Here is a 54,372-nt window from a genome sequence, read left to right on the forward strand (position 1 = left end):
TCGGCCGTGACGTTGAGTCCGGTCTGACCGCCCAGTCCGGCGATGACGCCGTCGGGGCGCTCGCGTTCGATAATCTCGGAGATGGCCTCGGTCGTGATGGGTTCGATGTAGACCTTGTCGGCCATCTCGGGGTCGGTCATGATGGTCGCGGGGTTCGAGTTGACGAGGACAACTCGCGCGCCTTCCTCTCGGAGCGCGCGGCAGGCCTGCGCGCCGGAGTAGTCGAATTCCGCCGCCTGTCCAATCTGGATTGGGCCGCTTCCGATGAGCAAAATCGTCCGGTCCTCTGTACCTTGCTGAGGTCCGGTCGAGGTGTCCTCGTCAGTCATCGTCGGAATCCAATCCGCACATCGTAATAAGTCCGGCGAAAAATTACGAGGTCCGAAACTCGATTGCGAATTTCGAAAATGTTGCCGAACGCCGCTGTCGCGGCCGGGGAAGGCTTTTGACGGGTATCCGAGTACCGGCTACGCATGCCCGCGGTATTCACGACGCCGCCGCCGCTCGACTCCGGGAGCCGGGTCGCGGTCGTCGCGCCGTCGCGCCCCATCGACGAATCGCACTTGGACCGCGCGTGCGCGCGTCTCCGCGACGTGTTCTCGCTCGACCCCGTCGTCTTCGAGTCCGCCCGCCGCGACTGGGAGTGGCTCCGGGACAACCCGGCGGCGCGCGCGGAGGACGTGATGGAGGCCTTCGAGGACCCGTCGATACGCGGCGTCATCGCCGTCACCGGCGGCGACGACCAGCTTCGAATCCTCCCGCACCTCGACCCGGCGCGGCTGACCGCGTCGCCGACGCGCTTCTTCGGCTTCAGCGACAACGACAACCTCCGGCTGTTCCTCTGGACCCACGGCGTCGTGAGCTACGGCGCGACGCTCCACCCGACGCTCACCGTGGACCCCGAAATCCACCCGTACGTCGAGCGGTACCTCCGCCGGGCGTTCTTCGAGCGCTCCATCGGCGTCGTCGAACCCGCCCCGGAGTGGACCGACGACTGGTTCGACTTCGACACCGAAGAACCGAGAGAGTGGCACGACAATCCGGGTCGGACGTGGCGTGGCGACGAGCGCGTGACCGGGCGACTCTGGGGCGGCAGCTTCAGCATCTTGAAGTGGCACCTCCAGACCGACCGCTACCTCCCAGACCCCGAGGAACTCGACGGGGCGGTGCTCGCGCTCGAAACCTCGGAGGACGTGCCGCTCCCCCGGGAGGTCCGGTACACCCTGCGGTCGATGGGCGAACGCGGGCTGTTAGCGCGGTTCGACGGGCTCGTGGTGGGTCGCCCGCGGACGTACTCGCCCGGACTGGAGTGGGAGCCGCCGGCAGACTACGGCGCGCAGCTCCGCGCGGAGGTGCTGTCGGTCCTCGACGCGTACAACCCCGACGCGACGGCGGTGTTCGACGTGGAGTTCGGCCACGCCGACCCGACGGTTCCGCTTCCGCTCGGCGCGAAGGCGACCCTCGACCCGACGGTGGAGCGGCTTCGAATCGATTGAAAAGCGGGCGCTCGGCCCGCGCGCTACATGTACGGTTCGGGGTCGAGGTCGCGCTGGGCGCGGTACTGGTCGACGAACTCGCTCACGTCGAACTGGAGCATCTTCGACTCGAACTCCGAGACGACCTCGTCGTCGTCGGCGTGGCTGACGGCGTGTTCCATCAGTTCCACGACGAGTTCGACGATTATCTCGTGGAGTCTTCGAGAATCGAAGTCGGTCACCCAGACGATGCCCGCGCCGAGTTCGCCGTCCTCGGAGACGTCCTCGGAGACGACGGCCTCGGGGAACTCCTCGAGGACGATGCCCATGAGGTGGGCCGTCCCGAACTCGGGCATGTCGTCGCTCGTGGTCTCGATGGTCTCCTGGAGGATTTCGACGAGGAACTCCGGGAGAAATCGGTCGGGCGGGTGGACGTCCATGACGACGGCGTGGCTGTCCCCGCACGGACAGTCGAACTCCCGTTTGCCCAAGTCGAGTTCCCGGACGCGCTTCGTCTCGCCGCAGGGGAGGTCCAAGACGGCCCCGCGGCCGCCGGGAACGCTCGGTTCAGACATACCCGTGGGTTGCGGTTCTCTCCGTTTAAACGTCGCGTTCTTCGGAATCGTCGCGAGAGAAAAACGAGACGCCGACCGTCGGTTGCGGTCGGTCAGTCCGTCGTACTGTCGCAAAAAGCGGCGGTGACCCGGGCCGAAACGCCCGGCGGCGTCCCCTCAGCGGCGGCCCGAGACGTAGACGATGGGGCCGACAATGAGGAGCGCAATCCCGAGGAACAGGTAGTGAGCCTTGCCCAGCGACACCGGGGTCAGAAGGAAGATGAGCCCGAACACCGTGGTGTTGATACCGAGGACGTGCCGGGACTTCAGCGGCAGCGTTCCAACCGTCGACAGGATGAACACGAGCAACAGCGCCTGCCCGATGTTGTAGTCGAGCAGGAAGGTGTCTACGAGCTGAAGGGGAAGCATTCTTGTTTTCTCGGTCGGTTCGAATCGACTATCAAAGTTCCGTTATTCTCGTTGGAAACCGGCGGTCGGTCCCCCCGATATTGGGGCGACCGGGCTGTCGGGGCGGTTCCCCCTGGGTCTGCACCGCTGTCGGCGCGGAGCGGCGTCCGGTGGTCGGCGCGCGCTACTGGGACGGGCCGGTGATGTCGAGCGGCCGGATCCACCCGTACCAGACGACGAAGACCATGCCCGCGTAGCCGAGGACGAACACGACCATTCCGAGGTCGGTGTAGCCAGCCTCGCCGAGGAAGCGGCGTGCCACGCCCGGGATGACGATGCCGAGCGTCACGACGGCCGCGAGGAGGAGGTTCCCCCGCGATACCAACGACTGCTTCGTCTCGCTCATGTGCAGGGCTCGGGACCGAGACGACGTGAATCGCACGGTTCGAAGAGCGGCCCGCGAAGGGCGTTCTCGTCGCGCCGTCGGCCTCCGCCGTCGGTCTCGTCGCGTCGTAATCGCCCGCCTGCGAGCCCGCGGCACCGAAAACATATACCGTCCCCCGACGCACCGCGGGTATGCACCTGCGTTCCCTCCCCGAGGAGCACCGCGAGACCTACCGCGAGTTCCTCAACTACGCCTTCCGCCCCGAGAACGGCCCCGATTGGTCGGACGAGCGACTGCCGGACCCGGAGAGCTACCGTCCGCGAGGGTTCTACGACGCCCCGCCCGACGCGCCCGTCGAGGACCTCGACGCGGCCGACCTGCGGACGGTGTGTGCCTTCTACGACTTCACGGCTCGCGTCCGCGGCGAGTGGCACCCGCTGCCCGGTATCTCGGCGGTCGCGTCGCCGCCGGAGGCGCGCCGACGGGGCCACGTCGGCGCGATGCTCGACGACCTCCTCGCGGAGTTCCGCGACACCGGCCGGTATCTCTCGGCGCTCTGGCCGTTCGAGTACGACTTCTACCGCCGGTTCGGCTGGGCGACGGCGAACAACTACGCGAAGACGACGGTGCCGCCCGACGAACTCGGGGCGGTCGCCGCCGACCCGGCCGGGGAGTTCGTCCGCCTCGACGCCGACGACTGGGCCCGGGTCAAGGACGTGTACGCGACCGCGGCGACGGAAGACCTCGCGGTGGACCGAAGCGAGGGCTGGATTCGCCACCGGCTGTTCCGCGGCTGGGACGGCGACCCGTTCGTCTACGGCTGGGAACGGGACGGCGACCTCCGCGGCTACGTCGTCTACGACGTGAGCGGCGACTGGGAGTCGCGGACGCTGTCCGTGAACGAACTCGTCGCCGTCGACGCCGAGGCTCGCGCACAGCTGTTTCGGTTCCTGCGGGACCACGACTCGCAGGTCGACGAGGTCGTTCTCTCGTCGGAACGCGAATCGACCCGGCTCATCGACGGCCTGACCGACCCGCGGGCGGCGACGGTCGAAATCAAGCCCGGGCCGATGGTCCGCATCGTGGACGTGTCGGCCGCCCTCGAAGCCGTCTCGTTCCCCGTCGACGCCGCCTGCGACCTCGTCCTCGCGGTCGCCGACGACCGCTGTGACTGGAACGATGGGTCGTTCAGGGTCGTCGTCGGTGACGGCGAGGCGCGCGTCGAACCGGACGGTGACGACGCCGACCCGGACGCGACCGTCGAAATCGGGGCGCTCTCGCAACTCCTCGTCGGCGCGCGCTCCGTCGAGTCGCTCGCCCGCACCGACCGCCTCTCGGTCGCCCGGGAGGAGGCGGCCGACGCCCTCGCGTCGGTGTTCTCCGCGCGGGACCCGTACCTGCGCGAGGGGTTCTGAGCGGACGGGTCGGGCCGAAATCGGCCGACGCGGCCAGTCGGGTCGGTTTTTTCCCACCGGCCGCCGAAGTGCGGGCGTGGCATCAGTTCCGGTTCTCGTCGCGTTCACGGCCGCCGGCGCGATTCTCGCGTGGAAGGGCGGCGACATGCTCGTGCAGGCCTCCGACCGCTTGGGCGCGTACTACGGGCTCCCCGCCATCGTGCAGGGAGCCATCATCGCCGCCGTGGGGTCGAGTTTTCCCGAGCTATCGAGCATCGTCATCGCCACGGTCCGGTACCAGTCGTTCGACATTGGCGTCGGCGCGGTCGTCGGGTCGGCCGTCTACAACATTCTCATCATCCCGTCCGTGTCGGCGATGGTCGGCGAGGGCGGACGGCTCGCCTCGAACCGCGACCTCGTCTACAAGGAGGCGCAGTTCTACCTGCTTTCTATCGCCGTCCTCGTGCTCACCTTCTCGCTCGCGGTCATCTACCGACCCGCCACCGACACCGCGAGCCTCGACGGGTTCGTGAGCCCCGCGCTCGCGCTCATCCCGCTGGCGCTGTACGGCCTGTACCTGTTCATGCAGTACCACGACACGCTGGAGCACCGCGCCGGACTCACCGCCGTCGTCAACGACGTGGACCCGAGACGCGAATGGGTGGCGCTGGTGGCGTCGCTCGCGGTCATCCTCGTCGGAGCCGAACTGCTCGTCCGCGCGGCGGTCGGCCTCGGCGACGCCTTCGGCACGTCGCCGTTCCTCTGGGGGCTGACGGTCGTCGCCGCCGGCACGAGCCTCCCCGACACGTTCGTCAGCGTCGCGGCCGCCCGGCAGGGCAACGCGCCGATGAGCCTCGCCAACGTCTTCGGGAGCAACGTGTTCGCGCTCCTCGTCGCCCTCCCGGTCGGCATCCTCGTCGCCGGGGGCGCGGTCATCGCCTTCGAGGAAGTCGTCCCGATGATGAGCTTCCTCACGGGCGCGTCGGTCGTCTTCTTCGCCGTCCTCCGGACCGAGATGGCGCTGACGCGTGCCGAGTCGTACCTCCTCCTCGGGACCTACGCGCTGTTCATCGCGTGGCTGGTCGCAGAAAGCCTCGGCGTGACGAGGTTCCTCGCCTGAGAGGTCGCCCGGCCGCGAGCGGGGTCGCCGCGGCCGCCTCGCTCAGTCCGGCGGTTCGACCCAGACCGGGCCCACCCACGCGGTCCCGGGGAACTCGCAGTCCCGCGGGACCTGGGTGACCCGGAGGTAGTACGCGTCGGCCGCCGAGCGCCGGTCGTCGTCCCAGACCGTCCCCTCGACCGGGTCGCCGTCGGTCCACGAGACAGACGTCGTGTACGCCGAAAGCGGCGCGTCGGGGTCCGAGGTAATCGCCTGCGACCGCCACGTCTCGCCGTTTTTGACGATTTCGACGCGTTCGAGCGGGGCGGTCCCCGCGACCTCGACGTCGACCTCGCGGGGTTCGTCGCGGGCGTCGAGGCGGAGCGAACTGTCGTTCTCGCCGGGTTCGACGCCGCCGACTGAGAGGGACGCGAGGATGCGGTGCGGCTGGGTCGTCCCGTAGACGCGGCGGCTCCGGAGGCTCTCGAACACCGCCTCGCGGGTGAGTTCGGGCGCTCGGAACGCCGAGAGACCGCCGGGATAGCTCCGCTCGTTCCAGACGCGCCAGATGCTCGACCAGCCGACGCCGTCTTCGACCCACTCGCGAACGGAGGGGAGGTGCGGGTCGGCGTGGATGAGCGAGTGGCCGGGGTGCGGGCCGTGGTAGTCCGCGCCCGCGACGAGGCCGACCCGGTGGCCCATCGACAGCGCGTCGCGGACGAAGTGACCCGGTTCGTCGGTCTCGCCGCGACCCATCGCCAGTGGAAACGGGTTCCCCTCGTCGCCCGGCAGTTCGCCGGACCCCCACTGCGAGTACACCTCGACGAGCGGCGCGAGCTCGTCGTCGTACTCGACAGCCGAGAAGTCGAAGGGGTACATGCGCTCTGTCGGGTGATGCGGAATCGTCACGACCCGCGAGTCGCGGGTCGACTCGAACTCGCGGAGGCGGCTCCAGAGCTTCTCGTAGGTGTCCGTCGTCCCGCCGCGGGAGTCGAGAAGGACGGCGTCGTCGGCGTCCTCGAAGTAGACGTTGACGTGGCCGCCGCAGTTGGGTTGTTTCGTCCACTCGTAGCCGACGAGCGTCACGAACTCGTCGGGGTCGTAGAACCGGTCGGCGACGCGGCGCGACCGCTCGAAGTACCACCCGTGCACGAGGGCGCGCTGGAGCGACGGCGGGATGAAAAACCCCATCGTGTCGTGGTCGGTGTAGGCGACGACGTCGAGGGCCATCGCGTCGCGGCCGAACCGATACCCCTTCTGCAGGCTCCCCGTCCCGTCCGAGAGCCGCGAGTGCAGGTGGATATCGCCCCAGTAGACGCGCTCGTCGGGGGCGTCGGCGGAGACGGAAACGGGGTTCGAGACGTACCGCTCGTCGAATCCGGGGCGCGAGAAGGTCAGGTAGTGGACGCCGGGCGTCTCGAAGGAGACGGCGTCGGCGAGCCTGACGTACCCCTCGTCGTCGCCGGCGAGGGAGACGCGGTCCGGATACGTCGCAGCATCGTCGGTCGCAGACACCCGCAGGTCGCCGTCGTACGCGCCGTGAAGCCGTTCGTACTCGTCCCACACCTGTACCGTGAGGTCGAGGGACTCGCCGACCGCGACGGTCGACGGCAGGACCGCGTGGACGCGGTCGAGCGACCCGGTTCGACTGCGCAACAGGTCGCGGACTGACGGCCGCCGCTCGGCGAAGACGTGCATCGTCTCCGCGAACTTCCCGAGGGTTCCGGTGGGTTCGGCGTCGAACACGCGAGGGGCTACGGACGCGTCGCTAAAGAAGGACGAGGCCGACCGGGCGCGACGGCGAACCCGCTCGCGGGTACTGTCGCTCAGAAAACGGAAAACGGACTCGCCGCAAACAGGGCAAGTTGCGGCGAGCGGGGTTGATGATGACCGCACGCGCGGTCAGGGGTCGAGGGTGGTCCGAATCCTGTCAGTCGCCGGGCGTGTTACCGCGCTGGTAGCGTCCGACCATCTTCCACATCGCCGCGTCGAGGTCCTCGCCGTCGGCGGCGGACTCAATCTGGCGGTACAGGTGTTCGGAGACGTCGATGGTTGGCATCACCAACACGTATGGCGTGTACGGATTTAATACTACTGGGATACAGAACTGAGTAAATTTGTTCGGATGGTCGGTCGTCGAACCGCGAAATCGAGAGACTGCGAAGCCCCACGAACGAACGAGACGGTGATAGTCGAGAGAAACTCGGATTCGAAGACCTGACGGAAGTTCGAGTAGTTTGCTACTGCCGCGCCTGGCGGAGCGACGCGCCGTCGAAGCGCTTCAACGCGAGTTCGCCCGCCTCCAGCGGGTCGACGGGCGTGTCGTGTTCGTCGTCCATGTGTTCCATCACGAGAACGCCGACGCCCTCGCGGGAGTCGGCCGTGGAGGTGTGGCCGCACCCGTACAGACAGGTGAGTTCGTATTCCATGTTATTCGGTACCACAATCTATTGCGTGATATAGCTTTCTCCGAATTCGTCCGTTCGTCCGGCTATGTGGTGATAGATGCGGACAAATCTGTGTGAATTGGTGCAATTTTGTGAGATATAATCGAGTATTCAGGTCAGACATTAGTAGTTCTCTGTGTCGGGACAGTCGTGTTCGGTCGGGGCGGTCGAGTGTTCGCCGCTGATTCGTCCCGACGACACGAACGATAGACCGAGCGTTCTCTCGGTCGGTAGTATCCGCAGAAGTTGGGTGGCCGGGGAGTTTGAGCCCCTAACTCGCATCGGCAACGAATCGTTGCCAACGGGAGTGGGCCAACGCGGATTTGAACCGCGGGCCTCCCGGTTATCAGCCGAGCGCTCAACCTGACTGAGCTATTGGCCCAGGTAAGCGCATTCACTCGTTGTGCGCTGTTGATTTTAAGACTTTCTTTTCGGAGGCGCGTTGGTGCGTGTTAGTGAATGTCGGCGTCGTCGGCCGATTACGCCGCTTCAGACGCCGGGCGTGAAGTCAATATCGGACGGATTCGCGCGGCTACGCGCCGGAAAACCGAACAAGAGAGACGACGCGGGACCGGAGAGACGCGCTACTTGGAGTCGTTGCCGTCGCCGTCGAACCGGTAGGAGTCGGGGTCGGCGTCGTAGACGCCGTCACCGCCGCTACTGTTGCCGCTTCCGCCGGAGTTGCTCCCGCCGCTCGGGCCGGGCGACCCGCCGGGACCGCCGGGTCCGAAGTCGCCCTGCGGGAAGCCGGTGGTCCAGACGTTGCCGGTGACGAAGCCGTCGGCGCGCTTGTCGAGGTAGGGCTTGACGACGAAGCGCTTGAGCACCTCGCGGATGGGGTACCGGGTCACCGGGATGGCGAGCAGGAAGCCGATGGTGTCGGTGACGAGCCCCGGCGTGAGGAGGAACGCGCCTGCGGCGATGAGGAGGCCGCCGTCCATGACTTCGTTCGTCGGGAGGTCGCCCCCGGCGAACTTCGACTGGAGGCTTCTGAGGGTGTGTCTCCCCTCGGCGCGGACGATGAGCATCCCGACGAGTCCGGTCAGGACGACGAGCGCGACGGTCGGCACGAGGTCGATATACTGCGCGACGACCACGAGTAGCAACGCGTCGGAGAGGGGGATGAGGAGCAAGAGCGCCATCAGCGTGCGCGTTCGCATGGGCGACACTACCGGGTCGCGGCCCATAGCCCTTTTGTCCCGCCCGCGGCGCGCCGGTCTCCCGAACCCGTCCGCGGCGACCGTCGAGGATGCGCGCGACCCGCCGACTGCGACCGGCCGTGCCACGAGGGCTCGAAGCGCTTACCCGCGTCCACCGCGGATGGGTGGACATGACCGACGAGACGCGCGTCGAATGGCGAGAGTGGGGCCCCGACGCGTTCGCCGAGGCGCGAGCGGCGGACAAGCCCGTCCTGCTTTCGCTGTCGGCGACGTGGTGCGAGGACTGTCACGAGATGGACGCCGAGACGTACGCGGAGCCGCGCATCGCCGCGAACCTCAACGACGGCTTCGTCCCGATTCGGGTGAACGTGGACCGCCAGCCGCGCATCCGCGAGCGGTACAACATGGGCGGCTTCCCCTCGACCGTCTTCCTCGCGCCCGACGGCCACCCCATCACGGGCGCGACGTTCATCGGCCCAGACGGCATGCGGCAGGTCGTCGACCGCGTGCGCGAGGTGTGGGAGAAGAAGGGCGCGGACGCCGGACGCCTCCCACGGGCGCTCAGGGGCGACCTCCCGCCCGCGGGCGAGGTCTCGCCCCGAATCGAGTCGCACCTCGCCGGCCAGTTGGAAGTCGCCTTCGACGAGGCCCACGGCGGGTGGGGCGACGCCGCGAAGTTCCCGCTCCCGCGGACCGTCGAGTTCGCGCTGAAGCGCGACCGAAGCCGGGCGCTCCGGTCGCTCGACGCGATTCGCGACGGCCTGTTCGACCCCGTCGAAGGCGGCTTCTTCCGCTACGCCGACGACGCCGCGTGGTCGAAGCCGAACCGCGAGAAGACGCTCGAATCGAACGCCGCGCTCCTGCGGGCGTTCGCCAACGGCTACCGCTACACCGGCGAGGACGCCTACCTCGACCCGGCCGCGGGGACCGCCGAGTTCCTCGTCGACTCGCTGTGGACGGGAACCGGCTTCGCGGGGAGCATGGGTCCCGCCGCGGGGACGGACTACTACCTCCTCGGAAAGGAGGGCCGCGACAACGCGCCCGGCCCGCGGACCGACCTCACCGTCTACGCCGGCGGTAACGCCCTCGCCGCGGACGCGCTGTTGGTGCTTGCGGGCCTCACCGACGACGAGCGGGCCCGCGAGTACGGCTCCCGCGCGCTCGACCGAATCGCCGAAGACCTCGTCGACGACGGCGTCGTGACCCACTTCCGGTCCGGCGGCGACGCGGGCGAGAAGCTCCTGCTCGAAGACCAGGCGCGCGTGGTCGCCGCGGCCTGCCGCGCCCGACAGGTGCTCGGCGACGAGTCGGTCGCGGGCGACCCGCTCCTCGCGTTCGCCGCCGATGCCGCCGACGCCGCCATCGACGAACTGTTCGACGAGGGCTCGTTCCTCGACGGTCCCGCGAGCGGCGAGGCGCTCCTGTCGTCGCCGCTGCGCCCGCTCGACGGGAACGTGGAGATGGCGAACGCGCTGCTCGACCTCGCGGCGCTCACGGGCGACGAGCGCTACCGCGAGGTGGCACAGGAGACCATCGGCTCGTTCGCGGGCGCGTGGGACCGCATTGGCGTGCAAATCGCCGCCTACGGGACCGCGGCGGCGCGTCTGCTCCGCGACCCGCTCGTCGTGGAACTCAACGACGGCGTCGGCTCCGACCTCCACCGGGCGGCGCTCCGCGTCGCGGACCACGAGGCGCTCGTCGTTCCCGAGGCCGACGCCGACGACCTCGCGGACGGAACCGCGCGCGTCAGCGCCGGCGAGACGACGGTGGAGGCAACCACTCCCGAGGAGTTGATGCAGGCGGTGTCCTCAGTCACGCCCGACGCCTGACCGCGACCGGCGGCAACCGAACGCGGGTGTAAACATCCGGTTTGTTTATCAGGGAGAAACGAGACGGACGGTGCATGACCAGTCTGCGAGACCTCGGGTTGTCCGAGTACGAGGCCCGAGCCTACCGCGCGCTCCTGCGGACGGGCGCGACGACGGCCAAGGAGTTATCGCGCGCCAGCGACGTCCCCATGGGCCGCGTCTACGACGTGCTGAACAGCCTCGAACAGTACCACCTCATCCGGAGTCAGGCGGCCAGCCGGCCGAAGAAGTACGTCGCCGTCGAGCCCGACACGGCGCTCGACCGCCTGCTCGAATCGAAGCGCCAGGAGCTGGCCGAGAAGGCCGAGCAGTACGAGAACGTCGTCGCCGAGCTGACCGACGAACTCGACGCCGCGGAGCCCGTCCACGACCAGTTCTGGACGGCCGCGGTCGGCGCGGACGAGACCATCGACCTGCTCGTCGAGCGACTCGCGGCGGCCGACGACTCGCTCGTGATGGTCGCCGGGACGCCCTCGCCGCAGTTCGACCTCGACGCCGTCGGCGACCTCGTCGTCGACGAACTGGAGGCCGCGCTCGACCGCGGCGTGGAGGTCTCGATGCTCATGTCGCCGGACCTCGTCGACAGCCTGCCCGAGAGCGTCGGCCAGAGCTACATGAACCGGCTGTCGAGCGCGCAGAACTTCCACGTGCGAACTGCCGAGAACGTCACGGGCGTGTTCAATCTCATCGACGACGTGGAGGTCTGCATCGAGGTCCCGAACCCCCTCGACCCCGGACAGGCGTTCGCCATGATTGACCTGAAAGACCCCGAGTTCGCCGCCGACCTCCGGGAGACGTTCGACCCGCGCTGGGAGGAAGCGGCACCGCTCCCGCTGTAGGGATTCGGAGAGAGAAAACGGTAAACGGTCGTCTCCGGGTGTGGAGACCGTTCAGGCGTCGAGTTCGTCGCGGAGCTGTCCCAGCGTCACCTCGCGCTCGGCGTGCGCGTTGTGCTGGTGAATCGACTCGTCGTTCGACTGTTTCATGTGGACCACCGCGTCGTCGCCGAGGTGGTCGAGTGCGTCGATGGACATCTCGGCCATCGAGCGGACGCAGTCCTCGACGAACTTCGCGTTCGCGTGGGCGTGGTAGGTCATGTGGTCCTCGTCGGGGCGCTTGGCGAGGTTGTAGATGCGCGCCGACATCGAGTCGCGGGCGATGTCGATGAGGTCCATGAGGTCGACCTCGGGCGAGCCCTGCGTCTCGACGGTGAGCGTGGCGTGGCCGCGCTGGGAGTGGCCCGGCTGGGGGACCTTGTCGAGGAACTCCTCGATGGTGTCGTCGTCGACCGAGAGGTCCTGCAACACGTCGCGGGCGCGGGAGGCGGACATGCCCTGCGAGCAGGGACAGACGGTCATGCCGACCACTTCCGCGCCGATTTCCTCGCGGGTTCCCTCGTCGGTCGCGGTGGCGCTGGCGATGATCTGTGCGGTGCTCTGGGTGGAGAGTCCGCTGGCGGGGGTGTCCTCGCGGACGACGAGTTCGGCGGTCATGCTGACCTCGGCGGTCGTCGTGTACTCGTGCTTCGCGAGGAGGCGCTCGGCGGCGTCGCCGCACATGTCCTCGACGCGGTAGGCCGGCTCGGAGACGGCGGCTTCGAGGACCTCGTCGATGACCTGCATATTTCGGCTCATGTCGATGCCCTTGCGGCCGCCGGGGAGGTCGACGAAGACCTCGAACTCAGCCATCAAGACGAGGGGTCGCTTCCCGTCGCGGGCGATCTTGACGAGCTTCTCGACGCCTGTGACGCCGACCTGGCTCAGCCCGACGGTCACGTCCGGCTGGGAGGCCTGTACGTCAGGCAACTGGTGACTCATCGAAGGATAAAAAGTGCCGTTGCTGATTAGTGCTTTCGATAGGGGAACAGAATCGCGGGCGAACGCCCCGCTGTGCTCCGACTACGGCCAGTCGTCGCGCCCCTCGTCCTCGAAGGGGTCCGCGGGGGCGTCGTCGTCGCCGGCGAGCACCCACTCGGCGGCCTCGGCGGCGTCCTCGACGGGGAGGTACTCCCAGCCGGTCTCCTCGGCCACCGCGCGGTCCTCGTCGGACGTGCCGACGAAGACGTGCCGGTCGGTGTCGAACTGGCGCATCACGTTTTCGAGGCTCTCTTTGACGCCGCGCGGTCCGGAGAAGAAGTCCTGCCGGATGCGCTCTTTCCGGGTGAAGTTCGTCACGACGTACGTCGGCTTCTCGCTCACCACGCCGATGTACTTCGTCCACGTCCGGGCGTCCGAAAACGCCGCGTTCGGGTCGCCGAGCTGCTTGAGCGCGGAGAGTTCGAACGCGAGCGTCATCGTTCCTTGGCCGCCACCTGTTGCCATACCCGGCGATAGGCGGCGACGCGTGGAAAACGACTTCGGTCCCGGTCGTCCGCGAGCGGGAGGCCGTCGGCTCGGGGGCGACCGGGTCGGGTGGAGAACGCGAGCGACGGGACGGGCGCAGCGAGATTACTGAACGCGGACGTAGTCGGTGAACACCACGATGTCGCCCCGCGAGAGCCGCGAGGTGGTCGTGTCGATGTCGAGCCGGCCGGCGGGACTGGCGGTCGCGAGCGCGTGCTGGGTCCGCTCGCTCAACTCGTCGAAGTGGTGGACCCGAGCGCCCGGCGGCACGTCGGTAACGGGTGCGACGGTCGGCGGCGCGGTGACTGCTGGGGAAGACGGCGACTGTCCGTCTTTTGATGACATGTGGTAACACACACCATGAATGGGGATAAATGTTTGGCCGGCGGGACGACTGGCGGGCGCGTAACGACGGGCGAAAGAGAGCCAAGAACGAGGGGTCGAACCGCGAACGCGGGCGAGCGCTCGGCGAGCCGAGGCCGGGCCGGGCGGCCGCGCGCAGACGCGGCTGGCCGGGTGAAAACAGCGGGAGCGGGTCCCGAGTTACTGTTCGGCCGCCGCGCCTTCGAGGTCGTCGAGCTGGAAGTCCTGCTTCACGAGGATTTCCTTCTGCCCGCTGACGTCGACCTGCTCGCGCATGAGCTTCTTGTACTTCGTCTGCGGCGAGAGGTCGCCGATGAGGACGCCGCCGACGATTTTGCCGTCCTTGATGGCGAGACGCCGCCACTCGGTGTCGGAGTACTTGGCCTCGACGTGGTCGTCGCCGAGCGTCGGGTGGCCGAACGAGAGGAACGGGAAGTCGAAGTGGGTGATGGAGTACGACGAGACCCAGCGGAACTCCTCGGAGCCGTAGTCGACCATGTTCTTGGCCGCGATGGTGCCCTGCTCTTTGGCGGAGCCCCACGCGCCGTTCTGGGCGCGGTCGCCGAGGATGAGGTCGTGGAACTCGGTGATGTCACCGGCCGCGAAGATGTCGTCGTGGTTCGTCCGCATGAACTCGTCCGTGTAGATGCCGTTGTCGTACTCGATGTCGGTGCCACCGAGAATCTCCGTGTTGAAGTTCAGGCCGATGGCGATGCCGACGAAGTCGGCGTCGTAGCGGTCGCCGTTGGGGTCGACGGCGGTCGTGACGCGGTCGTCGTCGTCGACCTCGAAGTGGTCGACGCCGGAGTCGAAGACGGGTTCGACGTTGCGCTCGCGGAGCGCCTCGTGGATGATCTCCGCGCCTTCCTCGGAGAGCGCGTAGCGCCACCACGCCTTGCCGCGCATGAGGTACTTGCCCTCGACCTCCTGGGCGGCCGTGATGGCCGCGAGGTCGATGCCGAGCAGGCCCGCGCCGATGACGACGGAGTTGTCCGCGCCCTCGATGTGCTCTTTGATGTCGCGGGCGTCCTGGAACGTCCAGAAGTGGTGGATACCCTCCGCGTCGGAGTTCTCGACGGGGAGCTGGGTCGGCGTGCCGCCGATGGCCAGAAGCAGTTTGTCGTAGTCGTACTCGGTGCCGTCGTGGGCGGTGATGGTGTGACCCTCGGGGTCGATGTCCGTGACGAGCGTGTTGAGTTCGAGGTCCACGTCGCGGTCGTCGTACCACGACTCGTCGTGGATTGAGATGGGTGCCTCGGGCAGTTTGCCCTTGGCGAATTCCTTGATGAGAATGCGGTTGTACAGCGGTTCGCCCTCGTCCGTGATGATGGTGATGTCGGCGTCGGGTTCCTCTTCGCGGAGTGTCTCAGCCGCTGAGGCCCCGGCGATACCGTCGCCGACGATCACGTACGATTGGCTCATGACCCGACGTTTGTATTCGGGGTTAATGTGGATTGCTATCTCCCTCATGATTGTTTTGCAGCCGGAAATCGGGGCGAGATAAGGAGACGGGAGCCGAATCGCGGCTGTTACTGCGTCTCACCGAACCGCTCGGCGAAGCCGCCGTCGGCGGCGGCCGGGCACTCCGAGGGTGCCGACTCCGCGTCGTCGTCGCCGCGGGCGAACGCGGCGCGGGCAAAGCCGCGGACGCGACCGGGAACGCTACTGGTGGCGGCGATGCGGACGGCTCCGCGAACGCCGGCCACGCCGGCGGCGAAACCGAGCGGCCAGCCCAAGAACAGCGCCACGAGACCGAGACCGGGCGCGAGCGGGGCGACGAGCGTCGCGACCGCGGTGGCCGCGACGACGCCGAGGACCGCCGCGACCGCGACGAGCGCCGTCTCTGAGAGCGTTCTGAACCGGCTCGGGACCGTCTCTCGTACGTCGCCGCGGCCGAAGTGGATATCGTCGAACATGGTCGTTCTCCTCGTTTGGAGAGACGACCGCCGACACCAAAAGGGTAATCTGAATTACATTTCTGTAAGCGGGCTTACCGTAGCGCGCTTATGCAATCTTCTCGACAGCTTCGACCGCGGAGTCGACGACCGAGAGTTCGTCGTCGAGGTCGACGACGAGCGCCTCGTCTCCGTGTTCGATGCGGACGCGGACACGCCACGGGTCCTCCGAGACGACGGTGAGCGCGTCGTCGCCGACGACCCACGGGAAGCGCCAGAAGGGAGTTCCGCACACGTCCTCTCCCCGCGAGGAGAGGAAGCCGAGGACGGTCGACTCGTCGAGCAGGACCAGCCCCACGGGCGAGACGGCCTCGTAGCCGCACTGGGCGCAGCGGTGGGTCACGACCACGTCGAGGTCGAACGGGTCGGCGTCGCGGGACAGCGAGGTGCTCGTCGTCCCGCCGCACTCGGGGCAGACGCCGTCGGCGGCGAGGCAGTGGAGGTGTCGCACGCGCTGGTCGAACGCGGACAGGAGCGCCTCCGTGGTGCGCCCTTCGAGGCCGCCGGGCGGGAACTCCTCGTGGGCGTGGGTCCGCGCGCAGTCGGCGCAGGAGATTGTGAGTTTCTCGTCGCCGTAATCGGCTTCGAGGGAGCCGCCGCAGGCGACACAGGAGCCGGGTGCCGAAAAGGCGGGGAGGACGGGGTCCTCGTTGAACGTCCCCGCGAGCACGGCGCGGACGACCTTCTCGCCGGCGTGGCGGAAGTCGTAGCCGTCGTCGGTCTTGCGGACGAACTGGCCGCGAAGCTTTCCGAGGTGGTAGTTGAATCGCGCGCTGTCGTCGACGCCGACCCGTCGGCGGAGTTCGGAGAAGGGAACGGGTCGGTCGGGTGACTCCCAGAGCGCTTCGAGGATGGTGAGTCGGGTCTCGTCGGCGACGATGCCGAACGCTTCGGCCGGCGAGATGCAGTCGTCGCACTCGAGGACCGAGTCCTCGCGGACGGATGCGGAGTCGCTCATACCCCTCACATGCGGGCGAACCGCATTAAATCACCTCGTAAAATTTCGTTCGGGAACTCGCGGGTCGCGTCGCCCGCGTGAGTCAGGCGGGGTTGCGTCCGTCTCGCGCGGGACGCCCGCGAAGCGCCCCCGGAGACGTGGTCTTTACGTGTATCCGACCCGAAGCGGACGACGGAATGAAGATTCGCCAGAACATCCGCCACTTCGCGACGAAGAAGGCCCTCACCATGCCGGTCATCGGCGACATCGCCACCGAGAAGATGGTCGACCTCCACGTCCGTATCTTCGGCGAGCGCGCGGACTCCGACCGCAGAGCGGAGCGAGAGGCCCACATGGCGGCGTTCTTCGAGTGCACCTTCGACACCTATCTCGCGGCGCTCGACGCCGGCTTCCCCGAGGCCGAGGCCCGCGAGATAACCCACGTCCAGGCCAACTTCGACTTCTACAACCACGGCTGGACGGAGATGATGGAGATTCCGGTCGACGAAATCGAGGCCCACTACGAGCGGTACGAGGGGTTCTTCGAGCGCCACGGCATCGACATCGCGAACCCCCTCGGCGACTTCCGCACCATCGACATCCCGGACGCGCCCGCGACGCTCGACAAGCTCGACGACCCGGACCACCCCCACGCGGAGGGCGGCTTCGCCGACGACGTGTACGTCGAGGACGACTCGGGCGAGGTCGAAGCCGGCGGAGCCGACGAGCCCGAGGACGTGGACGTGTCGGCCGCGCCGGGGATGCAGGACGTCGACGGCACCGACGAGAAGACCGCGTAAGAGAAGTCGCGCGAAGTCGGGCCGGTTCTAATCGTCGGACGGCACGCGGGGGCCGACGTCGACGACGCTGTTTTTCCACGTCCCGCGGGTGAACCACGCGAACGCGAGCAGCGCCACCCCGACGTTCGAGAAGGCGATGCCGTACCAGATGCCGGTCGGACCCATGGAGAAGAACTCCACGAGCACGAACGACGCCGGGATGCGCAGCACCCACAGCGAGATGAGCGAGAACACCATCGCCGTCCGGGTGGACCCGCTCCCGCGGAACCCGCCGTTGACGACGTTGAACGCCCCGAGGAACAGGAACGTCGGACCGATGATGCGCAGGTAGTCCACGCCGATGGCGATGACTTCCTCCTCGCCGGGGATGAACACCGCGACGATGGGTTCGGCGAACAGGTAGGCGATGGCGGAGACGAACACCAGCGCGGTGACGATGATGCCGACGCCCCAGAAAACCGCGCGCTCGGCGCGCTCGGCCTGGTCAGCGCCGAGGTTCTGGCCGACGACCGTCGAGGTCCCCTGCGCGAGGCCGATGGCCGGCAGGAAGACGAGCGAGTTGAGGCGGTTGCCGATACCGAACGCGGCGACCGCGGTCTCGGTGCTGGCCCCGCCGGCGTTGACGGCGGCGTAGGCGACGAGCGCCGTGAGGGCGGTCACGCCGAGCGCGCGGGTCGACTGCTCGATGCTCGACGGCGCGCCGATGCGGACGATGCGCTCGACCATCTCGCGCTCCGGAATCAGGTCGCGCGGCGAGAGGCTGATGCCGACCCGGCCCGAAAGCAGGAGCCAGAAGCCGACGAGCGCGCCGACGCCGCGGGAGAACACCGTGGCGATGGCCGCGCCCTGCACGCCGAAGCCGGTGAAGCCGGTCGCGGCGAACAGCGACTGTCCGAGGCCTTCGAGACCGACGAGGCCGAATATCGGGTTCGCGTTGAACCCGAGGATGAGAAACGGGTCGAGGAAGACGTTGATGACGACGCCGAGACCCATCAGGTACATCGGCGTCTTGGTGTCGCCCCACCCGCGGAGCAGCGCCTGGAAGATGAAGAAGCCGAACATGAACGCGACGCCGAGGAAGATGGTGCGCGTGTAGTCGACCGCCAACTGGTGGACTTCGGTGCCGGGTGTCGTCCCGATGAGCGGGAGCAGTATCGGCGTCAACAGATAGCCGATGAGCGCGAACCCGGCCGAAAGCAGGATGACGAACCCGAGGGTCTGCCCGGCGGCGTGGTCGACCTCGTCGTGGTTACCCGCGCCCTTGTTCTGGGCGACGAGGACCGTCCCGGCGACGGTGAACCCGCCGCCGAACGAAATCATGAGGAAGACGAGCGGCCACGAAAAGGACAGCGCCGAGACGGCCTCGGAGCCGACGCGACCGACCCAGAAGGTGTCGGCGAGGTTGTACGCCACCTGCATGATCTGCGAGAAGACGAGCGGCAGCGACAGCACCAACATCGGCTTGACGAGGTCGCCGTCGACGAGGTTGACGTCTTTCGCCTTCGCGCTCATTCGTCGCCCTCCTCGCGCACGAGGTTCTCGACGACGAACTCGTCGAGCGCGGCGCGGACCTCGGTGGGCGCGTCGAAGGCGGACTGGCTCGCCGTCTCGGTTCCCGAGGGGTCGGTCACGGCGACGCGTTGGAGGCGCGCGCCGTCGAGCGCCGCGAAGAGGAGCGACGCGGTTCGGTCCGCGTCGACCTCGCGGAAGTGGCCTTCCTCGACGCCCTCGCGGATGATGTCGGCGAGGCGGCGGCGGATAATCGCCTCGTTCCGGGCGACCTGCTCGCGGTAGGCCTCGACGTACGGGGCCTGCGTCCGCAGTTCGTTGAGGGCGAGCCCGAAGCGGTCGTAGTCGCCGTCGTCGTCGCCGTCGGGGACCATCTTGTCGAGGAGGACCCGGAGGCGCGTCTCGGGGGCGTCGCCCTCGGTCGCGGCGACCCGCTCCTCGAACCGGTCGAACAGGTAGCCGAGGAACGCGACGAGCAGCTCCTGTTTCGTCCCGTAGTGGTAGTGGAGGAGGGACTTGCTCTTTCCGGCCTCGTCGGCGATTCGTTGCATCGTCAGGTCCGCGTAGCCGTGGGCGCACAGCGCCCGGTAGGTCGCGGCCATCAGTTCTTCGTGGACCTCGTCGGGGACCGACTGGTCCGGCGTTTCGTCTGCACCCACTAACTGACTAGTCAGTCAGCTACTTAAAAAGAAGTTGCGAACGAGAAACAAGTTGCCGGTAAGTGTGCGACGGTGCGCCACGAGAGAAATCGGCACGCTGTGGGACGGCCTCCCGCGAGAAGGTCGGAACAGTCCGAGAGCGTCGGCGTTACGGTCGCGCTACAGGCTGCGGTCGATGCGGTCGGCGACCTCGTAGCCGGCGACGATGCCGCCGTTGAGCGACCGTTCGGGGTACTGCGCTTCCGACGCCATCCCCGCGTAGTAGACCCCCTCGGCCACGTCGTCACCGAGGTCGTACGGCACCACGAGGTCGAGGTAGCCCCGCTCGTACACCGGCCCCGCCCGCGGGTTGCGAGCGATGCGGAACTCCTCGACCGCCGACCGGTCGAACTCGGGGAACATGTCCGCTATCTCGTCGAACCACGCGTCTTCGACCTCCTCGTCGCTCATCTGCCAGAGGTCCTCGTGCGGCCCCTGCACGTAGCTCGCGACGTACAAGAGGTGGTCGCCGCCGTAGCGTTCCTTCGGCACGAAGTTCGTGTGCTCGATGAGCGACCCGAACGGCGCGTCGTGGGCGATGTTGAGCCAGTAGGTGTCCATCAGCGACTCCGACATGGTCGCCAGCCCGCAGACCGCCCCCTGGAAGTCGATGTCGCAGGGGAACCCCGTGAGGTCTTCGAGCACGTTCGGCATCGTCGCCACGACGACCGACTCCACCTCGTGGGTCTCGGTCCCGTCGTCGGTGTCGACGGTCAGCGTCGAGACCGCCTCGCCGTCGGTGTCGAGTTCCGTCACGCGCGCGCCGGTCTCGATGTGCTCGCGGCCGACCGCCTCGACGAGCGCGTCGATGAAGGGCGCGAAGCCGCCGTCGAAGTAGCCGAGTTTCTCCCCGCGCAGCAGGTCGCGCTCGCCGCGGAAGCGGACGCGCCCGAGGAACCACGACGCCGACACGTCGTGCTTGCGCTCGCCGAACTTCCCGTCGAGGAGCGGGTCGACGAAGTTGTCGTAGACGCCGCGGGTGGTGTGCTCGACGACGAACTCCTCGATGGGCGTGTGTTCGTACTCGGCGAGTTCCTCGTAGGCGTCGAAGTCGGGGACGCCACCGCGGACGTCGACGCCGAGGGTGAGCATGCCGAGGCGGAACTTGTCGTAGAGGCTCATGTGGGGGTAGGCGGCGATTTGCCAGGCGGTGTCCAGCGGGTGGACGACGCCATCGACGTAGTAGGCGTTCTTGCCGATGCGCCACTCAAGGTCGTCTTCGAGGCCGAGTTCCCCGGCGAGTTCGACGATGGTCTCTTCGGACTTCGAGAGGTGGTGGTAGAACTTCTCGATGTCGTCGCCGTCCGTCTCGTAGGTTGCGGCGAGGCCGCCGAGAGAGTCGGCCGCCTCGAAGACTCGAACGTCGTGACCCCGGTTCTGGAGTCGGTACGCCGCGGCGAGGCCCGCGATGCCGCCGCCGACGATGCCTATCATGCCCCGACGTTCGGCGTCGGGTGGAAAGTCCTTTCTGATTGGCCGGGTCCGCCGCCGACGGTGGGAGTTTTAACCCCTGTCGACAGAAAGCCGGGCATGCACGGCGCTCCGTACTGGCAAGCGACGCCGTACACGATTCCCATCGGAATCGGTGCGGCCCTCTTCGTCGCGCTCGGCGCGTACCTCTTTCGCCGCCGGACGGAGCGTCGCCTCGTCCCCGGCGCGACCCTCGGTGCCCTCCTGCTGTTCGCGTCCGGGCTCTGGATGGGGACGTACGCGCTCGAACTCTCCCTGACCGACTTCTCGACGAAGGTCCTCTTGAACCAACTCGGCTACTTCGGCATCGCGCCGCTCCCGCTCCTGTGGTTCGCGTACGTGATGCGCCACGCGGGCGTGAAACTGGAGTCCCGAGTCGCGTGGGCGGCGCTCGGGTCCGTGCCAGTCGCCGTCGTCGCGCTCGTGCTGACGAACTCGTGGCACGGCCTCATCTGGACCGACCTTTGGCTCGACGCCGACCACGGCTACGTCGTTCTCGTCAACGAACACGGCGTCGCCTTCGCCGGCTTCATCGTCTACGCCTACGCCCTCATCCTGTTCGGGTGCGCCACCCTCGGCCGGACGCTCCTGCGGTCCGACGGCATCTACCGGAAGCAGACGCTCGCCCTCCTCGGCGGCGGACTGGTCCCGACCGTGGGCGGCGTCGTCTACGTCGCCGGCCTGAGCCCCGTTCCAGGTCTCAACATCCCCGTGCTGGCCTTCTCGGTCGCCTCGGGGGCGGTCGCCTGGAGCGTCTTCCGACACCGACTGTTCACGCTCGTCCCCGTCGCGTGGGAGTCGGCCGTCGAGTCGATGCACGACGCCGCGCTCGTCCTCGACGGCGACGGGCGCGTCATCGACGTCAACCCCGCTGGCGAGCAGTTCCTCTCGCTTCCCCTCTCGGACGCCTACGGACGGTCGGTCGTGCGCGTCCTCCCCGCGGAAATCGTCGACGCGCTCGACGGCGTTCCGCAGTCCGACGCGGAGACGGAGACGACGGTCCCGACGGACGACGGCGAGCGCGCCCTCCTCGTAGAGACGACGCCGCTGGGCGACGAGGCGAACATGACGGGGACGCTCGTCCTCCTCCGCGACGTGACAGAACGGGTCGAACGCGAGCGACGGCTCGAACGCCAAAACGAGCGGCTCGACGAGTTCGCGTCGGTCGTCTCTCACGACCTGCGGAATCCGCTCACCGTCGCCCGCGGCTACCTCGAACTCGCAGCCGAGACCGGCGACGAGGAGTACTTCGAGCGAATCGAGGACGCCCACGACCGGATGGAGAACATCATCGAGGACCTGCTCACGCTGGCCCGCGAGGGCGAGACGCTCACCGACGTGACGCCGGTCGCGCTGCGAACGGTCGCACAGGAGGCGTGGGACGGCACGGTCGTCGGCGACGCGGCCCTCGACGTTCGGGCCGACCGGACTATCGCCGCCGACCGAGGACGACTCCGCCAGCTGTTCGAGAACCTGTTTCGGAACGCTGTCGAGCACGGCTCGACAGGCCGCCGGGATGCTCCCGGCGACGCCGTGGAACATGGTTCCACGGGCAACCAGACTACGTCTGGTGACGCTGTGGAACACGGTTCCACAGGCAGTCGGATTCCATCCGACGACGCTGTAGAACACGGTTCTACAGGCAACCGGACTGTGTCCGGTGACGCCGTCGAGCACGGGAGCGAAGACGACGACGCGCTCACCGTCGCCGTCGGCGCGCTCGACGGCGGCTTCTACGTCGAAGACGACGGGCCGGGCATTCCGGAGTCCGAGCGAGCGGACGTGTTCGAGCGGGGGTACACGACCCACGAGAACGGGACCGGATTCGGCCTGCCCATCGTCAAGACGATTGCGGACGCCCACGGTTGGTCCGTCAGCCTCGGCGAGTCGGACGCTGGCGGGGCGCGGTTCGAGTTCACCGGCGTCGAGACCGACCCCGAGCCCGCGAACGCGGAGCAGTCGACGAGCGACTGAGCGCGCGACGAGGGGTCGGTTGCGACGTTCGCCACATTTTTATCTGCGATAAGGCAACAGCGGGGCATGGTTACGGTCCGCGCACCCGCCACGAGCGCCAACCTCGGAAGTGGGTTCGATGTCTTCGGCGTGGCTCTCGACCGCCCCGCCGACATCGTTCACGTCGAACGGGCGGACCGGACGACAATCGAAGTGACCGGCGTCGGCAGCCAGTACATCCCGACCGACCCCGACCGGAACGTCGTCGGGGCGGTCGCGGAGGCGCTCGACGCCCCCGCGCACATCCGCATCGACAAGGGCGTCCGCCCGTCGTCCGGACTCGGCTCGTCGGCGGCGAGCTCGGCCGCCGCCGCGGTCGCGCTGAACGAGCTGTACGATCGCGGGCTCTCCCGCGAGGAACTCGTCCCCGTCGCCGCCGAGGGCGAGGCGGTCGTCTCCGGCGAGGCCCACGCCGACAACGTCGCGCCCGCGCTCCTCGGCGGCTTCACCGTCGCGACCGACGAGGGCGTCACGACCGTCGACGCCGACATCCCGCTCGTCGCCTGCCTCCCCGAAATCGCCGTCTCGACCCGCGACGCCCGACGAGTCGTCCCGAGCGACGCCAGCATCGAGGACATGGTCCACACGGTCGGCCGGGCGGCGACCCTCGCGGTCGGGATGTGCCGCCGCGACCCCGACCTCGTCGGCGCGGGGATGCACGACCGCGTCGTCACGCCCGCGCGGGCTGAACTCATCAACGGCTACCACGCGGTCCGCGAGGCCGCCCTCGACGCGGGCGCGTCCGGCGTCACCGTCTCCGGTGCCGGTCCCTCGGTCCTCGGCGTCTGCCAAGCGGCCGACCGCACCCGCGTCGCCGGCGCGATGCTCGAAGCGTTCGACGAGGCAGACGTGGACGCCCGCGCCTACAAGACGCGGGTCGGTCGCGGGGCAGAAGTATTCGAACTCTGAGTGGTACAGAGAGAACCACTCGCACGCACGATTCTCGTCTCTTCCCGCGTCTGAGCTACTGCAACGCGTTGACGCGGTCGTTGGTAACACGATTCCGAGAAGACTTTTCTCACTATCACGATATATTCGACCATGGAACGAGCACTCGTCGTCGTCTCCCCCGAAGAACGGTCGCACCGAATCCTCCGCGAGGCCGGCGAACTGGCCGCCGGCAGCGGTGCGGAACTCGTCGTCCTCACGGTTCTCCCGGACGAGGAGTTCGAACGGACCCGCTCGGCGCTCGCCAGCGTCGGCTCCTCGGACGTCGTCTACGGCATCGACCAGGCCATCGAGTCGGCCACCCGTCGCGCCAAGCGCGTCGCCCGCGAGGCGTTCGAGGGACTGGACCTCGATTATCGCATCGTCGCCGACATCGGCCCCGAGGCCGACACCATCCTCGAAACGGCCCGCTGGGAGGGCTGCGACCACCTCTTCATCTCCGGTCGCCGCCGCTCGCCCGCCGGCAAGCTCATCTCCCGGGACCTGACGCAGTCGGTCATGCTCAACTTCGACGGCCCGGTCACCGTCCTCCTCGGCGAGGAGTCGTCGGACGACGGGAAGGGGAAGGGGAAGTCGGGACTCCTCGCCTGAAGCGGGCGGCGCGCCGAGTCGCAAGAAAAACCGAATCGAAAACCGAGACGGCCGGTCGTCGTCGGGTGTCGCCGCGCTAGACGCCGCGGTCCTGCAGCTTGTCCTCGTCGGCCATGCCGACGTTCGCCTCGCCTTTCATGCCCTTGCCGATGCCGGCGGCGATGTCGGCGAGTGTGTCGGGGTCGTCCCAGTTGTTGACGGCCTCGACGATGGCCTCACCCATCTGTTCCGGGTCCTCCGCGCCGAAGATGCCGGAGCCCACGAAGATGCCGTCGCACTCGTGGTACATCATGAGCGCGGCGTCGGCGGGCGTGGCGATGCCGCCGGCCGCGAAGTTGACGACCGGCAGGCGACCCATCTCGGCCGTCTCGTGGACGAGTTCGGCGGGCGCTTCGTGCTCGCGGGCCCACTTCTCGCGCTCGTCGAAGTTGAGACCGGTCAGCGTCCGAATCTGGTGTTTGATGGTGCGCTGGTGCGTGACGGCCTGGTTCACGTCGCCCGTGCCGGCCTCGCCCTTGGTTCGAATCATCGCCGCGCCCTCGTTGATGCGGCGGAGCGCCTCGGGGAGGTTGCGCGCGCCGCAGACGAACGGCGAGGTGAACTCGCGCTTGTCGATGTGGTAGTCGTTGTCCGCCGGGGTGAGCACCTCGCTCTCGTCTATCATGTCGACGCCGATGGACTCGAGAATCTGCGCCTCGGTGTAGTGGCCGATGCGGGCCTTGCCCATCACCGGGATGGAGACGGCGTCGATAATCTCCTTGACCGTCTCGGGGTCGGCCATCCGGGAGACCCCGCCGCGCTTGCGGATGTCCGCCGGGACGGCTTCGAGCGCCATGACGGCGACCGCGCCGGCCTCCTCCGCGATTTTCGCTTGCTCTGCGTCGACGACGTCCATGATGACGCCGCCCTTCTGCATCTGGGCGAACCCGCGCTTGACGAGTTCGGTCCCGCGCCGAAGCTCCTCCAGGTCGGTCTCCTCTGGCATATCCGTCGCTTGCGACTGGGTTTACTTAAGCGGTCGCTTCCATCCGTCAACCGTTCGCATTCCGCACAGGTCGTGTTTCGCGCTCGGGTCGAGTTGTGGTGATTCTGTTGAACGGCTCGGTTTTTTGACAGATGTCGCGTGCAACACTCAGAGGGTGTATTCAGCACGGGTTCACCAACGCAGATTAGGTCTGTGGTACTGCGGTTGCGACCTCTCGTCTCCGGAGCCAATACTCCCCTCCGGCGAGGAGCGCATAGGCGAGCAGGTAGAACGGTGCCCAGAAGAGTACTAAGGCGAACGCAGGCGCGTCACCTCCTTCAGCCCCAAGAACGGGCACGTAAATCAAGACGTGCCAGAACAGCAAAACGAATCCCATGAGAATGGCAGGGCCTCGAATCCGATAGCGAATCCACAACACGATGGGGATTCCAATCGTGCCGAATGCGAAGGGTAATCCAATCCCAAAAGATGGCCAGAACGAGCCGGTGATTTGTACGTCGGACGCGAGTGCGCTGTACCCAAAAACGAGGCCAGTATACACGACGCTCGCAACGACACCGCGTAGGATTGCTCGCTTCCAACTTCCTCTCGAAGGGGACGATTCGTGGAGGGACGACATGGGAGAAGATAGCGGCCACCAATTAATAAATTGACACCATGTGCTGGGCGAACCGGCTACCCTGACTGAACCGTCGTGTCGTGACCGACTTGCGCGCTGTATTCAGCACGCCCTCAGTAAACTATCAGCGGCTGAAGACTTCAACAGCGCCGCCAGCGTGATCTCCCAACCGCCGACACCGGCCGCAGTCACCGAGACCGGCATCACTTTTGCATCCCCCCGCTTCGGCGTGGGTATGGACGCGGCGACCCGACTGCGCCGACTGCTCGACGACGACGACCTCCCGGCGGGGACCGACCTCCCGCGGTGGCTCGCACCCCTGCCGGAGTGGCTGGAGAACTTCGGTCTCAACATCGCGTGGCTCGTGGTCGTCATCAACCTCGTCGGGACCGCCTTCGGATTCTGGTACTACGGCTACCAGTTCAGCATCGAACCGGTCGTGATGTGGCCGCTCGTCCCCGACAGCCCGGTCGCCACGCTGTTCATCGCGCTGTCGCTCGCGCTCTGGAAACTCGGGCGGTCCAACGAGTACGTCAACGCCCTCGCCTTCTTCGGCTGTCTCAAACTCGGGCTGTGGACGCCGTACGTCCTCCTCGTGTTCAAAAGCGACTTCTCGTACCTCCACTGGGCGATGTACAACTTCCTCTTTTGGAGCCACCTCGCCATGGTCGTCGAGGCCTTCCTCATCCAGCGGTACGCCGAGTTCCCGTCGCTCGCCGTCCTCATCGCGGTCGGCTGGTACGGCCTCAACGACCTCGTGGACTACTTCGTTCCCATCGTGGGCACGCCCCACCACACGCTCATCCCGGCCGAGCCAATCGTCGACGGCGTCGTTCAGCACGTTTCGCCCGCCCACGAGTACGCCGCGGCGGGCGCGGTCCTCCTGACGGTCGCGGCGACGTTCCTCGCGCTCGCGACGCGGGTCGCGAAGCTCGAACGGGGCGGCATCGACTGACCGAGAACCGACGACGCGTCGGCCGACTCGGACGTAGCCTTTTGTCCCGCCGACCCTAACCGACGGGCCATGCGCCTCTTCGACCGCGTGGCCGACCTGCCGCTGACCGTCGAGTCCGTCTCCCGCGACCGCTTCGAGAGCGACACGTCGAGCGGCTTCCTACGCAAGACGACGGTGTTCTCGCTCGCCGGCGACGGCGCGGTCGGCCGCGGCGAGGACGTGACCTACGACACGGAGGACCACGACGCCCTCGCGGACGCCCCCGAGGACGCCTTCGACCTCGCCGGCAGCTACGACTCGTTCGCCGACTTCTCCGCGGCGCTCGACGGGGTCGACCTGTTTCCGACGAAGGTGCCCGAGCGCGAGACGGCCGAACACTACCGGCGCTGGGCGCTCGAATCCGCCGGGCTCGACCTCGCGCTCCGACAGGCCGGCACGGACCTCGCGTCCGCCGTCGACCGCGAGCGTGACCCGCTTCGGTTCGTCGTGAGCACCCGCCTCGGCGACCCGCCGTCGGCCGACCGCGTCGAGATGCTCCTCGACCGCGACCCCGACTGCGAGTTCAAACTCGACCCGACAACTGACTGGCACGATGAGCTTGTGTCGTCGCTCGCCGCCCACGACCGCGTCCGCATCCTCGACCTCAAGGGTCAGTACGAGGGGACCGACGTGGACCAAGCACCCGACCCGGAACTCTACGAGCGCATCCTGTCGGGCTTCCCCGACGCCGTCGTCGAGGACCCGGCGTTCACCGACGAGACGCGCCCGCTGTTCGACGGACACGAGGGCCGCGTCTCGTGGGACGCCCCGATTACCGGCGTCGAATCCGTCGAGAGCCTGCCGTTCGAGCCGTCGTGGCTGAATATCAAGCCCTCGCGGTTCGGCACGGTCGAGTCGCTGTTCGACACCATCGAGTACGCCGACGAACGCGGGATGTCGCTGTACGGCGGCGGCCAGTTCGAACTCGACGTGGGCCGGGACCACATCCAACTGCTCGCGTCGGTGTTCTACCCCGACGGTCCGAACGACGTGGCTCCCGGCGAGTACAACCTTCCCGAGCCGCCGGCGGGACTGCCGACGAGCCCGCTCGAACCGGGCGACGACCCGTCGGGGCTGGAGTTCTAAGAACCGAAACCCGGCCGCTCCAAAGAGACGCGTCGAGGGGTGCGCTGGCCGCGTTACTCGCCTTGCTGTACTTCGAATATCTCGTCGGCGACGAGGCCGTGGGCCTCTTCGTGGACTTTCGCCCCGGCCTCCTTGTTCGGTGCCTCGAAGAGACAGAAGACCGCGCCGTCCTTCTCGTCGACCCAGTAGTGCTTGTAGTTCACTCCGTACTTGCCCTGCGTCTCGAGGTCGGCGCGGTGGGCCTCCGCGACGTCTTTCGCACTTCCCTCTACGTTCCGGTGTACGTCCATGTATAGCGGCATGGTTGCTAGTGTATAGCACGCCAGCGCGGATAATCGTTCTTTATTATTTACCAGAACATCCTGATACAAGTGTCAGACGCCAGCTTAGTCGAGTATTCCCCGGCTCGAACCACACGAGATATATTCAGATGGTCGCCAGATTCGCGACATCGTGACGAACGCCGCATCCGTGCGGTCCGGGGTGAATCGGTTCTCTCCCGTAGCCCGCTTCACCGACGGCTCACTCGTCGCTGTCGGCGTGGGCGCGGACCCACAGCTGGCCGATTCGGGAGAGGCGCGTCCGGTAGGACTTCCCGCGTTCTTCCTGTTCGATGTAGCCCTTGCCGCCGGGGCCGAGGCGGTCGACGTTGTAGATGACCTTCGACCGGAAGGAGTCGGTGTACTCCTCGTTCATCTCGCGGGCGAGCGCCTCCGCGAGTTCGGAGACCGAGCCGAACTCGCCGTGCTCGCCGAGTTTGAACAGGATGACCTCCTCGAACGGTTTGACGTTGGAGAAGGAGGCCACCGGGAGTTCGACGATGTGGCGGCCGTCAATCTGCTTCGCGCCGATGGTCGTCCCGCGCTCGTCGAACTCCGACAGCAGGTCGGAGGTGGCGTCGAGGCGCTCGCGGATGCGGTCGGCGTCGATTTCGCCCGATTCGAGGAGGTCCGAAAGGAGCGCGCGCTCGGTCCGCAACTCCTCGGCGAGTTCGGTTTCGAGGTACTTCTCGGGGGCCGTGTAGTAGGTGTGGATGCGCTCGCGGTCGGCCTGTCGCTCGACCATGATGGAGTGGGCGGCGGTCGCGAACGCGAAGGAGACCGGCCGGGGCATCGCGCTCACGTTGACCCACACCTCGCCGGGTTCGTCGTCGTCGCCGCGGAGTTCGTCGTCGGCGTCGAGTTCGGCGTTGATGAGGTCGTACGCCTGCTCGAACGCCGCGTCGTAGTCGTACACGTCGTCGACGATGACGCGTTCGGTCTCCGCGCCGAGGAGGTTCTCGAAGTCCTTGCCGAGCTTGCCCGAGAGGTTCCGCGAGTACTCGACGTTCGCCTCGCTCCCGACGGCCCCTTCGAGGAGGATGACGCGGTCCACGTCCAACTGATCGCGGATGAGCGGCGCGATGAGTCGGTCGTAGTCGAAGCCGACGGGAACGATGTGCGTCTGCATACGTGGTACGTGTGCGGGGTTGGTTATGAATCCGACCAACTGGCCCGACTGTCACTCCCCGTCCCACACCGCGTGGCCCCAGCGCTCCCACGCCAGCCACGCCACCACGCCGCCGACGAACGCGACGCCGAGGTTCACCGCGACGCCGACGAGGCCGATAGCGACCACGAGGGGGTAGCCGTCCGCGCGGGTCAGGCTGGTCAGGCTCGTCCGCGCCAGTTGCAGGCCGATAATCGCCAGGATGACGCCGAGCATGGCGACCGGGTAGGCGGCGACCACGTCCACGGCGAACAGGGCGACGAGGACGTAGCCGACGCCGAGAATCACGTTCGCGCCGGCGGTCCGCGCGCCGAAGGCGTACTTGCCGGCGACGCCGCCGCTGCCGTGGCACATCGGAAAGCCGCCGAGGGGGACCGCGAGGAGGTTCATCGCGCCCATGCTGGTGGCGAGTTCGTCGGCGGAGACGTCGCGGTCGAAGTAGTCCGCGAGCAGGACCGACGTGGCGAGCGCGGCGTTGCCGACGGTCATCGCCAACTGGGCGACTGCGGCCTCAGCGACGGAGAACGAGAGGTTATCGAGCGAGAGCAGTCGGGCGTCGCCGACCGACGGGACCGCGAGCGACAGGTGTCCAACGTCGGCGACGGCGACCGCGCCGCCGACCGCGAGGACGGCGAGGGCGCTCAGGTTCGAGCGCTTGGTGAGCAGGGCGACGGCGGCGACGGCGACCGCGAGGCCGGCGAGCGGGAGGTCGCCCGCGCCGAGTTCGAGGCCGGTCGAGAGGAGGACGAGCGCGACGCCGAACTGGACGCCGCGGACGACCGGCGCGCCGATGTAGCGGCTCACGCGGTCGAGCGAGCGCGTTCGGCCGATAGCGAGGAGGACGACGCCGAGGCCGAACCCGGCGAGGAGCGCCTCGCCGGTCGTGACCGTCTCGGCGAGGACGAGCGCCGCCAGCGCCTTCATCGGTTCGACCGACAGCGGGACCGCGTAGTACAGCCCCCAGACGACCTGAAACACGCCGAACCAGACGAGCACGACGGCCAGCGAGAGGTCCGTCAGGCGGGCGACGGCGACGACGATGGGGAGGACCGTAACCGAATCTCCCACCGCGCCGGTGAACTCGTGCCACGAGAAGTCCACCGCGAGTTCGTCGCCGTACGGGAACGAGACACCCATCGGATGGTGGTTCCGCCCCGACGGGGAAATGTATTTGCGTAATCGAGAGACGTGACAGTCGGCGACGAGAGAAACCGAAATCAATTACGCAGTCGCCCGGGGGCGCCGAAGCCGCCGTCACTCGAACGTCGAGAGGTCGAAGTGGACGCCGCCGCGGAGGTAATCGATGCCCATGAACAGCATCAGGGGGGCGAGCAGGAGCGCGGACAGCCCGCCGAAGTAGGGGTCGCCGCGGGCGTCGAGGACGGACGAGAGGCCGTTGGCGAGCACGGCCAACCCGAAGCAGACGTAGCCCGCGCCCGCGACGACGTGCCACCGGAGCGTCGTCGACCCGAGAGCGACCGATTCGCGGATGCCGGCGACGACCAACAGCACGCCGGCGGCGGTGAACAGCGCGAACCGGGCGAACGAAAGCGGGTGAGCGGGCGCGCCGAGAAGCACGAGGCCGACGGCGATGAGCAGGTCGAACACCCCGACGACGGCGAGGAATCGGCGGTCCATGTGCGCCCGTCTCGGCGGGGATATGAAAATCTGACTACAGCTTCGTGGACGGCCGGCGGCGAACGCGACGACCGCTCACTGCGTCGCCGACAGGTCGGCCGAGTCGACGACGGTTGCGAACTCCCGGTTCAGGTGCGCCAGCGCGGTGCGGTGCATCTCGTCGGCCGAGAAGCGCTCGCCGTCGTGACCCTCGCGGTCGAACGTCGCGGCCGCGTCCGCGGGGAGGTACACGTCGAAGCCGAGGTTCTCGGCCATCCGCGCCGTCGTCGAGACGCAGTGGTCGGTCGTGAGGCCGCAGACGACGAGCGTCGAGTAGTCGCGCTCGCGGAGCCACGCTTCGAGGTCGGTGCCGATGAAGCCGCTGTTGACGCGCTTCGTGAACACCGGTTCGCCGTCGACGGGTTCGGCCTCGGGTTTCCACGCGAAGCCCTCGCCGTCGCGCCGGAGCGGCGAGTCGGGTTCGGTGGAGTCGTGGCGGACGTGGACGACCGGGCGGTCGGTCGCGCGCCACGCCGCGAGCAGGTCGGCGACGCGCGCTTCCATCTCGGGGTTGTTGCGGTCGCCCCACACCAGGTCGTCGAAGCCGACCTGCATGTCGACGCAGACGAGGACGGCGTCGGCCGGGAGGTCGGCGGCGGTCATCGGCCGGCCCTCGAATTGGCGGCCGTCATCAGTCGTCCGCCGGGGCCATCGGCACCTTCGGGTGCTCGCGCGTGATGCGAATCGGGCACTCGTCGGGCGCTTGCGACTCGTCCGACGAGAACATGTACTGCGGCCACTCGCGGTCGCCCTCGACGCCCCAGTCGCCGAGGTCGGCGTGGGGGCAGACCCCGTCGTACTCCTCGATGCGGCCCTGAATGACCTCGCGGGCCTTCTGGCCGGGCTCGGTGTCGGCGGTGATGCCGTCGAACAGCGCGCGCGGCTGGAACGTGATTTCGAGGCCCCACGGGCAGTAGCGGCTGACACGCTCGTCGTAGAACGGCGCGCGGGTCGTCGGGAACATCGGTTCGCCGCCGAAGGAGAACTCCCACGTCGGGTCGTCGGGGTCGGTCGGGATGTCCGCCGGCCACGGCTCGGGGTCGTTGACGTGGAGGAACTGGAGGACGTGCCAGAGGTGTTCGTGGTAGTCGGCCTCGGTGAGGTCTTCCGCCGGCGGCTTGAAGAACGCGACGAGCGAGCACGCCTCGGAGTAGTCCGGGTACACGTCGAGGTATTCGAGGAGGGTGTCGCGGAGCGCCAACAGCGCGTCTTTGTCGGTCATCGAATCCACGAAGGTGTAGAGGGCGTCGCCGTTGCGCTCGGACTCGATGCCGAAGTAACACGGGAACGGCGCGCCGTCGCGGTCGCCGAGCATCGTCTCGCGGAACGTCTCGTAGTGCTGTCTCGCCCAGTCGGGGAGGTCGCCGTCGTCGAGGCGGCGGCGGAGCACGTCCTGCTCCATGAGCACTTGGTGGCCCGACTCGTTCATGCGCGTCAATTGGATTCAGCGGCTTTGAGGGTTCGGGTTCGGGGGGCGAACACGACCCTCGAAACGACGGGTGACGGCCCTCGTCGCCATCCGCGAAGCCGCCGTCGTCCCCGGCCTCAGAGCGGGCGGTCGAGTTTCAGGTACCGCGTCTCGTACCCCATCGACTCGTAACACGACCGGGCGGCGTCGTTGTCGGCGTGGACGCTCAGCGCGGCCCGCTCGCACCCGCGGTCGCGGCCCCACTCGTGGGCCCGTTCGAGGAGTTCCGTGCCGACGCCCTCGCCCCGCGCTTCGGGTGCGACGTAGAGCTCTTTCACCTTGGCGACCGACCCGCGGGCGAACACCGGCGGGGAGTCGGCGTCGGCGACCGTGACGTAGCCCCGGAGCGACCGCTCGGCGGAGTCCGATTCCGCGCCCGCGGCCGCGACGGCGACGAACATTCGAGTGTTCTCGGCTTCCGCCTGCTCAGTCCGGTAGTCGAGCGCCTCGGCCCGCACGTCCGCGTCCTCGGCCAGCGCGTCGTGGTCGTCGATGTCACCCATCTCCTCGGCGAACGGGAGCCACAGGTCGTCAACCAGCGCGTCCACCTCGTCGGCCCGGAGCGGTCGAATCTGCATGAGTCACCGACGACTCGTGGGAATGTCAAAAGAGTAACTGTGTTGGGCGTTCGGGGCGATTCGCCGCGCCGGCCACGCTCGAATCGGGGCACGACCGGCGCGTCCGTCTCACTCGATTTCGAGGCCGCCGGCGTCGGCTCCGTCGTCCGCGCCCTCGTCCCACTCCAGTTCGAACTCGATGCTCAGTTCGTAGGGGCCGCCCGCGGGGCCCTCGCGCTCGGCTTTCACCTCGAACGTCGGCGACGCGGGCGGCTCCATCGTGACGGTCTGGTCGCCGGACTTCAGCGTAATCGGCTCGCCCGCGTCGAGCTTGTCGGCGACGGTTCGGAGATACGACGCGATTTCCGCTCGCGCCTGTCGGTTCTCGGATTTGAAGAGCACTTCTTCGGGCATGGACCGTAGGTTACACCCGCAGGGGGTTAAGCTTCGTTGCGGTGACGAAACCGACGGGAGAGACAGCGCCGACGGGTCAGTCGGCCCGGAGGCCGTCGGTGAAGCGGGACTGGTTCTCCTCGGGCGCGGCGGCGGTCATCGCGGAGACGCCGACGGTCAGGACCGCGGACAGCGCCATCCCCCAGAGGGCGTAGTCCCACGTGAGGTAGGTCGCGCCGAACAGCGTCATCGACCCGACCTCTATCGCGGGGACGAACACGTGGGCGAGGTAGAACGCCTGCGAGCCGAGGACGCCGGCGAACATGCCCGTTCGGGTCGTCCTCGCCCAGTAGAGCGCGACGATGACCGGCAGGGCCATCTGGGCGAACCCGCCGAAGGCGGTGTCGCCGACCGAGACGAGCGTGCCGGGCCGGAACAGGCTGGCGACGAAGGTGAGCGTGGCGAACAGGGCGACGCCGATGCGGGCGAGCCACGCCTCGCGGGCCTCGCTCGCGTCGGGGTTGACGAAGGGGCGGTAGAGGTCGCGGGTGAAGTACGACGACCCGGAGAGGAGCATCGAGTCGGACGACGACATCATCGCGGCCATCGCGCCGGCGATGACGAGCGCGGCGAACCACACCGGCGTGTACTCGTTGAGGAGCACGGGGAGGACGTTCGCGCCCTCGGGCACGGAGATGCCGAGGCCGGCGGCCCACGTGCCGAGGATGAACGCGGGCACGAACAGCAGAACGACGAGGACGGGCCACAGGGCGAACGAGCGCTTGAGGACGGCGCTCGACTTGGCGACGAAGAAGCGCTGGTTTATCTGCGGGAACATCGCCACGCCGAAGGCGATGGTGACGGCCGACGAGATGATGAACTGCGGCGAGTAGACGCCGCCGCCGAGCGAGAGGAACTCGGGGTTGTTCGTCGCGAGGGCGTTCGAGAGCGCCGTGGGGCCGCCGGCCGCGGTGGCGACCCAGCCGACCGCGAGCCAGACGACGCCGAGCATGAACAGCCCCTGGAGGGTGTCGGTCCACGCGACGCCGCGGAGCCCCGCGATGACGACGTAGGCGATCATGAACACCGTGATACCGGCCGCGCCGGCCCAGTACGGGACCATCCCGTTCGTCAGGCCGACGATGGCCTCGCCCGCGCCCATCTGCTGGAGCATCACGTACGGGAACAGCCAAAACAGGCTGATACCGGCGACGACGGCGCGCAGGCGGGTCGAGCCGAAGCGGTCGCCGAGCATCTCGCCGAGGGTGACGTAGCCGTGGGCGCGGCCGACGAGCCACTGTTTGTAGCCGACGACGTACCAGAGGATGGCGAACAGCACGCCGTCCATGACGCCCATCACGAGAATCCACTCGGGGCCGGCGCGGTAGGCGAGGTCGGGGCCGCCGAAGAACGTAAACGCCGACAGGAGCGTCGCGAACGTCGTAAACAGGAGGACGACGGTCCCGATGGAGCGACCGGCGAGGTAGTAGTCCTCGGCGTCGCGGCTGGTCAGGCGGTAGGCGAGTAAACCGACCGCGAGCGCGACCACGAGGTACGCGCCCACGACGCCGAGTTGGATACCGAGCGCCGAGACCATCAGCGACCCTCCCCGACGATGCCGCGGTCCCACGCCGTCCGGGCGAACAGGTGGAAGACGACTGCGGTCAGCCCCATCCAGCCGATGTGCCACCAGAGCCACAGCGGCAGGCCGGCGAAGACCCTGCTGTCGCCCCAGAGGAACCACGGAACGGCGAACGTCACGAGGATTGCGAAGACGGCAACCCAGCGGTAGTCGATGCGCACTCGCGTCATTCGTAGGAACGATAATCGACAACGAGGCGTAAATCTTACTCTATCGACCTACGTTGCCCCTCATTGAAGAACTATTTTCTTCAACAGAGGCGGTCGAACGACGAGAACCACCCACGGACGCGTACGCGACAGAGGCGACGCGGAAGGCGGGGTCGTCCGCGGGCGAATCGGCCGCCGGAACAGTTTCCAGCGGCGCGTGCGACCGGAGACACATGGACTTCGGTATTCAGCTGTACTCGCTTCGCGAGCTCGACGAACCGACGTCGGCGCTCGTCCGACGCGCCGCGGACGCCGGCTTCGACGGCGTGGAGTTCGCGGGCGTCGACGACGCGGCGGCGGTCCGCGCGGCCCTCGACGAGACCGGACTGGGCGTCCCCGCGGCCCACGTCCCCATCGAGGACCTCGAAGCCGACCTCGACGCGGTCTGCGAGCGGTACGGCGCGCTCGGCGTCGAGACGCTCGTGGTTCCGTATCTCCCGCCGGAGGCGTTCGCCGACGCCGACGCGGTGGACGAGACCGCACACCGGCTGGACGACCTGACCGCGAAGTGCGACGAGCGGGGCGTCAGACTGCTCTACCACAACCACGACCACGAACTCGCCGCGGTCGAGGGCGAACCCGCGCTCGACCGATTGGCCGAGGAGTCCGGCGTCGGTTTCGAACTCGACCTCGCGTGGATTCTCGCCGCCGGCTACGACCCCGTCGCGTACCTCGACCGCTACGCCGACCGGACCCCGGTCGTCCACCTGAAGGACGTCGTCCGCGACGCCGACGCGGAGCGCGGCGGCCGACCCGTCTCGCTCGGCGAGGGAGAACTCGACATCGACCGCTGTCTCGCGGCCGCGCGCGAGGGGTTCGTCGAGTGGGCCGTCGCCGAACACGACTTCCCCGAGGACCCGGCGGCGTTCTGCCGGGACGCGGGCGAGTTCGTCGGCGCGCACCGAACCGACGAGGAAGCGTGACAAATTACGTGGTCGGTCGAAACGGCGGGAGAGCGACGATTCGCCGGCGTTTCGCGGGACACGGTGTCCGAGTCGGACGGCCCGCGAGCGTTCGAATCGTCGGCCACGATAGATATTTCCCTCGGGCGCAACTTATATAATGACGTTCGTGGGTCCGGCCCATGACATCATCACAATCATCACATCACCACCCCCAACGGGGTGACTTCACCAATGGACGACACTGCAAAATATCTCATTCACGCTTCCATCTCCGCCGACGGGGTCGTCGAACGGAGCGACGTCGTCGGGGCCGTCTTCGGCCAGACCGAGGGCCTCCTCGGCGACGAACTCGACCTCCGCGACCTCCAACAGTCCTCCAAGGTCGGTCGGATAGACGTACAGATAGACTCGGAAAACGGCCACTCGTTCGGCCAGATGACCATCGCCAGCAGCCTCGACAAGGTCGAGACGGCCATCCTCGCGGCCTCGCTGGAGACGCTGACCCGCGTCGGTCCCTGTCAGGCCGTCATCGAGGTCACGAACATCGAGGACGTGCGCGAGGCCAAGCGACGGATGGTCGTCGAGCGCGCCAAGGAGCTCCTCTCGGAGTCGTTCGACGACACCGTGATGAGCTCGACCGAAATCCTCGAAGCGGTCAAAGAGAGCGTCCGCGTCGAGGACATCACCGAGTACAAGGGCCTCCCGGCCGGCCCCCGCGTCGCCGACTCGGACGCCATCATCGTCGTCGAGGGTCGCGCCGACGTGCTCACGCTCCTCCGCTACGGCATCAAAAACGCCGTCGCCGTCGAGGGGACGAACGTCCCCGACGCGGTCGCGGGACTGACCCAAGAGCGGACCGTCACGGCGTTCCTCGACGGCGACCGCGGCGGCGAACTCATCCTGCGCGAGCTCTCGCAGGTCGGCGACGTGGACTACGTCGCCTTCGCGCCCGACGGCCGGTCGGTCGAGGACCTCGACCGCGCGTCGGTCGTCCGCGCCCTCAGGAACAAGGTCCCGCTCTCGTCGCTTCCGGAGGACGGCGACGGTGACTTCCGGGCCGCCGTCGCCGCCGCCAACGGGACGGGAGACGTTCGGACGGACCCTCGCACGGAGTCGCCGACGACTGACGCGTCGTCGACTCCACCCGCGGACGGCCACGCGAACGGACCCGCCGACGCGGTCAGCGAGGCACCCGCCGAGGCCGGCACCGGCGGTACCGTCACGGTCGGAAAGCCCACCGAAACCGCGAGCACCGACGCCGACGCCGACGCAAACGGCGGAGTGCTCACCGAGTCCGAGGTCGAAGCCGTCGCCGAGGCGGTCGAATCGACCGACCAGCGGCCCTCGCTCGCCGACCACGTGCGCGAGGTCATCGCCGACGAGAGCGGCATGGCCCGGCTCCTGGACGACGACCTCGGCATCGACGACGAGGTCGCGGTCGAGAAGGTGTACGACGCCGTCGAGTACGCCGACCCCGCCCCGGCGCTCGTCGTCGTCGACGGCGAGGCGAGCCAGAAACTCGTCGACATCGCGGCCCAGCGCGGCGTCGGACACGTCGTGGCGCGCTCGGCCGGCGAGTACGTCAAAAAGCCCGTCAGCGTCCGCGTCAGAACCGCGGACCAGCTCCTCGACTGAGGACGGAACGCGGCCCGATACCGGCCGAGACGCCGGCCGAGACGCCGACGGTCAATCGAGGACGAGCCGTAGCCCGTCGTCGCCGTCGAACGCGTCCGGAACGCGGGCGTCCCGGCGGAATCCGAGCGCCTCGTAACAGGCACGCGCGCCGTCGTTCTCCGGATGGACCAGCAACGTGAGCGGCGCGTCTGACGCCGGGCGGGAGTCTTGGTACGCTTCGACGAGCGCGGTGGCGCGCCCCTCGCGCCGGTGGTCGGGGGAAACCGCGAGTTCGGTCAGATGCGCGCCGACGGCGAGGAGGTAGCCGACCGGCCGGTCGTCGGCGTCGACGGCGACGAGAAGCGTCCCGACGGCGGGCCACGCGTCCAAGAGGTCGGGCGAGGGGTGCGAGACGAGTCGTTGGAGCGATTCGACGGCCGGCACGTCGGTGTCGCGGGAGGGGCGAACGCCCGTCACGGCCGCGTCACCCCCGTCACAGCGGAATCCAGACGAGGACCGCGCCCAGCGCGCCGGCGAACGTGGCGAGGAAGTTGACCGCCTGGTTGCCGAGGCCGGCTCCCTCGACCGTCGCACCGAGCAGACTGTCGACCGTCATTCCGACGAGCCCGCCGGCGAGAACGGCGATGGCGGCCGTCTGCGCCGGCAGGGGAAGCACCAGCACGCTCACGCCGGCCACGAAGGCCGCGCCCAGCGCGCCGGCGACTTCGCCTTGCCACGTGACCGCGCCGTCGGTCCCGGCGGGAACGGGCTTGAGCGAGGTGATGAGCCGCGGCTGGTCGAACAGCCCGCCGATTTCGCTGGAGAGCGTGTCGCTCATCGCGGCGGCGGCCGACCCGGCGAACGCGAGGACGAGCAGGTCGGTGACGAACGGGTAGCCGAGCGTTTGCGCCGCGGCGTAGCCGACGACGGCGACGAGCGAGACGCCCGAGTTGCCGAGGACGTTGCCGGTGCCGCGAGCGCCGTCGTTGTCCTCGGCGACACCGCGTTCGGCCTTGCTGTCGTACCGGAACTTAGTGGCGAGCGCACCGACGCCGAAGAAGGAGACGAGCACGAGCGCCCAGCCGAAACCGCCGAAGACGACCGCGAAGAGGAGCAGGAGGACGCCGGTAATCATGCCGGCGACGGAGGCCGTCCCGAGGGCGTAGGCCGCGTAGCCGAGCGCGACCGTGAGGGCGAGCGCCACGCCGGTCTGCGTCGGCGACACCGGCCCCGCGAGCACCTCGACGCCCCAGAGGACGAGGCCGATAGAGAGCATGACGAGCGGGTCGTCGCGCTCGTAGAGGGCCGTCCGGAGCACCGCGCCGACGAGGCCGCCGACGGCCGCGAGGAGGGTGAACCGGGCGAGAAGCATCGCGTCACCCGTCAGCGACGCGATTGCCGCCTGTCCCGCGGTGCCGGCGAGGACCGCGGCCGCGACGAAGCCCGCCGCGCGAAGCGACTCGTCGGACGTTCTCGAATCCACCAGTCGCGCGCCGAGGTTGCCGTAGGCGAGTGTCAACACCGCGGCGGCGAACACCGAAAGCGGCATCGTGACGCGCGGGACCGTCGCCAAGAGGGCGAGGCCGGTCGCGGCCAGTGCGAACCCGGCGAGCCCGTTGAGCCGGCCGTCCTGCCGGTCGCCGGGCCGCGCGAACAGCTCGAAGAGGGGGCCGTCGTCGACGACGAAGGCCGCCAGGAGCGCGACTGCGGCGAAGGGCGCGAACGCGGCCGCGCCGAGACTCGGGGCCGCGAGGGCCAACGTCCCGACGACCGCGAATCCGCCCGCTCGCCGTACCGTGGAAGTCACACCATTCGGTATCCCCGACGCGCACTTAACCCTCCCGACATCACCGACGACCGCACCACCGCGAGTCCGCGGTCGATGCCAACCTCCCGGGGCGAGCGGACCGACGCCGAACCCGAAGGGTTAGGAGAATCGCCGCGAGAACGACTCCCGTGGGACTGTACGACTCCTACCTCGCCCTCCGATTCCGCCTCGACGACGCCGACGCCCCCGAGCACGTGGCGCTCGTCATCACCGAGCGCGACCTGCTGGAACAGGGCGCGTACGAGACGCTCGAAGCGTTCGTCGGCTGGGCGTTCGAGTTCGGAAGCGACCGCGTCACCATCTCCGTGAGCGTCCTCGACGAGGCGGTCGTCCCGACGCTCGCCCGCGAGCTCCGCGACCTCGACGTTCCCCAGCGAGTGGAGGTCCGCGAACCCGGCGACACCGAGCGCGCCGACGCCCCCGTGCAGGTCAGCATCGGCCTCGGCGGGAAACGAGAGTTCGCATCGGTGGTCCAGTCGCTGGCCGAGGAGGTCGACGAGGGCGCGCTCGACCCCGACGACATCGACGCCGCGGACATCGAACAGCGCCTCGTGTTCCCCGACGAGCCGGACTTCGTGGTCAAGACGGGGGCTGAGCGCCTGTCGGACTTCATGATTTGGCAGTCCGTGTACGCGGAACTCTACTTCACCGACGTGAACTGGCGGGACTTCAGGAAGCGCGATTACCTGCGGGCGTTGCGGGACTACCAGGACCGTCAGCGGAGATTCGGCCGGTAGGGCGAATCCCGCCGGTCCGCTTTCTCGGAGAGCGAACGCCGTTAGTCCCACGACCGGCGCCCGGTAGTTCGTTCCCGAGAGATTCGCTGTGCGCCTCGAATCAACAGCGCGACGCCGAACCAGAACCCGAGCGTGTAGGCGACGACCGTGCCGACGTACAGCGTGAGTTCGGTCGTGAACCGGAGGTTGACGATTTCCGCGCCAGTGATGAGGAAGACGCCCCCGAACAGTATCGGCGTCGGGGACCGCTCTTTCGTGCTCCAGAACTTGGTCGACATGCCGATGACGGTCACGATGACCGTGACGACCGTCCAGTAGAGGCGAACCGACTCGCCAACGCCGAGTTCGATGGGACCCCATACGACCGCCGCGACGAGGGCCCACCCGGAAAGTACGACCAGGAAGAACGCGAGGAGTCCACCGAAGAGCTTCCGTCTGAACGACCCGCCAGACGGGGCTGAACGCCGCAGAACCAGGTCGACGAGCTTCTTGTATATACTAATCGCCGCCAGCCCCTCAAGGAAGCCCGTCAGCAGGACGACGACGACGGCAATCGGAGCGAAGACAGAGATCGAACGCGTTCCCCAAACCGTGACGCCGACACCGATACCTAACAGTATCACACCGAGGACGTCCTGTCCGGTTTCGACGCTCAACTCGTCGTCGGCGTCGACGAACGGGAGACCCCACGTCACGAACGTCGAACCGACAGCCAGCAGCGCTATCGACAGCCACTCGGGGACGTACTCGAAGAGGAACGATATCTGCATCATGTCTTCCCCAGATACCGGTCGGCGAACGCGACCGTGAAGAGGTAGAACGCGAGGCCCATGAACAAAAGCGGGAACGCCACCGTCGACTCCCGCAACGAGTAGCCGAACGCGAAGTCGCTCGTCACGTCGATTCGGTCGACGTACCAGACGAGGACGCCGGGATAGACCAGCGTAGTGAACATCCACAGGCCGAGAAAGTCGTCCACGTCGTCGCTCAGAATGAGAAACATTCCCGTATAGCTGAAGAAGGTTCCGAGCAGGACGAGTGGCGGGTACACATCGAGCGTCTTCGCGACCCCGTCGGGGAGTGAGGGTGCGGCGACGAGGAGCAAATCCATCGCTTGCCACCAAGAAGACTACCGATAGTAAAGTTTGATACCTCAACATGTTTTGATACCCGTAAGAACTGCCGCTCTCGCGGCGTTACTACGGTCCACAAGCGCAGTCGAGGAGCACGTTCCCGACTCTCAGTTGCCGAACAGATGCCCTCCAACTCACCCAACAGAACAGACCTCCTCCCGCCGCCACCGCCGGCCAGCGAGTGGCTCGAAGACGGGCACGTCCTCCTCGCGCTCTCGCTGTTACTCGTTCTCTGGCTCAATCAGCCCGCCCCGCCGGACTGGCCGTGGGCGCTCGTCGGCGTCGCCGTCGTCCCGCCGTGGCTGTTCCTCGAATCGCGCTACGAGGGCTGGCGCTCGTGGGTTCCGACCGTCGCCTACGGCGGGGCAGTGCTGCTGTTAGGGCCTCGGTACGAAGCCGAGTTCGTCGCCGTCGTGCTCGGACAGAGCGCCGCGTTTCTGGGATGGTTCTGCTGGCGGACGTACCGGCGGCGGGTTCGCCCGGCGAGGTGACGCACCCTCGTCTCTCAAGCCGCCGTTTGTGCTTACAGAAGACATATTGTTAGACCGCTGAACGTTCCGACATGAACCGCCGCGAGATGCTGGCGTTGTCGGGGGCGCTCGCCGCCGCGACGATTGCCGGCTGTACGGGCGACGGTCAGTCGTCCGCGGAGACCGAGACCGCAAGCGAGACGACGGACACCGCGACCGCGACGACAGACACGCCGACGGAGGGGCCGAGCGACGAACCGCCGACCGGCGAACCGAGCGTGGACGACGAGCGGCTCGCCGCGCTCGCGGCCGGCAACGCCGAGTTCGCCCTCGACCTGCACAGACAGGTCGCGTCCGAACAGGGCGGCAACCAGTTCCTCTCGCCGTACAGCATCTCCGTCGCGCTGGCGATGACCTACGCGGGCGCTCGCGGGGCGACCCGCGAACAGATGGAAGCGACGCTCCACTACACGCTCGGGGAGGACGTTCACCCGGCGTTCGCGGACCTACGGGCGGCGCTCGAAGAGCGGGAGACGACTCGGAACCCGGTCGACGGCGGCGAAGCCGACGCCTTCCGACTGGCCGTGGCGAACGCGCTGTGGGGCCGCGAGGGGTACGCGTTCTCGGCGGACTACCTCGACCGACTCGACTCGAACTACGGGGCCGGACTCCGACGGGCCGACTTCGCCGGCGACCCGGACGGCGAGCGGGAGCGAATCAACGAGTGGGTCGCCGACCGGACGGAGGGCCGAATCGAGAACCTGCTTCCCGCAGGCTCCGTCACGTCCGACACGGCGCTCGTCCTCACCAACGCTATCTACTTCATGGCGCAGTGGGCGCGCACGTTCGACCCCGAGGACACCGAAGACGGGACGTTCACCGCGCTGGACGGGGGCGAATCGACCGTGCCGCTCATGCGGCAGGAACTCAAGGCGAACTACGCCGACCTCCCGAGCGCGCAGGCCGTCGAACTCCCGTACCTCGGTCGGGAGGTGTCGATGGTGCTACTGCTTCCCGACGAAGGCGAATTCGAGTCGTACGAGCGGAATCTGAACGCGAGTCGACTGTTCGGCGTCTTCGAGGAGATGCGAGAGCGAATCGGTGACGTCGTGCTCCCGCGGTTCGAGTTCGAGACGGAGGTCCAACTCTCCGAGGCGCTGTCGAATCTCGGGATGCCCGCTGCGTTCGGCTCGGATGCCGACTTCGGTGGAATGGCCGAGGGCGACGGGGCGACCCTCGCCATCGACGAGGTGTTCCACAAATCGTTCGTCTCCGTGGACGAGGAGGGGACGGAGGCCGCGGCGGCGACGGGCGTGGTTGTCGAAAGTTCATTGCCGCCGAGCTGGGGCGAACTCCGGTTCGACCGGCCGTTCCTGTTCTGCATCCGCGACCGGCCGACGGACGCGATTCTGTTCTACGGTCGCGTCGTCGACGCCGGGGCTGCGCAGGGCGGCGAATAACCGCAAAACAGCAGGAGTCGTCCTCAGTCGGCCGTCTCGTCGGTCCGCTTCGCCAACTCGGCGGACACCTCGTCGGCCCCCGACGAGGGGAGTTGCTCGCGGAGGCGACCGGCGACGGTGCGGGCGTCCTCTAACTCCACTTCCGCGACGGCCCGGACGAGCGTGACGGCGCGCTCGGTCCGGGTGCGCTGCCACGACTGCTCTCTGGACTCGTAGGTTCGGATGCCGCGCAGGAAGTCGACTTTCGAGAACTCAGGCCAGTAGGGCGCACAGAAGTAGACGGCGGCCTCGTTGCCGTTCGCGTGCCACGGCAGGAAGTTCGAGGTGCGCTCGTCGCCGCCGGGACGGATGATGAGGTCCACGTCGCGGACGGGCTTTCTGGACAGGCGGCGGTCGACCGCCGGCACGTCCACCTCGTCGGGCGAGAGGTCGCCGCGGTCGACCGCGCGACAGACGTCGCGGGCGGCCCCGAGGAGTTCGGCTCGGCCGCCGTACGCGAGGGCGATGTTGAGCGTGAACCCGTCGTAGTCGGCGGTCCGAGTCTCCGCGTACTCGACGGCGTCGCGGACGCGACCGGGGAGCATCTCGACCTCGCCGATGGCGCGCACGGCGACCTCGCGCTCGTGGACGCGGTCGGCGTCGGCGAACTCGTAGAGCTTGTCCTCGATGAGGTCGAAGAGCGGCTGGCGCTCGTGTTCCGGGCGGTCGAAGTTCTCGGTCGAGAACGTGTAGAGCGTCAGTTCCTCGATTCCGAGTTCCTCGCACCACGTCAGCACGTCCTCGGTCGTCTGCGCGCCCGCTCTGTGGCCGTCGGGGGCGTCGTCGCCGTTCTTCCGGGCGTACCGGCGGTTGCCGTCCTGGATGATGGCGACGTGGGTCGGCCCGTCGTCTATCTCCCGGTCGAGCACCCGCTCGTAGGCGCGCCGAAAGCCGCGTTGGACCCACCCGAACATGTACCGTCGGTTGCATTCCGAGGCTATGTGTCTTGTGGGTTACACCGTCGCACGGTGTCCCGAGGTCGGGAGGTCGCCACAGAATGACGGGTCGTCACGACGGGCGACGAATCGCCATCCGTTTGTACCTCCCCGAGAAGACTCGGATATGAGCGAGACCATCGACGAGGACCTCTACCAGCGGACCCTCGCGCTGCTCGAACCCGGCGATATCGAACTCGTCGGGGCCATCGTCCACACCGACCTCACCAGCCGCGAGGACCTGGAGATGCAGGAGCTGACCGTCGAAATCAACGAGATAATCGCCGAGCACGCGGGGAAGGGCGACGCGTGGATTTACGCCGGCAACGACGACACCGACTTCTCGTCCAACCAGTTCCAGGGGCTCTCCGTCGGGGACGACGAGTTCGTCTGGGAGTGCCAACAGCTCGTCCGCGACGGGACGTTCGACCTCGTGTTCTACTACGAGGCCATCGCCGACCACGACGCCATCGTCGAGGGCCTCGAAGCGCTCGACGACGTCGACCGCGTCACGCCGGTCCCCTGAGCGCGGCGGCGACCCGACGACGAGACGCCTCTTTTACTTCGTGAGCGAGGGAGCTCGCTCCGCCCGCGTCGGCCGTTCACCGGCGGCTCGCCGGGCGTTCGCTTCGGTTCATCGCAGTGAGAACAAGCGAGGCGTTTATCCGCCTCGCATCCCGAGTGACGCGCATGATACAGGCGGACGCGGACCTCTCTCGTCTCGACCGCGCCATCGTCAACGCCTTCCAGGGCGGCTTCCCCGTCGTCGAACGTCCCTTCGAGCCCGCGGCGGCCGCGCTGCGCGAGCGCGGCGTGGACGTGACGGCGACCGACCTCTGCGAGCGGGTGCGGACGCTCGACGAGGAAGGCGTCCTCTCGCGGTTCGGCGCGCTCGTCAACGCCGAGGAAATCGGCGGCACGGCGACGCTCGTCGCCATGCACGCGCCGCCGGAGCGGTTCGACGAGGTGGCCGAGCAGGTGAACGCCCACCGCGAGGTCGCGCACAACTACGAGCGCGAGCACCCCCACCTCAACATGTGGTTCGTCGTCTCGGTCGCCGAGGCGTCGCGGGTGGACGAGGTGCTCGGCGACATCGAGGACGAGACGGGCCAAGCGACGTACAACATGCCCAAGCGCCACGAGTTCCACGTGGGCGCGAAGTTCCTCCTCGACGGCCCCGTCTCAGACGGCGACCTCGACCTCTCGCACCTCGGTCCCGACGTGGAGCCGACGGACGCGCGCACCCTGACGCCCGACGAGCGCGACCTCGTCATGGAGATTCAGGGCGGCCTGCCGATTACCGAGACGCCCTACGCCGACGTGGCCGAGGCCGTCGGGCAGGAGCCGTCGTGGGTGGTCGAGACGATCAAGCGGTTCAATCTCGAGGGGAAGGTCCGCCGCGTCGGCGTCATCCCGAACCACTACGCGCTCGGCTACTCGGAAAACGGGATGACCGTCTGGAACGTCCCCGACGACCTCGTGGCGGAGGTCGGCCCCGAAATCGCCTCGCTGGACTTCGTCACCCACTGTTACCGCCGGCCGCGACACGAGGGCGTCTGGCCGTACAACTTCTTCGCGATGACCCACGGCCGCTCCGAGGCGGAGAGCGAGGCCCGCATCGAACAGGTGCGCGAGGTCATGAGCGACTACTGGGACGTGGGCGACGACGACTGGGACACCCTGTTCTCGACGCGCATCCTGAAGAAGACGGGAATCAGGCTGGACGAACGAGCCGAGGCGAACACGGAGTGAGATGATTCCGCTTGTCCACGACCTCTCCGACGAGACGGTCGTCGTCTTCGGCGGGGGACCCGTCGGCGCGCGGAAGGCCCGTCGGTTCGCCCGCGAGGCGCGGACCGTCGTCGTCAGTCCCGAGTTCGCCGACCGCGACTTCGGCGACGCGGAGCGCGTTCGGGCGGCCCCCGCGCCCGACGAGGTTCCCGACTGGGTCGAGCGGTTCGCCCCGGCGCTCGTCGTCGCGGCGACCAACGACGACGCGGTGAACGACGCCGTCGTCGCGGCGGCCCGAGACGCCGGCGCACTGGTCAATCGAGCCGACCGGAGCGGCGAGCGCGACGCGGGGAGCGTGGTCGTCCCGGCGACCGTCGAGGACGGCGACGTGTCGGTCGCCATCACGACCGGCGGCGCGAGCCCCGCCCTCTCGAAGCACCTCCGAGAGCGCGTCGAAGCCGAGTTGGAGGGAGCGGGCGAGATGGCCGCGCTGACCGCGGAACTCCGCGCGGAACTCAAGGCGTCCGACCGGTCGCCGGCCGAGCGCCGTGATGCGATTCGAGCGGTCGTGCGAGACCCGTCGGTTTGGAAGGCTTTACGTACCGGCGATGCAAACTCCCGCCAAGAGGCAGCGCGCGTGATACGAGACACACAGCGAGGTGATTCATGAGAGATTCGGGCGTCATCTCCGGTGTGAGCGTCGCCCACGACCGGGCCAGCGTTCGCGAGATAGAAGCCGCTTCGAGCGACGACGTTCAGACGGTCGTCGAGCGACTCCTCGCCCGCGACGGCGTCTCAGAGGCCTTTTCGCTTCAGACGTGTAACCGCGCCGAGGCGTACGTCGTCACGGACGACGCGACCGACGGCCGCCGCGCGCTCGACGACTTCGCTCCCGACGTCCGAGACGGGAGCGTCCGCTACATGGACCACGAAGAGACCCTGCGCCACCTCATGCGGGTGGCGTCGGGGCTCGAATCCCTCGTCCTCGGCGAGGACCAGATTCTCGGACAGGTCAAAGCCGGTATCGAGGCCGCCCGCGAGCAGGACGCCATCGGCCCGATGCTGGAAGACGCGCTCATGAAGGCCGTCCACGTCGGCGAACGCGCCCGCGAGGAGACGGCCATCAACGAGGGTGCCGTCTCGCTCGGGAGCGCCGCCGTCAGGCTCGCCCGGGCCGAACTCGACGCCCCCATCGGCGAGGTCGACGCCCTCGTCGTCGGGGCCGGAGAGATGGGGACGCTCGCGACGAAGGCGCTCGCGTCGGTCGACGTGGGCGACCTCGTCGTCGCGAACCGGACGGTCGCGAACGCCCGCCACCTCGCCCGCGAGGTCCCGGGCGTCTCGAAGGCCGCCGGACTGGGCGACCTCCGCGGTCGCCTCCGCGACGCCGACCTCGTCATCACGGCCACGAGCAGCCCCGAGTACGTCGTCACGCCGGCGGAGCTGGCGGACGGCTCCGAGACGATGCTCATCGACATCGCCCAGCCGCGGGACGTCGACCCCGCCGCCGCCGACCTCGACGGCGTTCGCGTCCGCGACATCGACGATTTGGAGACGGTGACCGACCGGACCGCGGAGCGCCGCGAGCGCGCCGCCCGCGAGGTCGAGGCGATGATAGACGACGAGTTCGACCGCCTGCTCGCCGCCTACAAGCGGAAACGCGCCGACGAGGCCATCAGTTCGATGTACGAGGCCGCAGAGCACGTCAAGCGCCGCGAGGTGTCGACGGCGCTGTCGAAGCTCGAAGCGCAGGGCGACCTCACCGACGAGCAGCGCGAGACGGTCGAGTCGCTCGCGGACGCGCTCATCGGCCAAATCCTCGCCGCGCCGACCAAGAGCCTCCGCGACGCCGCCGGCGACGACGACTGGACGACCATCCAGACGGCCATGCGGCTGTTCGACCCCGGCTTCGACGACCTCGGAGGGTCAGACCCCGCCGAGCCGTCCGGGCCGTCCATCGAGTTCTCCGGCGAGCCGCCGGAGGACCTCGACCGCGAGGCGCTCGAAGGCGAGGTGCCCCGGCGCGTCCTCGAACAGCTCTCGGACGACTGACGGGCCGCCGACGCGGCCGACCGGCGAACTTTCTTATCCGAACGCGGAGCCACTCCGCGACGATGTCACCGCCCAGACCGTCAGCGACGGGCTTCGTGCGCCGTTCCCGTACCGACGCCGCCACCCGAGAAGCCGCCGGCCGCGCGCCCACGGCGCTCGGCCACCGCCTCGTGAACCGCCTCCGAGCGCGAGCGCGTCGCCGCCTCGTCGATGCGACCCCGAAACGGCGGATTCGCGACCTCGACGGTGTCGCTCGGGCGACCGTCGTCGGGACAGTCGCGGGAATCGCGGGCGACGGGCCGGCCGTGGAGCGGTGGGTTGACCGCGAGAACACAGACGGCGACCGGCGAGGCGGGGGCGGGCGCACGGTCGTCGGCCGCGCGACGCGCCCGTTCGTCCTCCGGGATGCCACCGGCGAGATTCGGGTCCGCGTCCCGCCGGACGGACACGTGGTGTTCGGCGGCGACGGCGAGTGCGGCGTCGTCGCCCGCGGCGACGAGGTCGCGGTCACGGGGCGAGTCGCTCGCGACCGCGGTGGGCGGCGGCTCCTGACCGGGCCGCGGTTCGTCGTCCGCGCGGACGCGACCTGACAATCCGGCAGAATCCTTATCGGGATGCCACCCGACGGGTTCGGCATGGCAGAGCTGCTCTCGGACGACGAAATCGACGCACAGCTCGGGTCGGACTGGGAACGCGACGGCGACGAAATCGTCCGCGTCTACGAGTTCGACGACTACCTCGACGGCGTGGCGTTCGCCGCCAGCGTGGGCGAGGTCGCAGAAGAGGAGTTCCACCACCCCGAGATAACGATTCGGTACCAAGAGGTCGAAGTCCGCCTCACGAGCCACGAGGAGGGCGGCATCACCGACAAGGACCTCCGGCTCGCCGACCTGTTCGACGACGAGCTGTGAGCGACGAGGGGACCGCGACGCTCACCTACGTCTTCAGGGTCCGCTTCCGCCTCGATTCGGCCGGGGGGCGTCGAGACCGACCCGCGGGAGTTCGAGACGACGGTCCGCGTCACGCCCCCGCCGCCCGGTGAGGAGGGCTGGCTGCTGTTCCGCGACGCGCTCTGGCGGGGAGCGGTGAACGACGAGCGCCATGCCCGCGACCTCGCGTCGTCGTGGCTCGACGTGCCCGTCGTCTCCTGCGAGTTCGCGGAACTCCGGGCCGACGAGGCGTCGCTGGACGCCTTCCGCGAGGCCGTCGCCGCGGACCTCGGCGCGTTCAACGCCGAGTCGGTCCGCGAGGTGCTCCACAAGTACTTCGGGAGCGCGATTCGCGTCGAATCCGACGGTTCGTGACGCGGGGCAAGACATTTATCCACGCCTGACGTACTCTGTTGTCCGAATGGTCGCCGATGACTACGATTTCTGGCTGTTCGACCTCGATGGGACCCTCGTCGACGCCGAGTGGTCGTACACGCGTGACGTGTTCGACCGGGTCGGCGACCGACTGGGTCGTCAGTTCACGGACCGCGAAGCCGAGACCATCTGGCACGGTCTCGGCGGCGCGCGCGACCCGATGCTCCGCGAGTGGGGCATCGACCCCGCCGAGTTCTGGCCCGCGTTCCACCGCGAGGAAGACCCCGCAAAGCGAGCAGAAGTGACGTACCTCCACGACGACGCCGAGCGCCTCATCGAAGAGATTCACGCCGCCGGCCGACCGGTCGGCATCGTCACGCACTGCCAGCAGTTCCTGACCGACCCCGTGTTGGACCACCTCGACGTGCGCGACTGGTTCGACGCCGTCGTCTGCTGTACCGAGGAGACGGGGTGGAAACCCGACGCCGCGCCGGTGCGACGCGCTATCGGCGAACTGGGACTCGACGACCGAGTCCTGACCGACGGCGGCACCGCGGGCGTCCTCGCCGGCGACGGCGAAAGCGACATCGGGGCCGCGTGGAACGCCGGCTTGGACGGCATCCACGTCGAGCGACACGGACCCGAACACCGCGGGCGCTGCGTGCTCGGCGAGTACCGCGTCGAGAGCTTCGACGACCTCGTTCGGTCCGGCTGAACGGGCGGGTTCCGTCCGAAGCGGTGATTCGACGGTCGCGACAGTCCAGAGAGAAGAAAAGAGAAATCGACGCTCGGAGGGGTGCGCTCAGGACAGCGTCTGCTCGGGCGTCGGCCGGGCGAAGATGTCGCCGGTGCTCGTGACGGCGACCTGAATGTCCTCGTAGGGGAACCGGACTTCGATGCCGGGACGCTCTTCGGCCTCGACGACGGGCCGGAGCAGTTCTTCGAGCGCGTCGGTGTCGATGTACTCGTACAGCGGGGTCTCGATGGCCGAGAGCCCGCCGTAGGACTCGACGGCCTCGACGACGACGATGCCGAGTTCCTCGTCGCCGAGCCACTGCCCGACGAGTTCCCAGTTGTCGTCGAGGCTGAACGTGGCCTCGGCGGCCGCGTCGGCGTGTTCTTCGAGCGCCTGCGTGACCGCGGAGGCACCGACCGCGAGCGCGGAGTCGACGCTGTCGTCGTCGACGAGGCTCCGGACCCGCTGGAGGACCGTCGCGAGGTCGCCGGGGCCTGCTTTCTGGACGTACTCGGTGACGCCGGCGGTCGAGGCGACGTCGGCGACCTCGGGCCACGACTTCGCCGTGAACAGGAGGATGGGGATATCGGCGTGTTCTTGCCGAACGGCTTTGACGAGTGGCACCCCGTTCGGGAGCACGAGGGAGTCGCTCACGACGCAGTCGACCGACTCGGCCGAGATGACGCCGAGCGCCTCGGTCGCCGACTCGGCGGTCAGAAGAGAGACGGCGTCGAGTTGGCGGAACGCGGCTTCCGAGAGGGCGAGCATCTCGGGGTCGTCGTCGACGTGAAGGACCTTCAGAGGGCTGTTCATATACCAGTTGTACACGCTACGCGGATAAAAACGTTCTACTTATTTTATACTTCAGCGGGAGACGAATATCTAAACGGGTCACGGCCGCTTTCTAAAGGGTTACGGCGGCGCTTAGGTCCTCTCGAACCCTGCGAGGTCGGCAAGTAAATCGCCGCTCGCCGCGAGCACGCCGCGAAGCGAAGCGACGCCGGGTTTCTCGGTCCGGGCGGGGTTCGCGAGGACGGCGACCCGCTGTTTTCCGAGCGAGACGAAATCAAGCCCGAGCGAGTCGGCGGTCGCGCGGAGGCCGAGACCGGCGTCGGCGCGGCCAGCGGCGACCGCTCGCGCCGGACTCTCGAACGCTTTCGTCCCGCGGTCGAACCCCTCGATGGCCTCGACGAGTTCGTGTCTGGTCGTCCCGCGCTCGTCGGCGAGGGCGGCGACGGCGTTCCCGAGGTCGGTCCGCAGTCCGGAGTTCGAATCGCGGTTGACGAACCGGAGGTCGTCGTCTACGAGGTCCGCGAGTCCGGATACCCCGTCGGGGTTGCCGTCGGGGACGACGAGGCCCCACTCGCGCGTCCACGAGCCGAGTTCGACCGCGTCGATTTCCTCGACTGCGTCGCCCCGGTCGCCCGCGACGACGGCCACGTCGGCGATGTCGTCCCTGAGCCGTCGCAGGCCCTCGCGGGAGCCGAACGGGAGGTACCGCGGCGACGACACGCGGTCGAGCAGGCGCGAGAGCGCGGGGTCGTCCTCGCCGACGCCGAGCAGTTCCGGCGCGCGGACGTCGGGCGAGAACAGGTGGACCGTCACCGACTCGCCCTCGGCGAGGTACTCCACGTCGGCGGCGACTTCGACGACGCCGTCGGCCTCGACGAGGCTCGTCGTCGCGCCCGAGCCCTTGTCGACGGGGTAGACGAGCGTCTCGCCGTCGCCGTCAGCGACCAGTCCGACCGGCATGAGCCGTGTCCGGCCCTCGGCGTACCGCTCGCGGGTGGCCATCGTCCCCTCGACCGTCGCGGTCCGGGGCTCCGGGAGGCCGGCGGCGTCGCGGATTGCCGGCGCGACGAACGTCCGGAAGATGGTGAGCGCGGAGACCGGGTAGCCGGGCAGGCCAACGTAGGCGCTTCCCTCGCCGAGCGTGCCGACGAGCATGGGTTTCCCGGGCTTGACGGAGACGCCGTGCAGCAGGAGTTCGCCGCGTTCTTCGACGACGCGGTAGATGACGTCGACCGCGCTCGCTGACGTGGACCCGGACGAGAGCACGAGGTCGCACTCGTCGGCCGCCCGTCGGAGCAGGCGCTCCAACTCCCCGTAGTCGTCGCCCGCGTGGGGGTAGAGCTTCGGCACGCCGCCGGCCTCTTCGACCCCCGCGGCGATGGTGTAGGAGTTCACGTCGTAGATTTCGCCCGCCTCCGGGCGGAGTTCGTCGCCCGGTCGGACGAGCTCGTCGCCGGTCGAGACGATGCCAACGGTGGGCTTCCCGCGGACCGGCACCTCGTCGACGCCGAGCGCCGACAGCAGGCCGATTTCGCGGGGGGTCAGGCGCGTTCCGGGGCCGAGGGCGCGAGCGCCGGCGGCGATGTCGGTCCCGGCGGGCATCACGCTGTCACCGGGTGCGACCGCCGAGTAGACGACGAGCGAGCCGTCTCGCTCGTCGGTTCGCTCCACGATGACGACGGCGTCCGCGCCCGGCGGCATCACCGCGCCGGTGGAGATTTCGACGGCGGTTCCGGGGTCGACCGCCACGTCCGGTTCGCTGCCGGCGTGGACCGCCCCGGCGAGGTCGAGTTCGACCGGGTCGGCCTCGTCCGCGCCGAAGGTGTCGCGGGCGCGGACCGCGTAGCCGTCCATGCTCGCGCGGTCGAAGCCGGGTACGTCGAGTTCAGCGTCGATTCGCTCGGCGAGGACGCGGCCGCGGGCGTCTTCGAGCGCCACCGTCTCGGCGTCGGGCGTCAGGTGGAGCGACGCGATGGCCTCGCGCGCTTCCTCCGGGGAGGCGAGGTCGCGGAACTGCTTTCTCATGCGGACCACTCCCAGCCCTCGACGGCGACCGTGTCGCCCTCGTCGTAGCCCTCAATCTCCTCGGGGACGACGACCCAGCCGTCCGCGAGCGCGACGCTGGAGAGGATGCCCGACCCGCTCGTCCGGGTCGGCTCGGCGGTCGGTTCGTCGCCCGACGTGTCGAGTCGGACGCGGGCGAACGTCCGCGTCCCGGGCGAACTCGGGATTTTTCTGGTGAGCGTCGCCTCCTGCGTTGGCAGGGGACGCTCGGGGAGCGACCCGACGCGCTTCAGCACCGGCCGGAGGAACTGGAAGGCGTTGACGACGCAGGCGACCGGGTAGCCGGGCAGCATGACGACCGGCGTGTCCTCGACGACGCCGACCGCGACCGGGTGGCCGGGTTTGAGCGCGACGCCGTGGACCAGCACCTCGCCGATGTCGTCGACGACCTCGGGGATGAGGTCGCGCTCGCCGACCGACGACCCGCCGGTGGTGACGACCACGTCGTGGTCGAGGTCCGATTCGACGGCCTCGCGGAGCAGGTCGGCGTCGTCGACGACGATGTCCCGGTAGCTCGCCTCGCCGCCCCAGCGCTCGACCAGTCGGGAGACGGTCAGGCCGTTGGTCTCGATGACCTCGCCGGGACCGGGGTCGGCCTCGACGAGTTCCTCGCCGGTCGGGACGACCGCGACGCGGGGGCGTTCGAACACCGTCACCTCCTCGACGCCGACGGAGCGAAGCAGGCCGATGTCCGACGGGCGAAGCTCGTGGCCGGCCTCGAACAGCGGCGTTCCCTCGCGCACGTCCTCGCCGCGCTCGCCGACGTTCTCGCCCTCCGCGAGCGCGTCGAACACTTCGAGTTCGTCGCCGAGCCGTTCGGTGTGTTCGACCATCACGACGGCGTCGGCCCCGTCGGGCACGTCGCTGCCGGTGTGGACGCGGGCGGCCGTCCCCGGCTCGACCGGGCCGTCGACGATTCGGAGGACGTTCGGCGAGCGGCCGCTCGCGCCGAAGGTGTCCGACGCGCGGACGGCGTAGCCGTCCATGGCGGCGCGGTCGTAGCCGGGCACGTCGGTGGGAGCGACCGCGTCTTCCGCG

General features: G+C 68.4%; 59 protein-coding genes, 1 tRNA gene and 1 pseudogene (2 of these 61 cut by a window edge). 24 read left to right on the top strand and 37 right to left on the bottom strand.

The annotated features are described in order from the left end of the window. On the bottom strand, positions 1-329 hold the 5' portion of the coding sequence (gene carB / locus DEQ92_RS11155) for a carbamoyl-phosphate synthase large subunit (protein WP_115805131.1). It extends 2,920 nt beyond the left edge of the window; only the first 329 of its 3,249 coding nucleotides appear in the window; it begins with the start codon at positions 327-329; its stop codon lies beyond the left edge, outside the window. A 144-nt stretch (positions 330-473) separates the two neighbouring features. On the opposite strand from carB, the gene DEQ92_RS11160 reads away from it, so the two are divergent. Then, on the top strand, positions 474-1,496 hold the full coding sequence (locus DEQ92_RS11160) for a S66 peptidase family protein (RefSeq protein ID WP_115805132.1): 1,023 nt from the start codon (positions 474-476) through the stop codon (positions 1,494-1,496). Between the two features lie 23 nt (positions 1,497-1,519). Here the strand turns inward: DEQ92_RS11160 and DEQ92_RS11165 are convergent, their stop codons facing one another. The 3 genes from DEQ92_RS11165 to DEQ92_RS11175 form a co-directional block, all read right to left on the bottom strand. Next, a complete protein-coding gene (locus tag DEQ92_RS11165) occupies positions 1,520-2,050 on the bottom strand; it encodes a DUF5815 family protein (protein WP_008095664.1) in 531 nt (176 codons plus the stop codon). Positions 2,051-2,206: 156 nt separating this feature from the next. Further along, positions 2,207-2,458, bottom strand: a complete 252-nt coding sequence (locus DEQ92_RS11170) for a hypothetical protein (RefSeq protein WP_004975390.1) — start codon at positions 2,456-2,458, stop codon at positions 2,207-2,209. A gap of 163 nt (positions 2,459-2,621) precedes the next feature. Further along, a complete protein-coding gene (locus DEQ92_RS11175) occupies positions 2,622-2,843 on the bottom strand; it encodes a hypothetical protein (protein ID WP_004975392.1) in 222 nt (73 codons plus the stop codon). A 170-nt stretch (positions 2,844-3,013) separates the two neighbouring features. Between DEQ92_RS11175 and eis the strand changes: the two genes are divergently transcribed. Together eis and DEQ92_RS11185 are read left to right on the top strand one after the other, a co-directional pair. Beyond that, complete coding sequence (gene eis / locus DEQ92_RS11180; RefSeq protein WP_115805133.1) at positions 3,014-4,237, top strand: enhanced intracellular survival protein Eis; 1,224 nt, start codon at positions 3,014-3,016, stop codon at positions 4,235-4,237. A gap of 76 nt (positions 4,238-4,313) precedes the next feature. Further along, positions 4,314-5,336, top strand: a complete 1,023-nt coding sequence (locus tag DEQ92_RS11185) for a sodium:calcium antiporter (RefSeq protein WP_004975397.1) — start codon at positions 4,314-4,316, stop codon at positions 5,334-5,336. 42 nt (positions 5,337-5,378) lie between these two features. On the opposite strand, the gene DEQ92_RS11190 is transcribed toward DEQ92_RS11185, so the two are convergent. The 5 genes from DEQ92_RS11190 to DEQ92_RS11205 form a co-directional block, all read right to left on the bottom strand. Then, a complete protein-coding gene (locus DEQ92_RS11190; RefSeq protein WP_115820775.1) occupies positions 5,379-7,061 on the bottom strand; it encodes a DUF3604 domain-containing protein in 1,683 nt (560 codons plus the stop codon). Positions 7,062-7,245: 184 nt separating this feature from the next. Further along, positions 7,246-7,374, bottom strand: coding sequence for a hypothetical protein (locus DEQ92_RS24405; RefSeq protein ID WP_004042243.1), 129 nt, complete (start codon positions 7,372-7,374; stop codon positions 7,246-7,248). Between the two features lie 181 nt (positions 7,375-7,555). Next, positions 7,556-7,744 carry a hypothetical protein gene (locus DEQ92_RS11195; RefSeq protein ID WP_004975400.1) on the bottom strand — a complete coding sequence of 63 codons (189 nt, stop codon included), beginning with the start codon at positions 7,742-7,744 and terminating at the stop codon, positions 7,556-7,558. A gap of 326 nt (positions 7,745-8,070) precedes the next feature. After that, a tRNA-Ile gene (locus tag DEQ92_RS11200) sits at positions 8,071-8,144 on the bottom strand. Between the two features lie 202 nt (positions 8,145-8,346). Further along, a complete protein-coding gene (locus DEQ92_RS11205) occupies positions 8,347-8,922 on the bottom strand; it encodes an FxsA family protein (protein ID WP_004975403.1) in 576 nt (191 codons plus the stop codon). A gap of 170 nt (positions 8,923-9,092) precedes the next feature. Here DEQ92_RS11205 and DEQ92_RS11210 point away from each other — a divergent pair, with 170 nt between their 5' ends. Together DEQ92_RS11210 and DEQ92_RS11215 are read left to right on the top strand one after the other, a co-directional pair. After that, positions 9,093-10,751, top strand: coding sequence for a DUF255 domain-containing protein (locus DEQ92_RS11210; RefSeq protein WP_004975404.1), 1,659 nt, complete (start codon positions 9,093-9,095; stop codon positions 10,749-10,751). A 74-nt stretch (positions 10,752-10,825) separates the two neighbouring features. Next, a complete protein-coding gene (locus DEQ92_RS11215; protein ID WP_004975406.1) occupies positions 10,826-11,629 on the top strand; it encodes a TrmB family transcriptional regulator in 804 nt (267 codons plus the stop codon). A gap of 51 nt (positions 11,630-11,680) precedes the next feature. Here the strand turns inward: DEQ92_RS11215 and mptA are convergent, their stop codons facing one another. The 6 genes from mptA to DEQ92_RS11245 form a co-directional block, all read right to left on the bottom strand. After that, positions 11,681-12,607, bottom strand: coding sequence for a GTP cyclohydrolase MptA (mptA, locus tag DEQ92_RS11220; RefSeq protein ID WP_004975407.1), 927 nt, complete (start codon positions 12,605-12,607; stop codon positions 11,681-11,683). A gap of 81 nt (positions 12,608-12,688) precedes the next feature. Beyond that, entirely contained in the window at positions 12,689-13,084 is a 396-nt protein-coding gene (locus DEQ92_RS11225; RefSeq protein WP_004975410.1) for a hypothetical protein, read from the bottom strand. A gap of 153 nt (positions 13,085-13,237) precedes the next feature. Further along, positions 13,238-13,477: a hypothetical protein gene (locus tag DEQ92_RS11230; RefSeq protein WP_115820776.1), complete on the bottom strand. Its 240-nt coding sequence runs from the start codon at positions 13,475-13,477 to the stop codon at positions 13,238-13,240. Positions 13,478-13,675: 198 nt separating this feature from the next. Continuing rightward, complete coding sequence (locus DEQ92_RS11235) at positions 13,676-14,917, bottom strand: NAD(P)/FAD-dependent oxidoreductase (protein ID WP_004975414.1); 1,242 nt, start codon at positions 14,915-14,917, stop codon at positions 13,676-13,678. 107 nt (positions 14,918-15,024) lie between these two features. Continuing rightward, entirely contained in the window at positions 15,025-15,411 is a 387-nt protein-coding gene (locus DEQ92_RS11240) for a hypothetical protein (protein ID WP_115805136.1), read from the bottom strand. An 88-nt stretch (positions 15,412-15,499) separates the two neighbouring features. Then, the gene (locus DEQ92_RS11245; RefSeq protein WP_115820777.1) at positions 15,500-16,408 is read right to left on the bottom strand and encodes a winged helix-turn-helix domain-containing protein; all 909 of its coding nucleotides are present in this window, start codon (positions 16,406-16,408) and stop codon (positions 15,500-15,502) included. A 137-nt stretch (positions 16,409-16,545) separates the two neighbouring features. On the opposite strand from DEQ92_RS11245, the gene DEQ92_RS11250 reads away from it, so the two are divergent. Beyond that, the gene (locus tag DEQ92_RS11250) at positions 16,546-17,187 is read left to right on the top strand and encodes a DUF6149 family protein (protein ID WP_004975419.1); all 642 of its coding nucleotides are present in this window, start codon (positions 16,546-16,548) and stop codon (positions 17,185-17,187) included. Between the two features lie 27 nt (positions 17,188-17,214). Here the strand turns inward: DEQ92_RS11250 and DEQ92_RS11255 are convergent, their stop codons facing one another. The 3 genes from DEQ92_RS11255 to DEQ92_RS11265 form a co-directional block, all read right to left on the bottom strand. After that, on the bottom strand, positions 17,215-18,699 hold the full coding sequence (locus DEQ92_RS11255; RefSeq protein WP_004975421.1) for an MATE family efflux transporter: 1,485 nt from the start codon (positions 18,697-18,699) through the stop codon (positions 17,215-17,217). Further along, a complete protein-coding gene (locus DEQ92_RS11260; protein WP_115820778.1) occupies positions 18,696-19,355 on the bottom strand; it encodes a TetR/AcrR family transcriptional regulator in 660 nt (219 codons plus the stop codon). The genes DEQ92_RS11255 and DEQ92_RS11260 overlap by 4 nt, the downstream gene beginning before the upstream one ends. Before the next feature lie 159 nt (positions 19,356-19,514). Next, the gene (locus DEQ92_RS11265; RefSeq protein WP_115820779.1) at positions 19,515-20,828 is read right to left on the bottom strand and encodes an NAD(P)/FAD-dependent oxidoreductase; all 1,314 of its coding nucleotides are present in this window, start codon (positions 20,826-20,828) and stop codon (positions 19,515-19,517) included. Between the two features lie 96 nt (positions 20,829-20,924). Here DEQ92_RS11265 and DEQ92_RS11270 point away from each other — a divergent pair, with 96 nt between their 5' ends. The 3 genes from DEQ92_RS11270 to DEQ92_RS11280 all read left to right on the top strand — a co-directional run bounded on the left by DEQ92_RS11270 (position 20,925) and on the right by DEQ92_RS11280 (position 24,416). Further along, entirely contained in the window at positions 20,925-22,838 is a 1,914-nt protein-coding gene (locus tag DEQ92_RS11270) for a histidine kinase N-terminal 7TM domain-containing protein (RefSeq protein WP_115820780.1), read from the top strand. A gap of 66 nt (positions 22,839-22,904) precedes the next feature. After that, entirely contained in the window at positions 22,905-23,786 is an 882-nt protein-coding gene (locus DEQ92_RS11275; RefSeq protein ID WP_115820781.1) for a homoserine kinase, read from the top strand. A 132-nt stretch (positions 23,787-23,918) separates the two neighbouring features. After that, complete coding sequence (locus DEQ92_RS11280) at positions 23,919-24,416, top strand: universal stress protein (RefSeq protein WP_115820782.1); 498 nt, start codon at positions 23,919-23,921, stop codon at positions 24,414-24,416. A gap of 76 nt (positions 24,417-24,492) precedes the next feature. On the opposite strand, the gene pdxS is transcribed toward DEQ92_RS11280, so the two are convergent. Then, entirely contained in the window at positions 24,493-25,401 is a 909-nt protein-coding gene (gene pdxS, locus DEQ92_RS11285) for a pyridoxal 5'-phosphate synthase lyase subunit PdxS (RefSeq protein WP_115820783.1), read from the bottom strand. 854 nt (positions 25,402-26,255) lie between these two features. Here pdxS and DEQ92_RS11295 point away from each other — a divergent pair. Both DEQ92_RS11295 and DEQ92_RS11300 read left to right on the top strand, forming a co-directional pair. Further along, positions 26,256-26,975: a DUF1405 domain-containing protein gene (locus tag DEQ92_RS11295; protein ID WP_115820785.1), complete on the top strand. Its 720-nt coding sequence runs from the start codon at positions 26,256-26,258 to the stop codon at positions 26,973-26,975. Between the two features lie 69 nt (positions 26,976-27,044). After that, positions 27,045-28,100, top strand: a complete 1,056-nt coding sequence (locus DEQ92_RS11300) for a hypothetical protein (RefSeq protein WP_004975435.1) — start codon at positions 27,045-27,047, stop codon at positions 28,098-28,100. A 53-nt stretch (positions 28,101-28,153) separates the two neighbouring features. Here the strand turns inward: DEQ92_RS11300 and DEQ92_RS11305 are convergent, their stop codons facing one another. The 10 genes from DEQ92_RS11305 to DEQ92_RS11350 form a co-directional block, all read right to left on the bottom strand. After that, positions 28,154-28,402: a DUF4242 domain-containing protein gene (locus DEQ92_RS11305; protein WP_147299488.1), complete on the bottom strand. Its 249-nt coding sequence runs from the start codon at positions 28,400-28,402 to the stop codon at positions 28,154-28,156. 220 nt (positions 28,403-28,622) lie between these two features. Further along, positions 28,623-29,549 (bottom strand): DUF6293 family protein, encoded by a 927-nt coding sequence (locus tag DEQ92_RS11310; RefSeq protein ID WP_004975440.1) that lies wholly within the window; start codon positions 29,547-29,549, stop codon positions 28,623-28,625. Positions 29,550-29,600: 51 nt separating this feature from the next. Further along, positions 29,601-30,725, bottom strand: coding sequence for a putative sulfate/molybdate transporter (locus DEQ92_RS11315; protein ID WP_115805141.1), 1,125 nt, complete (start codon positions 30,723-30,725; stop codon positions 29,601-29,603). 117 nt (positions 30,726-30,842) lie between these two features. After that, positions 30,843-31,226, bottom strand: coding sequence for a hypothetical protein (locus DEQ92_RS11320; protein ID WP_004975446.1), 384 nt, complete (start codon positions 31,224-31,226; stop codon positions 30,843-30,845). Between the two features lie 75 nt (positions 31,227-31,301). Then, positions 31,302-31,868 (bottom strand): cysteine hydrolase family protein, encoded by a 567-nt coding sequence (locus tag DEQ92_RS11325; protein ID WP_115820786.1) that lies wholly within the window; start codon positions 31,866-31,868, stop codon positions 31,302-31,304. A 28-nt stretch (positions 31,869-31,896) separates the two neighbouring features. Beyond that, the gene (locus DEQ92_RS11330; RefSeq protein WP_115820787.1) at positions 31,897-32,694 is read right to left on the bottom strand and encodes a YqcI/YcgG family protein; all 798 of its coding nucleotides are present in this window, start codon (positions 32,692-32,694) and stop codon (positions 31,897-31,899) included. A gap of 116 nt (positions 32,695-32,810) precedes the next feature. Continuing rightward, positions 32,811-33,311 (bottom strand): GNAT family N-acetyltransferase, encoded by a 501-nt coding sequence (locus DEQ92_RS11335; RefSeq protein WP_004975454.1) that lies wholly within the window; start codon positions 33,309-33,311, stop codon positions 32,811-32,813. A gap of 108 nt (positions 33,312-33,419) precedes the next feature. Continuing rightward, positions 33,420-33,704 carry an amphi-Trp domain-containing protein gene (locus DEQ92_RS11340; RefSeq protein ID WP_004975456.1) on the bottom strand — a complete coding sequence of 95 codons (285 nt, stop codon included), beginning with the start codon at positions 33,702-33,704 and terminating at the stop codon, positions 33,420-33,422. 76 nt (positions 33,705-33,780) lie between these two features. Further along, positions 33,781-35,280, bottom strand: a complete 1,500-nt coding sequence (locus tag DEQ92_RS11345; RefSeq protein WP_004975458.1) for a sodium:solute symporter — start codon at positions 35,278-35,280, stop codon at positions 33,781-33,783. Next, entirely contained in the window at positions 35,280-35,495 is a 216-nt protein-coding gene (locus tag DEQ92_RS11350; protein WP_004975459.1) for a DUF3311 domain-containing protein, read from the bottom strand. The genes DEQ92_RS11345 and DEQ92_RS11350 overlap by 1 nt, the downstream gene beginning before the upstream one ends. A gap of 212 nt (positions 35,496-35,707) precedes the next feature. Between DEQ92_RS11350 and DEQ92_RS11355 the strand changes: the two genes are divergently transcribed. Both DEQ92_RS11355 and dnaG read left to right on the top strand, forming a co-directional pair. Beyond that, positions 35,708-36,457: a sugar phosphate isomerase/epimerase gene (locus tag DEQ92_RS11355; protein WP_115819578.1), complete on the top strand. Its 750-nt coding sequence runs from the start codon at positions 35,708-35,710 to the stop codon at positions 36,455-36,457. 213 nt (positions 36,458-36,670) lie between these two features. Then, on the top strand, positions 36,671-38,074 hold the full coding sequence (gene dnaG, locus DEQ92_RS11360; RefSeq protein ID WP_115805147.1) for a DNA primase DnaG: 1,404 nt from the start codon (positions 36,671-36,673) through the stop codon (positions 38,072-38,074). 51 nt (positions 38,075-38,125) lie between these two features. Here dnaG and DEQ92_RS11365 read toward each other — a convergent pair whose 3' ends face one another. Together DEQ92_RS11365 and DEQ92_RS11370 are read right to left on the bottom strand one after the other, a co-directional pair. Then, positions 38,126-38,530, bottom strand: a complete 405-nt coding sequence (locus tag DEQ92_RS11365) for a GNAT family N-acetyltransferase (RefSeq protein WP_115820788.1) — start codon at positions 38,528-38,530, stop codon at positions 38,126-38,128. Positions 38,531-38,546: 16 nt separating this feature from the next. After that, entirely contained in the window at positions 38,547-39,860 is a 1,314-nt protein-coding gene (locus DEQ92_RS11370; protein ID WP_115805149.1) for a DUF92 domain-containing protein, read from the bottom strand. A 149-nt stretch (positions 39,861-40,009) separates the two neighbouring features. Between DEQ92_RS11370 and DEQ92_RS11375 the strand changes: the two genes are divergently transcribed. Next, the gene (locus tag DEQ92_RS11375; RefSeq protein WP_004975468.1) at positions 40,010-40,618 is read left to right on the top strand and encodes an undecaprenyl diphosphate synthase family protein; all 609 of its coding nucleotides are present in this window, start codon (positions 40,010-40,012) and stop codon (positions 40,616-40,618) included. A gap of 41 nt (positions 40,619-40,659) precedes the next feature. Here DEQ92_RS11375 and DEQ92_RS11380 read toward each other — a convergent pair whose 3' ends face one another. Both DEQ92_RS11380 and DEQ92_RS11385 read right to left on the bottom strand, forming a co-directional pair. Beyond that, the gene (locus tag DEQ92_RS11380; RefSeq protein WP_231608285.1) at positions 40,660-41,391 is read right to left on the bottom strand and encodes a hypothetical protein; all 732 of its coding nucleotides are present in this window, start codon (positions 41,389-41,391) and stop codon (positions 40,660-40,662) included. Further along, the gene (locus DEQ92_RS11385) at positions 41,388-41,729 is read right to left on the bottom strand and encodes a hypothetical protein (RefSeq protein ID WP_004975472.1); all 342 of its coding nucleotides are present in this window, start codon (positions 41,727-41,729) and stop codon (positions 41,388-41,390) included. The genes DEQ92_RS11380 and DEQ92_RS11385 overlap by 4 nt, the downstream gene beginning before the upstream one ends. Positions 41,730-41,873: 144 nt before the next feature. Between DEQ92_RS11385 and DEQ92_RS11390 the strand changes: the two genes are divergently transcribed. Both DEQ92_RS11390 and DEQ92_RS11395 read left to right on the top strand, forming a co-directional pair. Next, positions 41,874-42,242: a hypothetical protein gene (locus DEQ92_RS11390; protein WP_004975474.1), complete on the top strand. Its 369-nt coding sequence runs from the start codon at positions 41,874-41,876 to the stop codon at positions 42,240-42,242. 71 nt (positions 42,243-42,313) lie between these two features. Further along, complete coding sequence (locus tag DEQ92_RS11395; protein WP_004975476.1) at positions 42,314-43,681, top strand: serpin family protein; 1,368 nt, start codon at positions 42,314-42,316, stop codon at positions 43,679-43,681. A gap of 23 nt (positions 43,682-43,704) precedes the next feature. Here the strand turns inward: DEQ92_RS11395 and uppS are convergent, their stop codons facing one another. Beyond that, complete coding sequence (gene uppS / locus DEQ92_RS11400) at positions 43,705-44,634, bottom strand: polyprenyl diphosphate synthase (RefSeq protein ID WP_004975477.1); 930 nt, start codon at positions 44,632-44,634, stop codon at positions 43,705-43,707. A gap of 148 nt (positions 44,635-44,782) precedes the next feature. Between uppS and DEQ92_RS11405 the strand changes: the two genes are divergently transcribed. From DEQ92_RS11405 to DEQ92_RS11440, 8 genes and pseudogenes are all read left to right on the top strand, one after another. Then, positions 44,783-45,181, top strand: a complete 399-nt coding sequence (locus DEQ92_RS11405; protein WP_050459561.1) for a DUF5778 family protein — start codon at positions 44,783-44,785, stop codon at positions 45,179-45,181. 164 nt (positions 45,182-45,345) lie between these two features. After that, entirely contained in the window at positions 45,346-46,407 is a 1,062-nt protein-coding gene (locus DEQ92_RS11410) for an Lrp/AsnC family transcriptional regulator (RefSeq protein ID WP_004975485.1), read from the top strand. Position 46,408: 1 nt separating this feature from the next. Beyond that, positions 46,409-47,056, top strand: a complete 648-nt coding sequence (locus DEQ92_RS11415; RefSeq protein ID WP_115820789.1) for a bifunctional precorrin-2 dehydrogenase/sirohydrochlorin ferrochelatase — start codon at positions 46,409-46,411, stop codon at positions 47,054-47,056. Further along, a complete protein-coding gene (gene hemA / locus DEQ92_RS11420; protein WP_115820790.1) occupies positions 47,053-48,438 on the top strand; it encodes a glutamyl-tRNA reductase in 1,386 nt (461 codons plus the stop codon). The genes DEQ92_RS11415 and hemA overlap by 4 nt, the downstream gene beginning before the upstream one ends. Positions 48,439-48,500: 62 nt before the next feature. Next, entirely contained in the window at positions 48,501-49,028 is a 528-nt protein-coding gene (locus tag DEQ92_RS11425; protein ID WP_231608284.1) for an OB-fold nucleic acid binding domain-containing protein, read from the top strand. Between the two features lie 45 nt (positions 49,029-49,073). Beyond that, on the top strand, positions 49,074-49,349 hold the full coding sequence (locus DEQ92_RS11430; RefSeq protein ID WP_004042202.1) for a 4a-hydroxytetrahydrobiopterin dehydratase: 276 nt from the start codon (positions 49,074-49,076) through the stop codon (positions 49,347-49,349). Then, positions 49,346-49,742: pseudogene (gene lwrS, locus DEQ92_RS11435) on the top strand (LWR-salt protein). The gene DEQ92_RS11430 and the pseudogene lwrS overlap by 4 nt, the downstream one beginning before the upstream one ends. Positions 49,743-49,788: 46 nt before the next feature. Beyond that, positions 49,789-50,457 (top strand): HAD family hydrolase, encoded by a 669-nt coding sequence (locus DEQ92_RS11440; RefSeq protein ID WP_050459556.1) that lies wholly within the window; start codon positions 49,789-49,791, stop codon positions 50,455-50,457. An 87-nt stretch (positions 50,458-50,544) separates the two neighbouring features. On the opposite strand, the gene DEQ92_RS11445 is transcribed toward DEQ92_RS11440, so the two are convergent. From DEQ92_RS11445 to glp, 3 genes are all read right to left on the bottom strand, one after another. Further along, positions 50,545-51,291: a response regulator gene (locus tag DEQ92_RS11445; RefSeq protein WP_004975512.1), complete on the bottom strand. Its 747-nt coding sequence runs from the start codon at positions 51,289-51,291 to the stop codon at positions 50,545-50,547. 111 nt (positions 51,292-51,402) lie between these two features. Continuing rightward, positions 51,403-53,295 carry a molybdopterin biosynthesis protein gene (locus tag DEQ92_RS11450; RefSeq protein WP_049905099.1) on the bottom strand — a complete coding sequence of 631 codons (1,893 nt, stop codon included), beginning with the start codon at positions 53,293-53,295 and terminating at the stop codon, positions 51,403-51,405. Continuing rightward, positions 53,292-54,372: the 3' portion of a gephyrin-like molybdotransferase Glp gene (gene glp, locus DEQ92_RS11455; RefSeq protein WP_004975516.1), read on the bottom strand. The gene runs 140 nt beyond the window's last position; the window shows 1,081 of its 1,221 coding nt (coding positions 141-1,221); the start codon falls outside the window, past its right edge — the gene reads right to left on this strand; the stop codon is at positions 53,292-53,294. The genes DEQ92_RS11450 and glp overlap by 4 nt, the downstream gene beginning before the upstream one ends.

This window comes from Haloferax sp. Atlit-6N (genome assembly GCF_003383195.1).
GTDB classification, from domain to species: Archaea; Halobacteriota; Halobacteria; order Halobacteriales; family Haloferacaceae; genus Haloferax; species Haloferax gibbonsii.

Coding starts and splice junctions, on each gene's coding strand:
- DEQ92_RS11160 (WP_115805132.1), top strand. CDS start 474: ATGCCCGCGGTATTCACGACGCCGCCGCCGCTCGACTCCGGGAGCCGG.
- DEQ92_RS11165 (WP_008095664.1), bottom strand. CDS start 2,050: ATGTCTGAACCGAGCGTTCCCGGCGGCCGCGGGGCCGTCTTGGACCTC.
- DEQ92_RS11170 (WP_004975390.1), bottom strand. CDS start 2,458: ATGCTTCCCCTTCAGCTCGTAGACACCTTCCTGCTCGACTACAACATC.
- DEQ92_RS11175 (WP_004975392.1), bottom strand. CDS start 2,843: ATGAGCGAGACGAAGCAGTCGTTGGTATCGCGGGGGAACCTCCTCCTC.
- eis (WP_115805133.1), top strand. CDS start 3,014: ATGCACCTGCGTTCCCTCCCCGAGGAGCACCGCGAGACCTACCGCGAG.
- DEQ92_RS24405 (WP_004042243.1), bottom strand. CDS start 7,374: ATGCCAACCATCGACGTCTCCGAACACCTGTACCGCCAGATTGAGTCC.
- DEQ92_RS11195 (WP_004975400.1), bottom strand. CDS start 7,744: ATGGAATACGAACTCACCTGTCTGTACGGGTGCGGCCACACCTCCACG.
- DEQ92_RS11205 (WP_004975403.1), bottom strand. CDS start 8,922: ATGCGAACGCGCACGCTGATGGCGCTCTTGCTCCTCATCCCCCTCTCC.
- DEQ92_RS11210 (WP_004975404.1), top strand. CDS start 9,093: ATGACCGACGAGACGCGCGTCGAATGGCGAGAGTGGGGCCCCGACGCG.
- DEQ92_RS11215 (WP_004975406.1), top strand. CDS start 10,826: ATGACCAGTCTGCGAGACCTCGGGTTGTCCGAGTACGAGGCCCGAGCC.
- mptA (WP_004975407.1), bottom strand. CDS start 12,607: ATGAGTCACCAGTTGCCTGACGTACAGGCCTCCCAGCCGGACGTGACC.
- DEQ92_RS11225 (WP_004975410.1), bottom strand. CDS start 13,084: ATGACGCTCGCGTTCGAACTCTCCGCGCTCAAGCAGCTCGGCGACCCG.
- DEQ92_RS11230 (WP_115820776.1), bottom strand. CDS start 13,477: ATGTCATCAAAAGACGGACAGTCGCCGTCTTCCCCAGCAGTCACCGCG.
- DEQ92_RS11235 (WP_004975414.1), bottom strand. CDS start 14,917: ATGAGCCAATCGTACGTGATCGTCGGCGACGGTATCGCCGGGGCCTCA.
- DEQ92_RS11240 (WP_115805136.1), bottom strand. CDS start 15,411: ATGTTCGACGATATCCACTTCGGCCGCGGCGACGTACGAGAGACGGTC.
- DEQ92_RS11245 (WP_115820777.1), bottom strand. CDS start 16,408: ATGAGCGACTCCGCATCCGTCCGCGAGGACTCGGTCCTCGAGTGCGAC.
- DEQ92_RS11255 (WP_004975421.1), bottom strand. CDS start 18,699: ATGAGCGCGAAGGCGAAAGACGTCAACCTCGTCGACGGCGACCTCGTC.
- DEQ92_RS11265 (WP_115820779.1), bottom strand. CDS start 20,828: ATGATAGGCATCGTCGGCGGCGGCATCGCGGGCCTCGCCGCGGCGTAC.
- DEQ92_RS11270 (WP_115820780.1), top strand. CDS start 20,925: ATGCACGGCGCTCCGTACTGGCAAGCGACGCCGTACACGATTCCCATC.
- DEQ92_RS11275 (WP_115820781.1), top strand. CDS start 22,905: ATGGTTACGGTCCGCGCACCCGCCACGAGCGCCAACCTCGGAAGTGGG.
- DEQ92_RS11280 (WP_115820782.1), top strand. CDS start 23,919: ATGGAACGAGCACTCGTCGTCGTCTCCCCCGAAGAACGGTCGCACCGA.
- pdxS (WP_115820783.1), bottom strand. CDS start 25,401: ATGCCAGAGGAGACCGACCTGGAGGAGCTTCGGCGCGGGACCGAACTC.
- DEQ92_RS11295 (WP_115820785.1), top strand. CDS start 26,256: ATGGACGCGGCGACCCGACTGCGCCGACTGCTCGACGACGACGACCTC.
- DEQ92_RS11300 (WP_004975435.1), top strand. CDS start 27,045: ATGCGCCTCTTCGACCGCGTGGCCGACCTGCCGCTGACCGTCGAGTCC.
- DEQ92_RS11305 (WP_147299488.1), bottom strand. CDS start 28,402: ATGCCGCTATACATGGACGTACACCGGAACGTAGAGGGAAGTGCGAAA.
- DEQ92_RS11310 (WP_004975440.1), bottom strand. CDS start 29,549: ATGCAGACGCACATCGTTCCCGTCGGCTTCGACTACGACCGACTCATC.
- DEQ92_RS11315 (WP_115805141.1), bottom strand. CDS start 30,725: ATGGGTGTCTCGTTCCCGTACGGCGACGAACTCGCGGTGGACTTCTCG.
- DEQ92_RS11320 (WP_004975446.1), bottom strand. CDS start 31,226: ATGGACCGCCGATTCCTCGCCGTCGTCGGGGTGTTCGACCTGCTCATC.
- DEQ92_RS11325 (WP_115820786.1), bottom strand. CDS start 31,868: ATGACCGCCGCCGACCTCCCGGCCGACGCCGTCCTCGTCTGCGTCGAC.
- DEQ92_RS11330 (WP_115820787.1), bottom strand. CDS start 32,694: ATGAACGAGTCGGGCCACCAAGTGCTCATGGAGCAGGACGTGCTCCGC.
- DEQ92_RS11335 (WP_004975454.1), bottom strand. CDS start 33,311: ATGCAGATTCGACCGCTCCGGGCCGACGAGGTGGACGCGCTGGTTGAC.
- DEQ92_RS11340 (WP_004975456.1), bottom strand. CDS start 33,704: ATGCCCGAAGAAGTGCTCTTCAAATCCGAGAACCGACAGGCGCGAGCG.
- DEQ92_RS11345 (WP_004975458.1), bottom strand. CDS start 35,280: ATGGTCTCGGCGCTCGGTATCCAACTCGGCGTCGTGGGCGCGTACCTC.
- DEQ92_RS11350 (WP_004975459.1), bottom strand. CDS start 35,495: ATGACGCGAGTGCGCATCGACTACCGCTGGGTTGCCGTCTTCGCAATC.
- DEQ92_RS11355 (WP_115819578.1), top strand. CDS start 35,708: ATGGACTTCGGTATTCAGCTGTACTCGCTTCGCGAGCTCGACGAACCG.
- dnaG (WP_115805147.1), top strand. CDS start 36,671: ATGGACGACACTGCAAAATATCTCATTCACGCTTCCATCTCCGCCGAC.
- DEQ92_RS11380 (WP_231608285.1), bottom strand. CDS start 41,391: ATGATGCAGATATCGTTCCTCTTCGAGTACGTCCCCGAGTGGCTGTCG.
- DEQ92_RS11385 (WP_004975472.1), bottom strand. CDS start 41,729: ATGGATTTGCTCCTCGTCGCCGCACCCTCACTCCCCGACGGGGTCGCG.
- DEQ92_RS11390 (WP_004975474.1), top strand. CDS start 41,874: ATGCCCTCCAACTCACCCAACAGAACAGACCTCCTCCCGCCGCCACCG.
- DEQ92_RS11395 (WP_004975476.1), top strand. CDS start 42,314: ATGAACCGCCGCGAGATGCTGGCGTTGTCGGGGGCGCTCGCCGCCGCG.
- uppS (WP_004975477.1), bottom strand. CDS start 44,634: ATGTTCGGGTGGGTCCAACGCGGCTTTCGGCGCGCCTACGAGCGGGTG.
- DEQ92_RS11405 (WP_050459561.1), top strand. CDS start 44,783: ATGAGCGAGACCATCGACGAGGACCTCTACCAGCGGACCCTCGCGCTG.
- DEQ92_RS11410 (WP_004975485.1), top strand. CDS start 45,346: ATGATACAGGCGGACGCGGACCTCTCTCGTCTCGACCGCGCCATCGTC.
- DEQ92_RS11415 (WP_115820789.1), top strand. CDS start 46,409: ATGATTCCGCTTGTCCACGACCTCTCCGACGAGACGGTCGTCGTCTTC.
- hemA (WP_115820790.1), top strand. CDS start 47,053: ATGAGAGATTCGGGCGTCATCTCCGGTGTGAGCGTCGCCCACGACCGG.
- DEQ92_RS11425 (WP_231608284.1), top strand. CDS start 48,501: ATGTCACCGCCCAGACCGTCAGCGACGGGCTTCGTGCGCCGTTCCCGT.
- DEQ92_RS11430 (WP_004042202.1), top strand. CDS start 49,074: ATGGCAGAGCTGCTCTCGGACGACGAAATCGACGCACAGCTCGGGTCG.
- DEQ92_RS11440 (WP_050459556.1), top strand. CDS start 49,789: ATGGTCGCCGATGACTACGATTTCTGGCTGTTCGACCTCGATGGGACC.
- DEQ92_RS11445 (WP_004975512.1), bottom strand. CDS start 51,291: ATGAACAGCCCTCTGAAGGTCCTTCACGTCGACGACGACCCCGAGATG.
- DEQ92_RS11450 (WP_049905099.1), bottom strand. CDS start 53,295: ATGAGAAAGCAGTTCCGCGACCTCGCCTCCCCGGAGGAAGCGCGCGAG.